Raw genomic sequence first — 57,671 nt, 5'->3', positions numbered from 1 at the left:
AAAACACTAGTTTTTTGATACTCGCTACCACCTTCATGAAAGGAGTGTGAATGCTCTATATTATCTGTTACTTTTGTTGCTAGAGTTTGAATTTTGGTTTTGATTGTTCGGTTATTTAAAAAGAGGTTTTCAATTTTTTTACATTCTTTTTCGTCATCAACAGAAGGGTTGACAGCAACTTCAACATTAGGAGCACAATCGCCACCAATACCTGCTATAGGTTGCCCATCTAGAATAATTGTACCAGAGGTTTGACAGTCGTCTTCATTATTATTAGAGGAGCCACCGCCTCCACCGCCACCGCCTCCGCCTGAAGGACAGTTTCTTATTTGAATAGTATCTACACAAGAACAGTTACCTAAATTATCATAAGTATGTGTAGGAGTATTACAACTACAATATTGATAGACGGATATTGTACACTCTGCCTCTGTATTTGATCTTGATGATGTATTATTTTTAGTCGACCAAATAAGTTCTCTTTCAAGGGTTAGCTTTGTAATATTACCTTGATAATTATCCATAAGTAGTGCAAATTCTCCATGTTGAAATATAAGATTATTGTTATACCACTCTAAATCGGGCTCATACATTAGTATATATCCAATATAACCTTGGTGTGTTTCTAAAAGATATAGGTTTTCAAAATTAATAGTGTTTTGGTCTTCTTTTTCAATATTAAAAGTGTATGTAGAAAATCCTGTTTCGTTTGTATATTGTATAACTTTTGTGGTGTCGATATTTTCAAGAGGTAGGAAATCATTAAATCATCTTGATAAGATATCAGATTTAGGTTTAATATGTTTTACATTTTCTATAATAGGCTTTAGCTTTGTTAATTGATTTAATGATACAACTTTGTATGATGTAGTTGTATTTTTAACATTTTCAATAACATTAAATTCTTCTTTTTGACAAGCAATAAAAAAAATGGAAACCCCGAAGAGTAGAATTCCAAGTTTTAGGTAGTTTTTTAATTTTTTTTTCTTCATACCGTTGGGTTTTAAGGTTAGTTAAAATTTTGATTTTCGTGGTAAATTAACCACAACGGTTTTGTATATAAAATGTAGCAGATTTATACGTGCTGATTTTCGGATTAAAAACAAGGATAGCAGAAAAGAAATAAACTTTGAGTTTGATACTTAACTGCTATTTTTTATATACGTGGTTGTGGTTAGTTTTTATTGTTTAATAAATGTATATTCTTGTTGCCAAGGCATTGTTGGTGATGGTGCAATACCAGTTTCATCATAATCACCATAGTAGTTAAAAGCCATAAATGCTTTTAAAGTTTCTTGACCATCTATGGTTCTTTTAATTAATTGGGTTTGTCCAAAATGATGTCCTGTAATGGCGTCTCTTATTGATATTTTTAGTACAACTTCGCCTTCAATGCAATCGCTTACAGAAACGTATATACATGTTTTTACAAAACTTGAACCCTTAATTTTGTGGCTGTAGCCTAAATCTAAACTCAAATCGTCCAGCGTATTAATGAGTTCAACACCATTTTCTATGTACTGGTATTCACCAATTATTATATCTTTGTAATATTTACCATTGAAATACATTTCTTGTTTTTCAAGTACCATTTTTAGTGATGTATTACCATTTGTGTAAAGCCAAGTGCCTTCAAAAGCATTCATTTCATTATCTAAATCTTTATAGTAAGCGTTTGTCTGTTCGTCAGACCAATCTTGTGACGGATATATTGGACTTTGTGCTATACTTATATTGCTAAAAAAGCAGGCTAATATTAATGTTATTATTATATGTTTCATTGTTTTATGTTTTAGTTACAAGGTTGGTGTTCTACTTCAGGATTTGGTGTGTTGTCGGGAAGTTTAAGTTTATCCCAATTTTCCATGGAGTTATTTGATGCTTTATATAAGGAAATACCATAATCTTTAAACTTTTTTAAAAAGACACGTTCTAAATCACTATTACCATTAGTTACTTCTTTATCATAATCTTTTTTGAGTTTTTCATTCAAATTATCCGCTTTTTCTTCCTCATCTTCTCCTTCAGTCGCATTTAAATCATCTTGCAATGCTTGGTATAATACGTTTTGATTATCTACCATAATTGCATAAACCGTACCATCATCGTTAACAATAATAATAAAAGCACTTGTTTTGTCGTAATATTCATTTATATTAGTATAAAGTGAGTTAAGCGTTTTAATATCTCTCCAAGTATACATTGGGTGTGAACCGCTTGGATGTGTATGTGCTTGCCCAAACCAATTAGGCCCAATTCTTGTCCAGGAGTTTAACTTATTAGGCCCTTCTCTAATGCCTTCTGGGTCTGCATAGCTATAAAGATCATAATTATATTCTTTAGCAAAACTTATTGAATACTCTTTATCTAAAGCAGTTTTAGTTTTTAAATTATCAATAATAGGTTTTATGTTAACACTTAAAGAATCTGTTTTGGCAAGATTTTTTAAAGTTTCGCAACCATTTTCTTCTTGTGGTTCTACAGGTGGTTTAACACCAGCAACTATATTAGGTGCACAATCTCAATTAATACCAGCTATAGGTTGACCATCTAGAATATTTGTACCAGAGGTTTGGCAGTCGTCTTCGTTAGTATTACTGCCACCACCATAATTTCCTTCTCCTTCATTACCTGTATTTGAGCCGCCTCCCGGCAATGTTATACATGTTTCTACATTTACGGTATTAAATGGCCCATTACATCTAGGTCCTCTCGGGTGACAAGCACCTGTTGGGTTACCTGAATATTTATGACAACATTCTTCCACAATACTAATAGTGCATAGGGTTGTGGTTCTGGAAGCTATATTGTTTTGAACATTTGGGTTATTACTCCAAATTACCTCTCTTTCCAAGGAGTATTTAGTAATATAACCTTGGTAAGTTTTCAAATTAAACACATGATCTCCTTCGGGTGTAAAGTTATCTACATCATTATACCAAATTTCATCTGGCTCATAACTTAAAATATATCCAATATAACCTTGGTCGGTTTCTAATAGATGTAAGTTTTCAAAATTAATAGTGTTAGGTTGTTCACTTTCAATCTTAAAAGTATAGGTAGAAAACCCCGTTTCGTTAGTGTATTGTATAACTTTAGAAGTATCAATATTTTCTAAAGGAAGGAAGGAACTAAAATTACGGTTAAGAGCAGCAATTTTAGGTTTAACCTGTTTTATATTATTTACTACAGGTTTTAATTTTTCTATTTCGTTTAGTGAAATAACTTTATAAGACGTTTCCGTTGTGGTTATTGCATCTTGCTGGTATAGCTCTTCTTTTTGGCAAGCAATAAAAAAAATGGAAACCCCGAAGAGTAGAATTCCAAGTTTTAGGTAGTTTTTTAGTTTTTGTTTCTTCATACCGTTGGGTTTTAAGGTTAGTTAAAATTTTGATTTTGGTAGTAAATTAACCACAACAATAGAGTAAACCTACTTTGGAGTTTATTCTTAAAATAAGACATTAAATATATCTATTCTGTATTAAAATTCCTATAATTTGAATTAAGAAATTTTAATAGAAAAGTGTTTTGTACTTATTTATTTAAAGGAAAAAAAGAGAAAGTTATCTCTTTGGTTTCTAAATCAAAATAGGGGAGTGTACCTTGACTGTTTACTGGAAGGTTTTTAACTAGATGAAGTCTTTTAAGGATTTTTTTTAGATCTTCACACCCTGCTTTTTAATTAAAATTATAGAAATTTAAAATTATATCTGCTAATACTTTAGTTATAAAATATAGTTTGTTTCAATATTTAAACTCTATGTTTTTACCACTAGGCGAGAATATAAATTGAAATACGAATAATACTGTCCATGATATACAGATTATTAAACCCACACTTTTAAAACCTAAACTAAAAGCCGTCTCTGATAATTAGATGATAATAATCCCATCCGATTACACCGTGCATTAAGTTGGGTGAAATGTATAGAAGAACAAGCCAATAATCCAGATCTAAAATTTATAACACTGTAGATTGCCTTTAATGCCTGTTGTGCCAATAATGATGCGGATAAGCACGAGCTGTCAGAAAAGAAAGGGTTTAGAGACTTTATTGCGAAGCTAGTCAATTTCGATGTAGAAGAGAGTTTCTTTAAAACCTTATGGTATAAATTACCAGAGCCAATAAGTTTATTAATCGATAATAAATACGCTTACAAATAATTTTGTGTGGCACAACGAGGAGTATCGGTAAATTAAGAAGCACGTTTTAAACAGTTTACATAGTTTTTATGGTGCTGTATTAAGTATTTGTTAATATGGTGTAAATCAGCAACATACTTAATAGGTATAGCGTATGTATAGCGTATTAAACCCATACATACTCCGTAGTAACCTCGTATAAACAAGGTATATTTAACAAATCATAGCTATGCAAGCAATATAAGAAGGTGCTCAAGAGTTTAAGCTTAGTGTGTAGCTCAATCTATCAGGCCTTGATGGGATTTATAGTAGGAATGGATAAAAGCCAACAAAAAAGTCCAACAAACGATTGTTGGACTCTTACTGTCTTGTCTAAGTATATAATTTCTAAACGATCCCTATAACTTTCCATATACACGACGAATAAAGTCGCCATTTAAAAATATTTTGCTATCCAACTCACTTTGTAACACAATGCCTTTTGTTTGTGTTTCCAACAACCAACTTATAGCTTGAACCAAAGCAGCTGCTGTCGTAGTTTGAATAGCTCTTAGTTTGTGTTTGCCAATTTTTTGAGGTAACACTTGCTTAGCGATCTCCTGTCTTCGTAACAATCCTTTTGAGTCTTTCCCTTCTACAGAAGCATAAATAATAATTTGATCGTCTTCTATATGCGGAATATCTCTTAGCATAATCTCTTGTAAACCAGAAATAGAATCTGTACCAGAACTTAGACTTTTCAATTGCTCTTCTACCCAGGCATAATGTCCGGGATGTCTTAGGGTTTTATAGTCTAAATGCTTTACTTTCCCACTCAGGGCATCTGCTAAGTCAGCAGCACCTCCTGAGGTTAAATCTTCCTCATAGCTTATACCATCAATAATAATTTGAGCCCTTTCTGAAAGTGCAGGTTTTGTTGTTTTTTTGTAATCTCGAAGAACAATACATTCCTTTAAGTATTCTGTAGCTACACCTATAGGACTCCAGGTAAATCCATAAAAATGTGGAGAAATAGCATTTTTGGTTAATGCACCAACTTTAAATTCTAAGGTGTCCACCTTATCTACTTCATATTGTTTACAAAAGTTTTGAAATAAATGATGCGCCAAAACATTTATATAACCAGGGGCTAGTCCAGTTTGTAATACAAATCCTGTATTTGCACCTTTAGCTATATCTATTATTTCGTTGGTTTCTGCTACATATTCTGTAAGATTAGCATAATACAGTTTATGCGTTTTTGCAATAAGAGCCATATTTGGAGCTAAGCTACCTGGTAAGCAGTCGAGTAAGGCATTACCTTGTTCAAAAATGCTCTCCATTTCTTTACTAATAGACTTGGCATCCAAGTGAAAAGGAAGCACTTGACAGGATTTAGAGCTACCATCCATGATCCACTTCGCAACGTTTTCAGCCTTTTCAAATAAGTGATCTCCTATGTAAATAGTGGGTGTTACAGTACTCCATGCAGCAAAAATAAGTCCAGCAGCCTCTGCAATACCACCTGCACCAGCTATAATAATGTTATAGTGTTTTTTCATGATTAACTTATCATTTGTCAGTCATAACAAGTTAATAAAAATATTAAAAATACGCTTGTTATCAGTTGCTTATATTTTAGTGATGGAATAGTTAACAAACTATAAAGGCGGGAGTAAGTGGAAACGGACTAAATAGTAGGCAAAAAAAAAGCCTTGTACTTCTGTACAAGACTTTTACTGCTGTAGCGAGAACGAGATTTATAGAATCTTACTTAGTAGCCATGACAATAGTAAAAGTAGAAACGCTAGCGCGTTGTATGTCTTCTTATTATGCCTTCTTCGCTTATGTGCAAGCACAACACTTAAAAGCATAAAAAAAAGCCTTGTACTTTCGTACAAGACTTTTACTGCTGTAGCGAGAACGAGATTTGAACTCGTGACCTCCGGGTTATGAATCCGACGCTCTAACCAACTGAGCTACCTCGCCATATTGAGGGTGCAAATATAAAAACAATTTTCATTCACGCAAACATTAATATTGTAAAATATTTAAAAATTATTTTTCGCACTTTATAATTAAATGTATATATTGAACAAAATATTAAAATCCATGGAAGAAAAAGTTAAATTCGAATTAGAATTCCCTATACACGCATCGCCACAGCTGCTATATCAATATATTTCAACACCTTCAGGTTTATCTGAATGGTATGCAGAAAACGTGAACTCTAGGGGAGAATTCTTTAAATTTATTTGGGATGGGTCTGAAGAACAAGCCAAATTACTAAGTAAAAAGAGTGGAGAACGTATTAAATTTAAATGGTTAGACGATGAAGATAGTAATAGCTACTTTGAAATTAGAATTCAAGTAGATGAAATTACTAAGGATGTTTCTATCATGATTACCGATTTTGCCGAAGAAGATGAAGTAGAAGAAGCAAAAATGCTTTGGGAAAATCAGATTTCCGATTTAAAACAAGTCCTTGGCTCCGCATAAAAAACAGATTATAAAACTTATATTTGTCCCGAATTAATTTTCGGGATTTTTTTATGATAAATTTTAATGGAAATATTACTAGCGAAACAGATGTAGTTTCGTTTAAAAACAGAGGTTTTAATTACGGAGATGCGGTGTTTGAAACCATAAAATTCTCTGCAGGAAAATTATTGTTTTTTGAAGATCATTACTTTAGGTTAATGGCCTCTATGCGTATTATGCGAATGGAAATTCCTATGCACTTTACTATGGAGTTTTTAGAAGAACAAATCCTACAAACGATTGAAGCTAATAAGCTTTCTGAAACTTCTGCAAGGGTAAAGCTTTTTGTAAACAGATTAGCTGGAGGTTTATATCTTCCAGAAACTAACGATGTTGAATACCTGATTAGTGTTTCTGCTTTAGATGCTGACTTTTATCTTATTCATGAAGACAAGTATGAGGTAGACCTTTTTAAAGATTACTATATTTCTCCTAGTTTACTTTCTACTTTAAAAACAAATAATAAAGCTATTCATGTTGTTGGAAGCATCTATGCTAAGGAAAATAAATTGGATAACTGTCTGATTTTAAATACCGATAAGCAAGTAGTGGAAGCATTAAACGGTAACTTATTCTTAGTTAAAGGAAACACAATTAAAACACCACCGTTAACGACAGGTTGCCTGAAAGGAGTAATGCGTAAGCAAATAATGGAAATTATTACCTTAATGCCAGATTATACTTTGGTAGAAGAAGCGATCTCTCCTTTTGAATTACAAAAAGCAGATGAATTGTTTTTTACGAATGTAATAACAGGAATTCAGTCCATAACAAAATACAGAAAAAAGGAATTTCATAATTCTGTTGCGCAGGACCTAGTAAAAAAACTAAATGTAAAGATTAGACTATCTAGTTAAGGCTAGGGTTTTCTGGTGCATTAGACCAAATACTATATTCGCCACCAAACTCTAACATCTTTTCTCTCCAAAAGGCTTTACAGTTTTTTTCTATAATTTCTTTCTTATAGATGTTTTCTGTAACTACCCAAGAGTTAGATTTTAGCTCATATTCTAATTGATCTGCGTCCCATCCGGAATATCCTAAAAAGAACCTAATATGTTTTTCATTTAGTTTCTTTTCAGAAATAAGTTCTGCAACTTTACTAAAGTCGCCTCCCCAATATATACCTAATGAAATTTCTATACTGTTAGGTATTAGTTCTGGAACTTTGTGGATGAAATATAAATTGTCTTGCTCAACCGGACCGCCATTATATACTTTAAAATTAGAGTCAATTTCTGGTATTAGGTCGTTTATGGTATATTTTAAAGGTTTGTTTAAAATAAAACCAATGGAGCCTTCTGCAGTATGATCTGCTAGTAAGACTATAGATCTATTAAATGATAAATCTCCTATAATAGAAGGTTCTGCAATCAATAAATTTCCTTTTTTAGGTTTGATTGAAATCATAAAGCTGTAGTTTATGTATTTAAATTTAGTATTTTTTTATTAAACACACAACGCTTTGTTTAATTATCGTGAAAAAAAAAGCCTTCTTTTTTTAAAGAAGGCTTTGTAAAGTATACTAAAAGTTAATTAGTTTACAGCGTTAGATAAATCTGAACCTGCTTTAAACTTAACAACGTTTTTAGCTTTGATTTTGATAGTTTCTCCTGTTTGAGGGTTTCTTCCATCTCTTGCAGCTCTTTTAGATACTGACCAAGATCCAAATCCTACTAAAGATACTCTATTTCCTTTTTGTAAAGCACCTTCAATTTCGATTAACGCACACTCTAAAGCTTTCTTTGCAGCTGCCTTAGTAATTCCTGCGTGTTCTGCCATTGCATCGATTAAATCTGTTTTGTTCATAATTTTGATTTTAAATATTAATAAATTATTGGTTAAACATTATTGTCATACCCTCTACAAAATTATACGGAAATTCAAACCACACAAGTAATAGCAAGGGAAATCCATTAGATTGTTAATAACTTTTGTGTTTTGTTAATAAAGTAGCTTGTTTTTTGTCAATTTTCCAAAAGTCAATAGCAGTAAGGCTTTAGCGGAGTTTTGCATTTTGGCTAAAATTATATCCGTTTAAAAGGGAGCTTGCATCCATTTTTCTTTTACCAGGTAGTTTTAAATCTTTGATATTAAGATAGCCTTCTTTGACAGAAACCTTTATTTCTTTTTTAGTAAAAATCACTTTTCCTATTTCCAAATCATGCACTTCTATTTCTTTTTCTGCTTCATATATTTTAATGTCTATGGTTTCTTCTCCATTTTCTAAAATACACCAAGCTGCTGGATACGGACTCAGCCCTCTTATCTTATTATATATATTGTTTATAGATTCGTTAAAATCTAGTTTACAGTTATCCTTGTTTAGCTTGTATGCTGTTTTCATTTCCGCATTTTCTGGCTGTGGTGTTCTTGTTACATCTCCTTCAGCAATAAGTGAAACGGTTTTTAGAACTAGATTAGAACCTAAGTGCATTAGTTTGTCATGTAGGCTTCCGGCATTTTCATCAGCTTCAATAGAAACTTCTTCTTGTAAGATCATTTCTCCTGTGTCTATCTTTTCATCTATAAAAAAGGTAGAAACTCCTGTTTTAGTTTCTCCATTTATAATAGCCCAATTAATAGGGGCTGCTCCACGATAGTTAGGTAGTAATGAAGCGTGTAAATTAAAGGTTCCGTATTCTGGCATTTGCCAAACCACTTTTGGTAACATTCTAAAAGCAACTACAATTTGTAGGTTGGCTTGTAAAGCAGTTAATTCCTCAATAAAGCTTTCCGCTTTTAAGTTTGTTGGCTGCATAATATGCAAGCCCTGGCTCTTGGCGTATTGTTTTACTGCAGATTCGTTTAGTTTTCTGCCTCGTCCTGCAGGCTTGTCTGGTGCTGTAATAACACCAACAATATTATACTTGTTTTCAACTAGGGTTTGTAAGGTGGCAACTGCAAAATCTGGAGTTCCCATAAATACGATTCTTAAATCTCTCATTATAAATGTGCTAATTTGTAGGTGTTTGTTTTTGTAATGGTAATTATATGGTGTTCTAATAATACTTGAATGGTGCTGTTTATTTCTTCTTCTGAAAACGAAAGATTTTTAAATAAGTCTCTTGAAGATAAGGCACCATTTTCAAGCTGACTTATAATAGCATTTTTTACCGACTTTATGTCTGTTTCTAAAGAATTTGTTTTTTTGATACATACGGAACAAACTCCGCAAGGCTCTATGTCTTTTTCTCCAAAATAGGAGAGTAGTTGCATACTTTTACAAGTATCTTCCTTTTGTATATAGTCTAAAACCGAAGCAACCTGTCTTTGTTTTAGTTCGTTTTGTTGTGTAAGTATCTTAGCAATTACATTGATGGTTTTATCATCTTCTCTAGGAAGTATGAAGGTGATTTCGGCATCTGTTTTTGCTGCATCTAAAGAAATAATTTCGTCTTTTTCTAATTGCTTCAGTACTTGAAAAACAATATTTTCATTTACAGAGGCCTTTGTAGCAATTAGAGTTGTATTGATCTTTATTTCTTGATCAAAAATACCTCCGTAAGTTCTTAAAATAGATTTCACCACCATACTTAAGTGTTGGTGCGTTTTTAAGTAAGAAAATAAGCTGTTATTGCTGACCGTAAATTGTACCAGGGTATGTCTGTTGAATTGTTTCGATAAACTAATAACACTTGTTCTATCTAAAAACTGTAATGCATTATAACTTAGTAGTCCGTTGAATTTATAGGTTTTACAGAAGTGATTAAAGTTAAACTGATGCGTAGTATCAGCACCTTCCCCGTAGGAAATCTGAAAGTAGTTACAGAGTTTTCTATATAATAACTTTACAAAATCGGATGTAGGTAAGGTGTCTAAAAACTGACTTTTCACCATAGCTACATCACTTTTGTTTTTAAGTATTACTGCAAAAGCTTTTTTGCCATTTCTTCCTGCACGACCAGCTTCTTGAAAATAACTCTCGATGCTTTCTGGAAGGTTTATATGAATAACTGTTTTAACATCAGGCTTATCAATTCCCATACCAAATGCACTTGTAGCAACCATTACTTGTTTCTTGTTGCTAAGCCAGTCTTTTAGGTTATTATCTTTTTCGGTATTAGAAAGTCCACCATGATAATAAGTAGCAGAAATATTTTGGTTTATTAGTTGATTCGAAACTTCAATGGTAGACTTTCGGTTTCTTACATATACTATAGAAGGAGCATTTTGCTTCTTTAATATGGCTTCCATTTTAAACAATTTATCATCTTCATGAAAAACCATGTAAGCAAGGTTGGGTCTGGCAAATGATTGTTTAATAATTTTAGGACTTATAAAATCTAGTTCGCTAATAATATCTTCTACTACTTTTGGAGTAGCAGAAGCGGTTAGTGCAATACAGTTTACACTAGGTTTTATTTGCCTTAGTACCTCAATATTTTTATAGGATGGTCTAAAGTCGTTTCCCCATTGCGAAATACAGTGAGCTTCATCTACTGCAATAAGATTTACATTCATTTGTCTTATTCTATCTTGAACAAGCTCTTGTTGTAAACGCTCAGGAGATAGGTATAAAAACTTATAATTTCCGTATATACAGTTGTCTAAAAGGGTGTCTAGTTGCTTGTGGTCTATACCACTAGTAAGGGCTATTGCTTTAATACCTTTATTGGTAAGCGCCTGTACTTGGTCTTTCATTAAAGCAATTAAAGGAGAAATTACAATGCAGATTCCTTCTTTTGCTAATGCTGGTATTTGAAAACATAAAGACTTTCCTCCACCAGTTGGCATAAGTGCCATGACATCTTCTCCAGCAATAACAGCATCTATTATTTCTTCTTGAAAAGGTCTAAAACTGGTAAAGTTCCAATAACGCTCTAATATGTTTATTGCATGTTGCATTATAATGCTTTAACAATATCCACGATAAAATCTGCTCTACTTTCTATAGAGCTAAAAGGCACATCTACTAATTCGTAATTATAGTTTTTATATGTGTTGATTAAGTGTTTGTGAATTTCTGTAGCTTGTTCGAAATTTTCATAACGCTCACTGTCTGGACTGAAAATTTCTTGCCATGGAGCTAAAATAAAAACATGATCATATTTGTTATTTTGGCAAGCATCTATAAACTCTTGCGGGTATTCATCTCCAATAAAGTCCATATAAGCCAAAACGTCAGGAATACCTCTGTCTAGAAAAATAAAGTCTTTGGTACATTTTTTCGCCTCATTAAACTGCTTTTTTCTGCCATCTAAAAGTAGTTGGCTAAACAAAAGTGGATCTGTTAAAAACAGTTGTTCTATCCCGTCTTCTCTAGCCTTAAGAGTTACTTGCCTAGAGATTTCTTCGCAACAATGATAGCCTCTTTTGTTGAGTTCCTTTATTAAAGATGTTTTTCCTGTTCCTGGTCCGCCAGTAATAACTATTTTCTTTGTATTCAAGTTTGGTAAGATTTTAGCTGTAAAAATCGTAATTTATATTTTAAATAAAAAATGTAAAGGAAACTGTATCTTTGTAAATTATAATATTAAACATGAAAGAAAAAGAAAATACCGAGGAGTTTTACAAGAAACTAGAAGGGCAATTGTATGATACTGCATCATGGCCATCTGAATATTTATATAAGTTTATTGTAAAAACAGAAAATAATCAAATGCCAAAAATCAGTAGTATTTTTGATAATACTGGGGCTGTAATAAAAAATATAGAATCTAAAAACGGAAAGTACACAAGTGTATCTATTCGTGTTATAATGAAAGATCCAGAAGCTGTAATCACAAAATATAAAGAAGTTGCAGAAAAAGTAGAAGGAGTTATTAGTCTTTAAAATTTTTTCGTACTTTGCGAACGCATAATAACTACGTGCAAACAATATAATTCTACACTTACATTTTGATAGATAACCTAGAATACAACACAGAGCGTGAACATTTGATTATTCCGGAATACGGAAGACATCTTCAAAAAATGATTCACCATGCTAAAACGAGAGAAACTAAAGAAGAGCGTAATAAGTTAGCAAAAGCCATTATAGCTGTAATGGGAAATATGCAACCGCACTTACGTGATGTGCCTGATTTTCAACATAAACTTTGGGATCAACTTTTCATTATGGCTGATTTCGATTTAGATGTTGATTCTCCGTATCCAAAACCTTCTAGAGAGCAACTTTACGCAAGTCCGGAACCTCTTAAGTACCCACAAAACTTTCCTAAATACAGATTTTATGGTAATAATATAAAAACCATGATTGATGTAGCTCTTACTTGGGAAGAAGGAGAAATGAAGGATGCTTTAGTTTATACTATTGCAAACCACATGAAAAAGTGTTTTCTAAATTGGAATAAAGATACTGTAGAAGACGATGTGATTTATAATCATTTATTCGAACTTTCTGACGGAAAAATAAATCTAAAAGAAACAGATGAAGATTTATCTGATGCAACTAGTTTATTAAGAAGTAAAAAGAAGTACAGTTCTAATAATAAAAAAACACATCACAAAAAAGGAAGCAATAACCAAAACCGAAACAGAAAACGTTACTAATAATTCATGGGAACATTTAAGATTGAAGGAGGACATCAGTTAAAAGGTAAAATTCAACCTCAAGGAGCAAAAAATGAAGCCTTACAAATATTATGTGCTGTATTACTAACACCAGAGTTGGTAACCATCAATAATATACCTGATATTGTAGATGTTAACAAGCTTATAGAGTTATTAAAAAGTCTAGGAGTTAAGGTTGAAAAAATAGGGAAGGGGACTTATACCTTTCAAGCAGACGAATTAAATTTAGCATACTTAGAGTCTGAACAATTTAAAATTGACGGACGTGGTTTAAGAGGATCTATTATGATTGTTGGTCCGCTTTTAGCTCGATTTGGAAAAGGATATATTCCGAAACCAGGGGGAGATAAAATTGGAAGAAGAAGACTAGATACACACTTTGAAGGATTTATAAAACTAGGTGCTAAATTCCGTTATAATAAAGAAGAATATTTTTACGGAGTAGAAGCTGATAAGCTTCAAGGAGCTTATATGTTATTAGATGAAGCTTCTGTTACCGGTACAGCAAATATTGTAATGGCAGCGGTTTTAGCAGAAGGAACTACAACCATATATAACGCAGCTTGCGAACCATATTTACAACAGCTTTGTAAAATGCTTAACCGTATGGGAGCAAAAATAAGCGGTATTGGTTCCAATATGCTTATTATAGAAGGTGTGGATGCTCTTGGAGGAACCGAACACAGAATGCTACCAGATATGATTGAAATAGGTAGCTGGATTGGTTTAGCTGCCATGACTAAAAGTGAACTTACTATTACTAATGTAAGTTGGGACGATTTAGGACAAATTCCTACTGTTTTTAGAAAATTAGGTATTACTGTTGAAAAACGTGGAGACGATATTTATATTCCTGCCCACAAAGATGGTTATGAAATACAAAGTTATATTGATGGATCTATTCTAACAATTTCTGATGCGCCTTGGCCAGGATTTACTCCAGACTTACTAAGTATTGTTTTAGTAATCCTTACACAGGCAAGAGGAAGTGCTTTGGTACACCAAAAAATGTTTGAATCTCGTTTATTCTTTGTAGATAAATTGATTGATATGGGAGCCAAAATTATTCTTTGTGATCCACATAGAGCAACGGTTATAGGTCACGATTTTAAATCGCAATTGAAAGCAACCACCATGACTTCTCCAGATATTAGAGCTGGTGTAGCTTTATTAATTGCAGCTTTATCAGCAAAAGGGACATCTACTATTCACAATATCGAGCAGATAGATAGAGGTTATGAAAATATTGACGAACGTTTACGTGCTATTGGCGCTAAGATTGAACGTTTAGAAGGAAATTAAAAATTCTCTTTGCGTTTTAATGCTTTAAGTAGCTGTATACAAATGTTTGTCTAAAATTAGTAATCTACAAGGCAAGATTAGTAGATATTTAAGCTTCGTTATATAGCTTATTAAATAAATTAAAAGGAGATATTTTCTCATTTTAGAAACGTAGCATTATTATGGAGGATAAACCATGGGAAAAACCCGGTCTTTTTAAAGCAAAGGAATTAGAGATTTCCCAATGGATAGATGCTGAAGCTAAGCACACAGACCCGATCTATCTTTCAGATTACCCCAACAAATTCAAGGTTATTTTTTGTTTTCAATATTGGTGTAAGGGTTGTCACACTAAAGGTTTTCCAACACTAATTAAAATGATCCAAGAAAAACAACACAATAATGATATTGTGTTTTTGGCTATACAAACTGTTTTTGAAGGACATAAAGAGAATAGCTTCGAGAATATGGTAGCAATACAAAAAGAGTATGGATTAAAAATACCATTCGGACATGATGCAGGAGATGCAAGTACCAATAACATTTCAAAAACAATGCTAAATTACCGAACGGAAGGTACTCCATGGTTTATTTTAATAAACGAAAAAAATAGGGTGGTATTTTCCGATTTCATCTAAGTTCTAAGTAAGGAATAGGGGAATAGTATAGACTAAGCTATTCAAGACGATACTTTAAAACATTACCATGAAATTTAATATAAAAGATACATTTACCAAAGAATTACCTGCGGATCCGATATTGGAAAACTTCAGAAGACCGGTTCATGCTTGTTTTTCTTATGTAGAACCTAAAAAGACAAAACAACCGGCATTGGTGCATGCGTCTCCTGAATTGGCTAAGGAACTTGGAATCACAGAAAATGATTTAAAGTCTGAAGCCTTTCTAAAAATCTTTTCTGGAAACAGCATGGTTGCAAATACAAAACCTTACGCCATGTGTTATGGAGGGCATCAATTTGGAAATTGGGCAGGACAATTAGGTGATGGAAGGGCTATTAATTTGTTTGAAATGGAATACAATAGCAAGCACTGGGCATTGCAGTTAAAAGGATCAGGAGAAACTCCGTACTCCAGAAGTGCAGATGGCTTGGCTGTTTTACGTTCTTCCATTCGTGAGTATTTGTGTTCTGAAGCCATGTTTCATTTAAATGTTCCTACTACAAGAGCTTTATCTATTTGTGAAACTGGCGACAGGGTTTTAAGAGATATTTTATATACCGGACATCCAGAATATGAAAAAGGAGCAGTGGTTTGTCGAGTAGCACCTTCTTTTATACGCTTTGGAAGTTTTGAAATTTTATTGGCTAGAGAAGATGTTGAAACATTAAAATTACTTACAAATTATACCATCAAACACTACTTTCCTCATATAGAAATGGGAACCAAGAAAGGCTATATTCAGTTTTTCAAAGAAGTAACAAACCGTACCTTGGACATGTTAATCCATTGGCAGCGTGTGGGGTTTGTTCATGGCGTAATGAACACGGATAATATGTCCATTCTAGGTTTAACCATTGATTACGGTCCTTATGGTTGGCTTGAAGGATATGATGAAGGTTGGACGCCTAATACCACCGATAATAGAGATAAACGCTATAGATATGGCAACCAGGCTAATATAGGTCTTTGGAATCTTTACAGATTGGCAAGCTCTCTATTCCCATTAATAGATGAGGCTGAACCTCTTGAAGCAATTCTTGAAGGCTATCGCACTGACTATAAGAAACTATACCTAAAGATGATGAAATCTAAAATCGGTATTTTTTCGGAGGAAGCGGAAGATGTTGTTCTTATTAATACATTGGAGGAGAACTTGCAATTGACCGAAACAGACATGACTATTTTCTATAGAAATCTAAGTAAGATTGATAAGAACGCTGTAATAACGGATGATTTTTTAGCTCCGGTAATGGATGCTTTTTATGTGCCAGAAGCTATAAATGGTACGATTAAGGAAGAATGGAAAACTTGGTTTCAAGCTTATGTGTCTAGGCTGCAACGCGAAGCCTTATCCAATGAGGATAGAAAAAGTAAAATGAACTCTGTAAATCCGAAATACGTCCTTAGAAATTATATGGCTCAGTTAGCCATAGAGGCAGCTGATAAAGGAGATTACTCTGTGGTAGATGAACTATACCAATTACTCTTAGATCCTTATGGAGAGCAAAAAGAATCCGAAAAATGGTTTGTAAAAAGACCAGAATGGGCTCGTAATAAAACAGGTTGCTCCATGCTTTCTTGTAGTTCTTAAAAAAACAAAGTCTCTTTAAGTTTCAAGTGAATAAATTTATTCTAACTCAAAGCTTCTTTGTAAACTCTTAAACAGCGTTCTCTAGCTTCTTTATGATCTACCATTGGCTGTGGATAGCTTAGTTCTTGAAAATCTGGAACCCATTTTTTTATATACTCTAGTTTTTTATCAAACTTATCTATTTGAGTGGTTGGATTAAATATCCTAAAATAGGGAGCAGCATCTACACCACAACCAGCTACCCATTGCCAGTTTCCAATATTACTTGCCATTTCATAATCGTGTAGTTTTTCGGCAAAATACGCTTCGCCCCAACGCCAGTCTATTAATAAGTGTTTACATAAAAAACTTCCAACCAACATACGCACACGATTGTGCATAAATCCGGTTTCATTCAATTGACGCATGCCTGCATCTACTAGGGGATAACCTGTTTTTCCTTCACACCAAAGTTGAAACTCTTTTTCGTTGTTTCGCCATTTTATTCTGTCGTATTTTGGTTTAAAACTATTGGTGACCGTATGCGGAAAATGCCAAAGAATTTGCATGAAGAATTCTCTCCAAATTAACTCTTGCCAGAATATTTCATTAGTTTCCCTTATTGCTTTTTGCATCATTTTTCGAATACTTACTGTTCCGAAACGTAAATGCGGACCTAGTTTGGAAGTGCTGTCTTTAGCAGGAAAGTTTCGTGTAGCTTCGTAGTTTTGAATCAGATGGGAGCTAAGATCATAATCTTCTATCTTTTGATTAGACTTTTTAAAACCAATAGCTTCTAAACTTAATGCAGGTAGGCTTTTGTGTTCTAAAAAGTTTTTACATAGACTTTCAGAATCGTAATTTTCTATGGGTTTCAACTTAAAAGCTTCCTTCCAAGTTCGCATATAGGGCGTATAAACTAGATATGGTTTTCCATCTTTCTTAACGATTTCCTCTTTTTCAAAAATCACTTGGTCTTTAAATGTTTTAAAGCCTATGTTTTGTTTTTCTAAGAAATTGGAGATTTCTAAATCTCTATTTATGGCGTATGGTTCGTAATCGTGATTAGTAAATACAGTTTCTAACTTATGCTCTTTTGTGAGCTTCTGGAAAACATCTACTGGCTTTCCGTGATAGATAGCAATAGAACTGTTGTAATTCTTTTTAAGTTCTTTACTTATGCTAGATAATCTTTCGTGTATAAAAGTAACACGAGCGTCTTCTTTAGGTAAATTTTCTAGTATTTCAGAATCGAAGATAAATATTGCTAAAACAGGGTTTGCAGATTGAAGTGCATGAAACAATCCGGTATTATCCTCTAGTCTTAAATCGCGTCTAAACCAAAATATGTTGATGGGTTTCTTCATAAATTAATAGCTTCCAAAGATTGTTTCTAGTTTTTGTTTTCGGTATTCAAAAATCTCTTCTAGTTTTGGTTTCACAAGAATAGGGTGTGCTAATTGACCTAAAATTCCGAAAGGAACTTTATAGTCTATAATGTCTTCCATTTCTACACCTCCTTCAATTTCTTTTATGAAATGCTTATGATGCCATAAGGCATAAGGGCCGATGCGTTGCTCATCTACAAAATATTGTTTGTCGGCAATATGGGTGATTTCTGTAATCCATTTGGTTTTAATCCCTAAAATAGGTGTTACAATGTATTGTATTATTTGTCCAGCATACATTGGTCTGTCTGCTCCAGATAGAATATGAAAACGCATGTATTCTGGTGTAATTACTTTAAGATTATTAGGGTCTGAAAGAAATTGCCATGCTGTATCTACAGATATAGGAAGGTTTTGTTTTTTGTGAAGTCTGTATATTTTCATTAATTATTTAATAGGATGTATGCGTTTAGGGAGGTAGCAATACACAGCCATAGGATATAAGGTGTAAGGAGGTATCTTGTATCTACTGAATGGAATCTGAAAAAGAAGTAAGTAACTAATAGGGTGAGTAGAATAATTACTATAAGACCGAATAAAACCTGATGTTTGTTGAAGAAAATATAATTCCAACTAACATTTAATAGGAACTGAAAGGCAAAAAGTATTAAAACTTCTTTTGTTGGCATTTTTATATATAATTGCGCCATATAAATGGAAAAGCAAATCATAATAGCTGTCCATGCAAGGCCAAAAACCCATCCAGGGGGTGTCCAAGGAGCTTGGTTTAGATTTATATACCATTCGCTTCTTGGTCCATTATTCATTAGCCAACTACCTAATCCTAAAGCTCCAAAGTTTAAAATTAAGAATGGTATTAATACTTTATAGAATTGCATTAGTATTTATTGTTATTAGTCTGTTCAGGATTTTTAACTTGTAGTTAATGTAATAAAAAAATTTTTATTCGTTGAAGTGTTTTAGGATTTTCTTACTCATTGGCTTTGTTATAGAGTAGAAATAATCTATTAGTTGGCCATCTTCGCTTATAAGGTATTTTTGAAAATTCCATTTTACACTTGAACTCGAACTTCCGTTTAATTCTTTTGAAGTTAGCCATTTATAAAGTGGATGTTGCTCAGGCCCTTTTACATCTACCTTTTCGGTCATTAAGAAGGTAACGCCGTAGTTTTTCTGGCAAAAACTTTGAATTTCTAATGCAGTTCCTGGTTCTTGACCACCAAACTGATTGGAAGGAACACCAATAACTAGTAGTTTGTCTTGGTATTGGTCGTATAGTTTTTGAAGATCTTCATATTGGCCTGTAAAACCACATTCTGAAGCCACGTTAACTATGAGTAATTTTTTTCCTTTGTATTCTGATAAATCTATTGCCTTTCCTTCCAAGCTGTTTATTTCTATATCATATATAGAACTTTGAGGTGCTGTTTGGGCTTTAGATTTATTTAAGAAGTTTAGCATGATAATGGTGATTAATAAGTATTTCATTTCTAGAATATATATGAAATTTGCTTTTGTATTATAAATAGAGTAGGGAAGTGGTTCTTCTTTAAAAAAATAAAGAAGAGGGATTCCTCTTCTTTATTCTAATAAAATAAAAACGTTATAAAAACGATTTTATAAGAAGCTTTAACTATGCCGTTAGAGGCCTTCCTTTTAATCTTTTTTCTACTTTAATTTTAATTGCGGTAAGTCTTTTCATGATGTCCATGATTTCCTTATCTTTTTTCTCTTTATATATTTCGTTTAAACCTAAAATAAGTGATTTTGCTTCTCTAGAAAGTTTCACTCTATCACTAGTACTTAGTGAATTTAACTTCGTTTGCTCAAACTCTAATGCTTTTTCAATAATAGACATAAATATGTGTTTTAAAAATTACTAACAAAATATACAATGCAATTTTTTAACTTATAACTGTAAGTACATTGCTTTTTATTGTTTAGATATGTTCTTTTTAACCTGATTAGGTGGTTAAAGGATAAATATACAAAATCGTTCTCCTTAAATATGTTAAGGATTAGATAAAATTCGCATAGTGTTATAGCTAAAGTCTATTATAGTAGATTTGTAGCTGTTTCTTTGTTAATTTTCTAAGAATAATTATAAAAAAAAGGAAGAGAAAAGCATTTCTTAGGCCAAGTCTTTTATAGCTAATTTAAGATTTAATCACTTAGTTTTTTTATTAGTCCATTAAAAATAATTCCGTGAAAAGGCAGTACACTGTACCAATATAGTCTTCCTAAGAGTCCTTTAGGTCTAAAAGTAGCCGTTTGTTTTAGTATGTCATTTTCTATTTTAAACTCTAGCCAAGCTTCACCAGGAAGTTTCATTTCGGCATAAAGAAGCAATTTTTGATTTTCTTTATCTGCATATATAACGCGCCAAAAATCTAGAGCATCACCTGCATGTAATTCCGTTGTATTCGTTCTTCCTCTTCTTAATCCGATACCACCAAAAAGTTTGTCTAGATAACCTCTTAATCTCCAAAGGAAATTACCGTAGTACCAACCATTTTCACCACCAATAGCCCATATTTTATCTATTGTTTTTTTACTGTTATTTACTTTTCGTTCTTTATAATCTTTAAAACAACCATATTTAGGAACATTGATATATTTATGAATATTACTTTGTAAGCGACCGCTACTTATTAAAGAATCTTTCCAACTGGAAAGGATGCTGTTTTGTTCTATTTTTTCAAAAGCTAAGGAAACAGCTTCTTTGTAGCTAAGAGGTTTCACTTGTAAGATACTATTGATTTCACTAGGCTTACCAATAATTTCTACACCCATACTATCTACAAGATTGGAAGCTAGTTTATAGGAAGTTGAAGTGACGAAGTATAGCCAATAGGAAGACAATTTTGCTGTCATAATAGGTACTGTAACAATATACCTTTTAAGTCCTCTTACTTCTGCAAATTGCAGTAGCATTTGTTTGTAGGTTAGTACTTCTGGACCAAATATGTCGTAAGACTGATTATAAGTTTGTTTGTTTCCTGCGCTTTTAGATAAAAAGGCTAGTACATCTCGAATTGCTAATGGTTGTGTTTTTGTGTTTAGCCATTTTGGCGTTATCATAAAAGGAAGCTTCTCTACCAAATCTCTAATAATTTCAAAGGAAGAACTTCCAGATCCAACTATAATTCCTGCTTTAAAAACGGTAAGAGCATATTTTTTAGATGCTAAGGTGAATTCTACGTTTTGCCGTGATTTAAGGTGTTTCGATAGGTTTTCATCGTTGGTTATACCACTCAAATAGATAACCTGCTGTACTTGTGTGTTTTCTAATGCAACTTTAAAATTTATAGCACATTCTTCTTCTAGTGATTTAAAATCATTAGAAGTATTAGACATAGAATGTATTAGGTAATAAGCAACATCTATATTTTTAGGAATATTATTAGCGTTTCTGGTTTTAAGAAATCGGCTTCTACAACTTCTATATGCTCCTCGTTTAAATAACTTTTATCAGCTCTTAGCTTATCTCTTACTGCGCAAATTACATGATGTCCTTCGTTTACTAATAACGGGATTAATCTTTTTCCAATGTATCCTGTTGCACCTGTTACGAGTATATTCATTATGTGGTTGGTTAAAGTTATTTTTTATCCTTTTTACAAAGTTACTATATAAGAAAACAGTGCATGGGATTGTACATTTATTATGTATTTACTTTTTCAATTTAAGGATTAATTAACAAATATGATTTATCTAATGCTTAATTTTATAGCTATTAATTTTTAAACCAATAATATATATACAATGAGAAAATTACTTTTAATTGCCTTAGTGTTTACTTTTTCTTTTCAAGTGAATGCACAGGTACAAGCACCACAGCCAAGTCCGTTTAGTAAAGTGGAACAAAAGGTTGGATTGACAGATGTTACTTTTGAATATTCTAGACCAGGAGTAAAGGGAAGAACTGTTTTTGGAAACATGGTACCTTACGGTAAACTATGGAGAGCAGGAGCAAATAATAATACAAAAATCACTTTTAGTACAGATGTTACAGTTGATGGTCAAACATTAGAGGCGGGTTCTTATGCTATTTATATTATACCAAATAAAGAGAACTGGGAAGTGTTTTTCTATACAGATACAGCTAACTGGGGATTACCAGCAAAATGGGATGATGCTAAAGTAGCAGCAAAAACTACTGTTAAGGTTTATGAACTTCCTTTTAATGTAGAGACATTTACTATAGATATCAATAATTTAACTAATAATGGTGGAACTTTAGAGTTTATATGGGAAAAAACTTATGCAGGAGTTCCTTTTTCTGTACCAACTGAAAATGCTGTTTTAGCAAGTATTGAAAAAACAATGGCCGGACCAAATGCAGGAGATTATTATGCAGCAGCTTCTTATTATTTAGAAGAAGGAAAAGATATTAATCAAGCAAAGGTATGGATTGATAAAGTAATTGAATTATCTAATGGAGAACCTAAATTTTGGCACCTAAGAAAGCAAGCATTAATATATGCAAAAGCAGGAGATAAAAAAGGAGCTATTAAAGCAGCGAAAGCATCTTTAGAAGGAGCAAAAGCGGCAGGAAATGCTGATTATGTTAAAATGAATACAGAATCTATTGCAGCATGGTCTAAGTAATCTTAGTACATAAAGCATAAAAAAAGCGACCGATTGGTCGCTTTTTTTATGTATATAATTTATCTTATTTCTTTTTCGGATTAAATATAGGAAGTAATTTATTAGACACTTCTCCAAAACCAATTCTTACATCGTCTTTTTGGCAATACCCACGCATGATAACCGTATCGTTATCGTTTATAAACTTACGTTCTGTACCGTCATTCATTTTAACTGGTTTTTCACCTCTCCAAGTAATCTCTAACATCGATCCGTAGCTGTCTGGAGTTGGTCCAGAAATTGTTCCACTACCCATCATGTCTCCAGAATTTACCGGACAACCATTTACGGTATGGTGCGCTAATTGCTGCGCCATATTCCAGTACATATATTTAAAGTTTGATCTACTTACCACGGTTTCTTTGGCTTTTTGTGGCTGAATAGCAACTTCTAAGTTAATATCAAAACTCTTTTTTCCTGTGTACTGTAAGTATTCTAATTGTTTCTTTAAAGGTTTAGGACCTTCCACTCTGTAAGGCTCTAAAGCATCAAGCGTTACAATCCATGGAGAAATAGAAGAAGCAAAACTCTTTGCTAAGAATGGTCCTAAAGGAACGTATTCCCATTTTTGAATATCTCTAGCAGACCAATCGTTAAATAAAACTAATCCGAAGATGTATTCTTCAGCTTCGTCAACCGGTATAGGTTCTCCTAAATCATTAGCATCTGTAGTAATAAATGCCATTTCTAATTCAAAGTCAACTAGTTTGCTTGGTCCAAATACAGGTTCTGTAGCTCCGGCAGGTAATGTTTGTCCTTGCGGCCTGTGAATAGGTATTCCAGAAGGTATGATAGAAGAACTTCTTCCGTGGTAACCTACAGGAATATGTAACCAGTTTGGTAATAAAGCATTATCTGGATCTCTAAACATGGTTCCTACGTTTGTAGCATGCTCAATACTAGAGTAGAAATCTGTATAATCTCCAATTTGTACTGGTAATTGCATTTCAATTTCGTCTAATCTAAATAAGACAATCTCTTTATGCTTTAGATTGTTTTTTAGCGTTTCGTTTTCTGCATCAAAAATTTCAGCAATTCTATTTCTAACTGCTCTCCATGTTTTTCTTCCGTCAGCAATAAAATCATTTAAAGTATCTTGAAGAAAAATATCATCTGTTAAAGGGATGCCTTCAAAATAACCTAATTGGTGTAAAGCTCCTAAATCTATTGCTGTATCTCCAATTCTTGTTCCTATTGTAATGATATCATCTCTAGTAAGAAAAACTCCAAAAGGGATATTTTGTATTGGGAAGTCTGAATTTTTATCTACATGCAACCAAGATTTTCTATCTGGATTGTTAGCTGAAATTTGCATAGCGTATTGTTAATTTATATTTGTTAAATTCTACGTAAACCTACATAACTTTTTATTTTTATACTAATTTTAAAAGACAAATGTAGATTTGAGTAGCTCTGTTGAAATAAATAGTTTAATCTAAAAGTAAATATATGTTTTTTGATGTATTAAACTAATCAAATTGTTATTTTTGATAAATTTTTAACGTTAACTAGATTTCCTATTTTCAACATTATTTTAAATCTGGAAATTATAAAAAACTTATTATGCAACGCGACGAACAAATCTTTGAACTTATTCAAGCCGAAAAAGAAAGGCAACTAGATGGACTTGAGCTTATAGCCTCAGAAAACTTTGTTAGCAATCAAGTAATGGAAGCTGCGGGTTCTGTGCTAACCAATAAATATGCCGAAGGATATCCTGGAAAAAGATATTATGGTGGTTGTGAAGTGGTAGATGAAGTAGAACAACTGGCAATAGATAGAGCAAAAACTTTATTTGGTGCCGAATATGTAAACGTACAACCGCACTCAGGAAGTCAAGCTAATACAGCTGTTTTTGCTGCTTGTTTAAAACCAGGGGATACTATTTTAGGATTTGATCTTTCTCACGGTGGACATTTAACACACGGTTCTCCTGTAAACTTTTCAGGGAAATTATACAATCCGGTATTTTACGGAGTAAAAAAAGAAACAGGTTTAATTGATTATGACCATGTTGCTGAAGTTGCAGAACGTGAAAAGCCAAAATTAATTATCGCTGGAGCATCTGCTTATTCTCGTGATATGGACTTTAAACGTTTCCGTGAAATAGCAGATTCTGTAGGAGCTTTATTATTAGCAGATATTTCTCACCCAGCGGGATTAATTGCAAAAGGAATTTTAAACGATCCGTTGCCACACTGTCATATTGTTACCACTACTACGCATAAAACTTTACGTGGACCAAGAGGAGGGATGATTATGATGGGGAAAGATTTTGATAATCCTTTCGGAATTAAGTTGAAAAACGGAAACCTACGTAAAATGTCTTCTTTATTAGATTCTGGTGTTTTCCCAGGAAACCAAGGAGGACCATTAGAGCATATTATTGCAGCTAAAGCAATTGCATTTGGTGAAGCTTTATCCGATTCATTTATGCATTATATGTTGCAAGTAAAGAAAAATGCAGCGGCAATGGCTGAAGCTTTTGTAAAAAGAGATTACCATATTATTTCTGGAGGAACAGACAATCACATGATGTTAATTGATTTACGTAACAAAAATATCACCGGTAAAGATGCTGAAAATGCTCTTGTAAAAGCAGATATTACTGTAAACAAAAACATGGTTCCTTTTGATGATAAATCTCCTTTTGTAACTTCTGGAATCCGTATTGGAACTCCGGCAATTACAACAAGAGGATTGAAAGAAGGAGATATGGAAGCAATTGTAGCTTTAATTGATGAAGTTATAATGAACTTCCAAGACGAAGAAAAATTAGAAAATATTGCTATTAAAGTGAATGCTATGATGCATGAGCTTCCTCTTTTTGCTTATTAATATTATTTCGCTTTCGCAGAAGAAAAAAGCCTGCTGAGAAGCAGGCTTTTTTTATTATACTTTTTTGAATAAGTCTTCTAAACTTTCAAAGTCTTTTCTTTTATAACGTATACCATCTTTGTTTCTAATATACCTTAGTAAATCATGTTTAGGTCCTGAAGTCCAAAAAAACCAAGTGGCTTTTAGTTCCTCTTTTTCCTTAATGTACACTTCACCAGAAAGTTTATTGTTAAAACTTTAAATAATTGTAAGAAATTATTCGAAAGTAATATGTTGGTAAGCGCCTATGTCTGGTGCAACTGTTCGGTTTGTTCCTAAAATATCTGTAGGAACATCTGCGGCAAATGTGCCGTTTCCTTGGTTGTTAGCAGCAGAATTTTCTCCAATGATTAATTCATTATGATTAGGGTCTTTAAAATCAGGTTCTTGATTAAAAAGGATGTTTTCGTATTTACTAGCATTATTAAAATCATAATTAGGCCCTGTAAAATTGCTATTCGCTTCATTAAAACGTACTAAGCAGTTTGTAAATTTAAAGTTGAATACTACCGAAGGATCTGTAATTTCATCTATTATAAACTCCGGATTATCATTTCCGTAAATAATACAGTTATTAAAATTAGCTTCGTTCAAGTCGGCAATATAGGTCGCATCTGCAGTTTCTTGGAAGTTATTAATTAATAGGGCAGGAAACTGTCTAAAACTATTGTTCCAATAATTAGCAATAGTACAGTGTGTTAAGTTATATCTACCTCCTAAAGTTCCTGCAAAGCTTGATTGTCCGGAATTATTAATAACCAAGTTATTAGCTTCAATAGAAGTATTTCTTCCTAAAACACCAAAATTACTAGAGTTATAGATCTGTGTATTTTCAATTGTAAGTTTGTTTGTAATAGCATCTGCATTTCCTTCCGATAATATTCCAACCGAAGCATTCTTTATAGTTGCATGATTTATGGTATTGTTAATACTTCCGTCTAATAACCAAATAGTTCCCCATTGTCCAGGAACATTTGCAAATGCAGGTTCTAATCTATCCCCTTCAAAAATTACTTCATTTTCTAATAGTTCTTGGTCTGTACTTAAGCTTCCATTAACATTAAGCGAAGCACCTTCGGAAACGAGAAGCCCGGAATTTGCGTGGAAATGTACTCTTGCTCCAGCTTCAATATTTAGGGTCTCGTTGTTTGGTATAGCAGCATAACCATATATTACATATGGTTTTTGGTTGCTAAAGGTTAATTCGCTAGGTTCTAAATAGCGACCTTGAATTTGTGTTTCTACTTGTTGGCCACCAATATGTAAAGTTAATGTTTCTATTATTCCTGTAGTATTGTCTTTATCTGGATAAATAAATACAGCATCCTTTACAAGGGTTACTAGTTCTACAGTTTGCAAATTGCTTCCAGAGTCAAATTCTATTTTATCGGTATAAAGAAACTCGTTATCTAGGCTAGGTAAATTGTTTATGTCTATGGTCGTTTCCACAAAGATATACATACTATCTTTTGCAAGAATTTCAACATTCTCGAAAGATTTCCCAGGAATACCATCTACGTTTAGTCTGTACTCTGAAGCTTCTCCTTGGCCTAATTTTACACTAGAAATACGGATGGGGTCGCTACTTCTGTTATATACTTTTAAATTATAGGTGCTAGATCCAATGTTTGTAAAAACGGTATCAAGGTATACTGTATCCTTTGAAAAGCTAAGATTTCCGGTACTTGCTTCAAATTCAAAGTCTTTTCGGCAAGAGCTCCATAATAGAAGGAAAGATAAACAGGTTAAAAAGTACAGTGTCTTTTTCATAAATGGTTGCTTTAAGTGCTAAAAATATAACTTTTGAAAGGACTAATTATTATAAATGAAGATTTTTAGAAAAATAAACCGTTGTATCTGAAAGTATTATTTTTCAAAAATTTCTACTTCAAAAAGTTTATCCCAACGTTTTCCTGTAATAAAAAGTGTTTTAGTTTCAGGGTTATAGGCAATACCGTTTAAAACATCTAAACCGGCATGCTGTTTTACTTTATTTTTTAAAGGCGAAAAATCTATAACACCTTCAATAGCACCGTTTGTTGGGTTAATAATAGCAACACCGTTTTTTTGGTATCTATTTGCATATATTTTTCCTTCCACCCATTCTAATTCGTTAATACCAATTACTTTTCCTGCATGGTGATACGCTTGAATATAGTTTTCTTCTGCAAGGGTTTCTGGATTTAATGTCCATATTTTTTCGGATCCATCACTCTTATATAAGGTTTTTCCATCATTACAAATTCCCCATCCTTCTTTGCTTTTATTGTATTTAAAACTTTCTAATTTTTCAAAAGTTTCCACATCATAAACAAAACCAGTTCCGCTAGTCCAAGTTAGTTGGTAAATCTTATCCTTTAAAACCGTTAATCCTTCCCCAAAAAAAGCATCCTCTAAATCTATGTTCTTTAAAATCTCTCCAGTTTTATAGTCCACTTTTCTTAGTTTCGATTCTCCACGTTGCCCAGTGCTTTCATACAATTCTCCATTATAAAATTCTAAACCTTGGGTGTAAGAAGTTATATCATGAGGATACTCGTTGATAATTTTATAAGTATATACTGTTGGAGCGGTATTATTTAAAACAGTAAGTTTTTGTGAAATACTATGTGCGGTTCCATCAAAATTTAGATTAGCTACTAAAGTATGTTCCCCTAGCTTAATATCTGTAATCGGTGTGCTTTCTGAAATTTCTTTTCCGTTTAGGGTATAAGTCACCGATTCTACTGGATGGTTTTTAGGATTCTCTAGAGTGATATTTAGTGTTTCACCAAGTGCAATTGCATTGTTTTTTGCATTGGTACTAACTGAAAAGTCCTTTTTTTTCTCATTTATATTACTTCCGCAAGAGAAGATAAGAGTTGCTAAAAATATGACTATGAGAGCTTTGTTGGTTTTCATGATGCGAATTAATTTTTATGCAAGATATTTATTAAAATTCAGTTTAAAAAACATTGTGAAAGTTTTAAAAGGATTGTATATTTGCACCCGGCAAGTCCTACACAACCAGCTCCTGTTGAATCCTCCAGGTCGGGAACGAAGCAAAGGTAAATGGTCGTAGCGGTGTGATGTAGGTAGCTTGCCTTTTTTTATGCAGTTAACTGAAATCTTTCACAAAAAGGTTTTATCAAAATATTAAAAAGATTTGTTTGTAGAAATACTAGCAAATCTTTTTTCATTTATGCCAATTAATAACATATTCATTATTAGTTTTACACTTTTAATTTAAATAGTATGTCTAAAGTAGTTTTAATTACAGGAGGTTCTTCGGGAATAGGTAAATCGATAGGTACATTTTTAACAGAAAAAGGCTACATAGTTTATGGTACAAGTAGAAACCCTAAAAATTATAGCGATAGTAGTTTAAAATTAATAGCATTAGATGTAACGAAATCTGAGTCAATTAGTACGGCTGTTGATACGGTTATTAAAGCAGAAGGCAGGTTGGACGTGCTTATAAATAATGCAGGAGTTGGAATTACAGGTCCTATTGAAGAAATACCTGAAGCAGAAATTAAAGCTAATTTTGAAACCAATTTTTTTGGTCCCATAAACGTTATAAAAGCTGTTTTGCCACAAATGCGAAAGCAACAAGGAGGGTTGATTATTAATATTACTTCTATTGCTGGTTATATGGGACTACCTTATAGAGGAGTGTATTCGGCAAGTAAAGGTGCTTTAGAAATTTTAACTGAAGCCTTTAGAATGGAGATTAAAGATTTTAATATAGAAATGACAAATCTAGCTCCAGGAGATTTTGCAACAAATATTGCTTCCGGAAGGTTTCATGCACCAGTTTTAGAAAATTCTCCATATTTTATACCTTATGGAAATACCTTAAAGCTTATGGATGAACATGTAGATAATGGAAAAGATCCTTTGCTTATGGCTAAAGCCGTTTATAAGGTTATGAATACAGCGAAACCCAAAGTGCATTATAAGGTAGGGGAGTTTATGCAAAAATTTTCTATTGTTTTAAAACGTATTTTGCCAGATAGGGTTTATGAAAAACTTCTTTTGAATCATTATAAGTTATAGGTTTTTCTTTTTTTTTACCTTCTTCTTTAAGCGCATGTTGTGTGTGAAGAGGCTTACATTTTAATAAAAAATTCATGATTAAAATAAAAAACAGTCTTTTGTTGCTGTGTATGCTTTTAGCTTATGCAGGCTACGGACAAATAATAAGTATAAATAATCCTGCAGATCCTGAGTCTAACTTTAATTTGCAAGACCTTGTTGTTGATGTTCTTATTAATAGTGACTGTGCTGCTATAGATAATTTCTCGGAACAAGTAAGTGGTGCCGCTACGGACTATCAAACTAAGAGTTATGGTTATTTTAAAAAGCCATCTGGAAGTGATTTTCCTTTTGAGGACGGGGTAATCATAACTACAGGACAAGCCTATCCTGCAGGAAATGTAGTTAATACTAGTACTTCTTATCCGGATTTTTCAAACGGACTCCCAGGTGATGCAGATTTAGAACAAGCTTTAGGTATTACAGGTACAAGAGACGCAACCTATGTGAAGTTTAATTTTACAGCAACCTCAAGCGATTTTAATTTTAGGTTTTTGATGGCTTCAGAAGAATATAATCAAGATTTTGAATGTAATTACTCAGATAGTTTTGCTTTTTTATTAAGAGAAGTAGGAACAACCAATTATATTAACTTGGCTGTTTTACCAGATGGGACTCCGGTAAGTGTTACCAATATTAATAATGCACCAAGTTGTGCAGCTAATTCAGAATATTTTGCAGGCTACAATCTTGAAAGTACTAATTACGGAGGAAGAACAGAAGTTTTAACAGCCAATGCAGTTGTTACTCCCAATCAGGCTTATGAAATGAAAATTGTTGTGGCAGATCAAGGAGATAGATTCTATGATTCAGCTATATTTTTAGAAGCAGGAAGTTTCAGTCTTGGTGCAAATCTAGGTGATGACTTAACTTTAGCCACAGGAAATGCTGCCTGTGATACTAGTTTACATACATTAGATTCACAAATACCAATATCAGAAGGAGCACATACATGGTATAAAGATGGGGTTTTAATTCCTGGAGAGAATAACCAAACATTGGATGTTACGGAAGATGGTGTGTATAGTGTAGTTATTCAGTTTGCTTCCAATTGTACAGCTTCCGATGAAGTAACTATTGAGTTTACTACAAGCCCAGTAGCTAATCCTGTAGAAGATCAATCTTTTTGTGATCAGAATAACGATGGTTTTTATACTCACGATTTTCAGTTACTTAATGCAACAGTGCTTGGCAATCAAAATGCAGCAGATGTTCGAATTAGTTACCATTTATCACAAATGGATGCGGATAATAATTTAAACCCTATTACAACGCCTTATACTAATGCGGTTGCCAATCAATCTGAAACGATTTATGTTAGAATAGAAAGCAGCAATTTTAATTATTGTTATGACACTACTTCGTTTGAAATTATTGTTACCGATTCATTCCTTATTCCAAGTCTAACACCTCTAGAAGTATGTGAGTTAGATACAGATGGATTGGATACTTTTGATTTAACTTTAGCTGAAGCAGAAATATTAAATGCATTACCTGCGGGGAATTATAATTTCGCATATTATGAGAATCAAACGGATGCTACGCAAGGGAATTCTTCGCAAATCGAAACACCATCAGATTATGATAATATTGTTTCTGGAAATCAAACTATATATGTAAAAGTTATAGCGGATTCTGGTGCTTGTATTCAGGCGGTTCCTGTTGAATTAGTTGTTCATTCCCTGATAGAAATAGGTTTAGAGGAACAATATTTAATATGTTTAGCAGCAGATGATTCAGTTATTCCTGCTGTTAGTGATACAGCTATAGAAACAGCTCCTTTAGATACGCAATTAAGCGAAGTAGATCATGTTTTTCAATGGTATCTAGGTGAAGAAGTACTGGCTGCTAATAGTATTCCAGGAGCAACAGGAGCAGCATATAATCCTACCACTATTGGCTTTTATACTGTTAAAGTAACTAATATACTTACTGGTTGTACCAATAGTAAAACAACCGAAGTAGTTTCTTCTTATCCTCCAGAAAGTATTTCTGCGCAAGTTTTAACCAATGCCTTTTCAGAAAATAGTACTATTGAAGTTACTGTAACTGGAATAGGAGATTATGAGTTTAGTTTATATGGAGGATTTTGGCAAGATTCTCCGATTTTTGAAAATGTATTAGGAGGTAATAATACGGTGAAAGTTCGAGATCTTTATAGTTGTGAAGTATTAGCTTATGAAGTAACTATTATTGATTACCCGAAGTTTTTTACTCCAAATAATGATGGTTTTAATGATACATGGAATATTCAAGGAGTGCAAAATCAATTAGAAGCTAAAATCTATATTTATGATAGATATGGTAAATTGATAAAGCAATTAAGTCCGTCAAGTGAAGGTTGGGATGGAACCTTTAATGGAAAGAAAATGCCAACTTCCGATTATTGGTTTAGCGTTAGATATGTAGATCCTATAGATGGTATTGAAAAAGAATTTATTTCAAACTTTACCCTGAAAAGATAATTAAAGAAGTTTATTGATTTAATAAACCTAGAAGCTCTTCTTCAAACTTAACAGAGAATAGGTTTGTATGCGGATCGATGATTTTTCCGTTTTTAGTAATTAGAATTACTTTAATAATTGGATTTACAGCAAGGGCTTGTTTTCCTGCATTTGCATCTTTTAACTGATACTCATTCACTGTATTAAAATTAAACTGCTTTAAATACAGTTTATTCACCTCTGTGTTTGGCTTGTCGATGTTGATAGAAATAAAGTCCACTTCTGGATATTTGTTTTTAAGATCCTGAACTTTTAAATGACTTTCTTTTACATGTGGTTTTAAACTTTTGGACCAAAAATATATGGCAGTAGGCTTTTTAATTACTTGGTGTAATGTAACTTCTTGGTTATTGTAATTTACCAAAGTAACATTTGGTATGGTATTGCCAATCTTTAAAGCTCTTAATGAGCTTGCTAATTCTTTAAAATGTTTAATATTTGCCTCGTCGGTGCTTTTTTGATAAAAAACTTCTAAGAGTTTATCAATCTTGCTCAAATCTTTTGTTTTGTTAATGTAGTTTATAGATGACATACTAAGTAGTGGATTCTTAATGTCTTCATCTTTCACTAAACTATCAATAAGCTTTAGCTTTTCTATATAATATTTATAAGAATCCCGATTAAAAACACTGTCTTTAGAGTGTTTAAGGTATTCTGTTAATGCTAGATTTCTAAAATGGTATCTTAAAAATGTATTGTAAGTAAAGTAGTCTTTTAAAACATCATGGTTGTAGTTTATGTCCTTTCTATAGTTGTAAAAATCGTTTGGTAAGCTTTGTAGATTATGTACTTCGTTGTTTCCGTAAAAAGCAAAAGGATATATTTCCTTACTTATGTAATAGTTATAGTTGATGTTTCCAAGTGCTATTTCCTTAAATAAATCGGAATAACTATTTTTTGAAATAAAATTGTTTAGATTTTGTCTTCTTTTCTCTCTTAAAGAATCAATTTTAGTTTCAAATACTTTTGGCTCTAACTGACAGATGCCTAGCATTTTTTCGCTTATAGCTTCGTTGTCAAGAAACATATTAACCAAGTAATTGTTTTTTCTTGCTCCTTTGCCAGTAAACACTAGGGATTCATCAAAATCTATAGTGTTTAACCTAATCATAACACTATCATTAGCCTCTAGAAGTGCTAGTTGAAACTCATTTCCATTATGTGCTTTTAGTCTGAATGTGTATAGTCCTTCCTCTAAGTTTTTAATTTTATATAAAAATCTATTATTCTTGTCTAAGTAAATAGTGTCTACAAGCTTTTTAGACTTGTGTAAAGTAAGGTGTTTGTTAACAGGGTTTATAATTTCGCCACCAAAATATGCTATTTCACCTTCGTTTGTTGCATTGTCTTTTTTGCAGGAAAGAAAAGTTAGGGTTAGTAATAGTATTGGGAAAAATATTCTCATAATGAAATGTAACAAAAATAGGTTTTAGTGTCTTCAACAAAAATAGCTTTTGCAATTGCAATCCTTTGTTAATTCGTTGTTAAAAGTTGACCTAAAAACCCTTGTGTTATGTTAATTAACAAGGATTTATGGATTGGCAGATTGTGTGTGTATTTTAGTTAAAGAAGTTTCTTCTTGTGCTTGGAATTTTCTACTTTTGCAAATTCATTCGCCAAATTAAAAATCGGCGTAAAAAATTTAAATACAATTATGTTATCAGTTTCTAATCTTTCTGTTCAATTTGGAAAACGAATTCTGTTTGATGAAGTAAACACTACTTTTCAAAATGGAAATTGTTATGGTATTATTGGAGCCAATGGTGCGGGAAAATCTACTTTCTTAAAAATTCTTGCAGGAAAGCAAGATCCAACTTCTGGTCATGTACACCTTGAGCCAGGTAAACGTATGTCTGTTTTAGAGCAGGACCATAATAAACATGATGATGACACGGTTTTAGATACTGTTTTAAAAGGAAATAAGCCTTTATATAAAATTAAAACAGAAATCGATGCACTTTATGCTGATTATACAGATGAAAATGCAGAGAAAATCGGAGAGCTTCAAGTGTCTTTTGAAGAAATGAATGGTTGGAATGCAGAAAGTGATGCAGCAGCCATGCTTTCTAACTTGGGCATTAAAGAAGATTTTCATTATACCTTAATGAAAGATCTAGATGGTAAGCAAAAAGTACGTGTTTTATTAGCGCAAGCTTTATTTGGAAGTCCGGATGTGTTAATCATGGATGAGCCTACCAACGACTTGGATTACGAAACTATTTCTTGGTTAGAAAACTTCCTTGCAAACTATGATAATTGCGTGATTGTGGTATCTCACGACAGACACTTTTTAGATGCTGTTTGTACACATATTTCAGATATAGATTTTGGAAAAATCAACCATTTCTCAGGAAACTATACTTTCTGGTATGAGTCTTCGCAATTAGCAGCAAGACAACATGCGCAACAAAACAAGAAGGCTGAAGAGAAGAAAAAAGAATTAGAAGAATTTATTCGTCGTTTTTCTGCAAACGTTGCTAAATCTAAACAAGCAACCAGTAGAAAGAAAATGATTGATAAATTAAATATTGAAGATATTAAGCGTTCTAGCAGAAGATATCCTGCAATTATTTTTGAAAGAGATAGAGAAGCAGGAGATCAAATCTTAAATGTAGAAGGTTTAGCAGCTTCTATAGAAGGAGAAACGCTTTTTAAAGATGTAGACTTAAACCTACAAAAAGGAGATAAAGTGGTGGTTTTCTCTAGAGACTCTAGAGCTACAACTGCATTTTATCAAATTTTAAATAATAAAGAAAAACCAGACGCTGGAAAATTTGATTGGGGAGTAACAACTTCACAGTCGTATTTACCATTAGATAATAGTGAGTTCTTTGAAAACGACTTAACTTTAGTTGATTGGCTACGTCAGTGGGCAACTACAGAAGAAGAAAGAGAAGAGGTTTATATTCGAGGTTTCTTGGGTAAAATGATTTTTAGTGGAGAAGAAGCTCTTAAAAAATCGAATGTACTATCTGGAGGAGAAAAAGTGCGTTGTATGTTATCTAGAATGATGATGGTAAGAGCTAACGTATTAATGTTAGATGAACCAACAAACCACTTGGACCTAGAAAGTATTACAGCCTTTAATAACTCCCTTAAAAACTTTAAAGGAACTGTGTTGTTCTCAACACATGACCACGAATTTGCTCAAACGGTAGCAAATAGAGTAGTAGAGCTTACTCCGAACGGTGTAATTGATAGATATACTACTTTTGATGAGTATATGCAAGATCCTAAAGTAAAGGAGTTACGTGAAAAAATGTATAACAAATAATCTATTTCAAATAATAGAGGATTTTGTATCCTAATAAATTAAAAAATCTCAAGTTGTAAGGCTTGAGATTTTTTTTTTTTTTGCTATTGGCTTATTGTTAGGTTGATTTTAATATTTGGATTAATCTCCCGAAGATCTTTTGAAAACTGCAATTTGTCTTTAGGAGAAAGAATAATACTATCGTATTTTCCGTGTTTCACCTCAATTCTATCAAAAGAAGCTGCTGGTGATGAAATAATATTATTAGTTTTGTTTATTTCTCTAATTTCTGAAATATGAATTGGTTTATAAGAGAAAAAACCACATTTTATTTCTAGTTCCTTGTTGTTTATGGTGTATTCTGTTTTTAAAAACACATGTAGTACAAATGCAAAAAGAAGCACTAATAATACCACTCCGCCAATTTTATCTGTATTAAAAGCACCATTTAAGATGCTATAAAATACAGGGGTGAAAAATACTAGGAAAACAAATAGCAATAAGCCGTAAGATATTTTTGATGAATGTTTTATAGGCATAATACAGGTTTTGTTTCTTCTAGTAAAATTACAGTTTTTCTATTTTTGAATCTTCGCGGTTACACTAGCAACAATTGGTACAGCAGCATCTAATTCTTCATCATTTACGTATAACTCTTGTGTTCCTTGGTTGTAAGTTCCAAAACCACCCAATCTAGCAGATTCCGATTCGTCTTTTATAATTGGACTAATTCCAATGGCTTCTAATTTTTCAATGATCAGTTGTGTAACTATAAAGTTACCCGTGAATATTTTTATATAATTAGACTCCTGCATGATTTTTCTTGATTAGGATGTACTAAATATACAATAAATATTATTTTTTTGACAGAAAAATACCATATAAGTTGTTGTAGCATATAGGTTTTGCTTTAAACTTGTGGCTTTTAATGATGAAAAAAGAACAGCAAAACACCTCTCCGAATTGCATAGTAATTTAAAAAGTTTATATTTGTTATTATTAATTAATTTATTTTATAATGAGTAAAGGAACCGTAAAATTTTTCAATGACACCAAAGGTTTTGGTTTTATTGTTGAAGAAGACAACAACAAAGAACATTTTGTACACATTTCAGGTTTAATCGATGAGATTCGTGAGGGTGATGCAGTAGAATTCGATTTACAAGAAGGTAGAAAAGGATTGAACGCAGTAAACGTTAAAGTATTATAATATTTTAGATTTATTGAAAAAAAGAAAAGCTCTGAGAAATCAGAGCTTTATTTGTTTTTAGAAGGTTCCTATAAAACCTATTTGATTTCCTGAAACAGCAAAATTCCAGTTTATTTGTTTTTCTCTTTTATAAGCATAAGCTTCTTTTTTGAATAGAAACTTGTCAATACTATCAACTACTACAATACTAATAACAGCTCCTGCAGCAACATCGGTTAGCCAATGTGCACCTTCAAGTATTCTTGAAACAGGTGTTATTGATCCTAAAGTATAGGTCCCAACTTTTAACCAAATATTATCAAATTGCTTTGCTATAGCGTGTGCCATAGTTACCGATAAAATGGTATGTCCAGAAGGGAAGGAGTGTTGAAAAGACTCACTAGAAAAAGGATGGAATTTTTTATTTCCTTCGTTTGCAGTAGGACGAGAACGACCAAAAGCATTTTTAGCAAAAGATTGAATAATTCCAGCGGTAGCGGCAGAAGAAATAATTAAAACACTAGTTTTTCTAATAGCCTCATTCTTTGTTAATAAGCCATAACCGTATAGTCCGGAGTTTATTAAGAAGAAAGTTTGTGGTTTTCCAAACCTAAATCCTATGTCTCTACCCAGCTGAGGAACACCATCCAATTGCCTAGCAGCAAAACGATTTACTTCTTCGTCTGCTAATGAAAGAGCAAAAACCCCAACAGCTATTGTGGTTAGGTTTTTGAAATCTTTTTTCTTCCAGTGTAGCGGTCTTGAAAAGGCATGACCTACACCTTGAACCATGTTTTTGGTATCGTATTTAAATAAGTCCCAAGTTGTTGTACTATCTTTTTCCTTGAAATAAAATTCATTTTGAGAATATACAGATATACTGCATAGGGCTATAAAAAAACACAACACATGTTTCATAAAACTAACGTAATTCTGCTCCAAGTTGCCTTTCAAAGCTAGACTGAAGCTTGTTCATAATCTTGTCAATTTGCTTATCTGTAAGCGTCTTATGTTCGTCTTGGAATGTAAAACTCACGGCGTAGCTTTTCTTATCTTTCGGTAAGTTTTTACCTTGATATACATCAAAAAGACTTACTTCTTTTAAAAGTTGTTTTTCGGTTTTCTTAGCTATATCGTGAATAGATTCAAAGGAAACATTCTCATCTAAAAGTAAAGCAAAATCTCTTCTTATTTTAGGATATTTAGAAATTTCTTTAAATTTAATCTTGTTGTGTTTAGCAACTTCTAGAATGGCATCCCAATTAAAGTCGGCAAAAAGCACCTCTTGGTTTATTCCAAAATGCTTTAAAATGTTTTTCTTCACTAAACCAAAACTCACTAATTTATTCTTTCCTAAGTTGAAAGTCAAGCCTTCATTAAAAATAGCTTCTTTAGAAGGAGCTTCTTTAAATCGGTTAATTCCTAATCGCTCTAATGCGCTCGTAATGGTTCCTTTTAAATAAAAGAAATCGCTGGGCTTATTAAGGCTATTCCAAGTTTCGTTAGATCTGTTTCCAGTTACAAACAAGGTAAGGTGTTTGTATTCTTCGCGATTGTTGTTATAGTTGTGGTAAGATTTTCCGAATTCGAAAAACTTAAGATTGTTTCTTTTTCTATTAATATTAAAAGAAAGTGCTTCTAAACCTGAAAACAATAGCGATTGTCTCATTACAGACAAGTCGTTGCTTAATGGGTTTAGCATGGTTACATTATGCTCTTCTTTTAACTGCTCATCTAACTTTACATAGTCTGGAGTGGTGAGCGAGTTGTTTAGAATTTCATAAAAACCTTGAGAAGCTAATTGATTTCCTATGATATTTTGAAGGTTATGATCATCAAATTTAGAAGTATTAGAGATGGAAGCGTTTAGTTTTGTGCTAAATTCAATATTGTTATAGCCATAAACACGTAAAATCTCTTCAATAACATCTGATTCTCTTTGTACATCATTTCTATAAGCCGGTACAATTAATCCTAAACCAGCTTCCGTAACATTAATAATCTTAATATCTAAAGAGCTTAAGATGCTTTTAATAGTTTCTTCTGGGATTTCTTGTCCAATTAATTTTCTAGCGTTATCGTAGCTTAGTCGGATTTCGAAATCGTTGATTTTTTTAGGGTATGCATCGTAGATATCACTTGTTATTTCTCCGCCTGCAAGCTCAAGAATTAATAAGGTTGCACGTTTTAAAGCGTATTCTGTAATATTAGGGTCAATTCCTCTTTCAAATCTAAAAGAAGCATCTGTGTTAAGTCCGTGACGTTTTGCTGTCTTACGAATGCTAATAGGATCGAAATAGGCACTCTCTAAAAAAATGCTTGTTGTATGTTCTGTCACTCCAGAATGCATACCGCCAAAAACTCCTGCAATACACATTGGTTTTTCTGCATCACAAATCATTAAATCATCTTCGTGCAATTCTCTTTCTACTTCGTCTAGAGTGGTGAATTTTGTTCCAGCAGCTACTGTTTTCACCTCAATTCTATTTCCTGAGATTTTAGCAGTATCAAAGGCGTGTAATGGTTGCCCTAATTCGTGTAATACGTAATTAGTAGCATCTACCACATTGTTTTTAGGTGTTAAACCGATGGCTTTTAAACGGTGTTGTAACCAAGCTGGTGACTCTTTAACCTGTAATCCCGAAATGGTAATACCACAATATCTCGGAGCTAATTCTGGGTTTAAAACTTCCACATCCATTTTAAGCGCTCTGTTACTTACGTGAAAAGCACTAACCGACGGAGTGATAAGTTCTACTTTAATATCTTTTTGTGTAAAACCGGCTTTTAAATCTCTAGCAGTACCAAAGTGACTCATTGCATCTGCTCTATTTGGTGTTAAGCCAATTTCAAATACTTGATCTACTTCTATATCAAAAAGTTCTGAAGCAGGAGTTCCTACAACTGTGTCTTCGGCTAAGACCATGATTCCGTCATGTGACTTACCAAGGCCAAGTTCGTCTTCTGCACATATCATTCCGTGACTTTCTTCGCCTCTTATTTTTCCTTTTTTAATGGTCCAAGCTTCTCCTTCTTCTGTATATAAAGTAGTTCCAATTGTTGCAACTGGTACTTTTTGTCCGGCAGCTACGTTTGGAGCTCCACAAACTATTTGTACAGGAGCTTCAGCGCCTATATTAACGGTGGTTACCTTTAATCTATCGGCATTAGGATGTTGTTCGCAAGTAAGTACTTCACCAACAACAACACCTTCTAACCCTCCTTTTACAGATTCGTATTTAGTGATTCCTTCTACTTCTAAACCTAAGTCTGTAAGTAATACTTCGGTTTCTTCTGCTGTCCAATCGGTATTAATAAACTGTTTTAACCAGTTGTAAGATATTTTCATCGCCCTTTTTTATTTGAAATGCAAAGATAAAATAATGCTGTTAGCATTCAAGCATTGTGATAAAATTTGTATTCTGTTTATCTAATTAAATTTTGTGTATAAAAAATACATGGAATTAAGAGATATAATTCCAGATATTCTTGTACTTACTCATTTGTCTGTAGGTGTTTAAAATGCTTTTGTTTTCTACAGCAGACAAGGAAGGGTCTTTGCTAAGTATTTGTTTGGCATGATATCTAGCATGTTGTAAAATTTCGTTATCCTTTACAATATCAGCGATTTTAAGCGTAAGTATTCCGCTTTGTTGTGTTCCCATGATATCTCCAGGTCCGCGTAAACGTAAATCTACTTCCGCAATTTCAAAACCATCACTAGTTCTGGTCATGGTTTCTATTCTCGTTTTACTGTCGTTAGATAGTTTATGACCCGTCATAAGGATGCAGTAGCTTTGTTCTGCACCACGACCAACTCTACCACGTAATTGATGTAATTGTGCTAAGCCAAAGCGTTCTGCACTTTCTATAACCATTACCGAGGCATTTGGTACGTTTACACCAACTTCTATAACCGTAGTTGCAACCATAATTTGAGTTTCGCCATTAATGAAGCGTTGCATTTCATAATCTTTGTCTGCAGGCTTCATTTTACCATGTACAATAGAAATTTGATATTCTGGTTTTGGGAAATCTCTTTCGATACTTGCGTAGCCATCCATCAAATCTTTATAGTCCATTTTTTCGCTTTCTTGGATTAATGGATAAACGACATACACCTGTCTTCCTTTAGCAATTTCATCACGAATAAAACGAAATACTTTTAGTCTATTTCCATCGTATCGATGCACCGTTTTTATGGCCTTTCTTCCGGCTGGTAATTCATCAATTAAAGAGATGTCTAAATCTCCATAAACAGACATGGCTAAAGTTCTTGGAATTGGTGTAGCGGTCATCACTAAAATATGTGGAGGAGAAGTGTTTTTTTTCCATAATTTACTTCTTTGGGCAACTCCAAATCTATGTTGTTCGTCTATAATTGCAAGGCCTAAATTTTTAAATTTCACTTTGTCTTCTAGGATTGCATGTGTACCAATTAAGATTTGTAATTCTCCATTTTCAAGCATTTCGTGAATTTCCTTTCTACTTGAAGTGTTGCTTGATCCAGTTAGCATTTTAATGCTGATATTCAGTTTATTAGACAGTTTAAGCAGGCCATTGTAGTGTTGGACTGCCAAAATTTCAGTCGGAGCCATTAGGCATGCTTGAAAACCATTGTCGAGTGCTATTAACATTGACATGAACGCGACTATAGTCTTTCCGGAGCCAACATCTCCTTGTAAAAGGCGATTCATTTGTGCATTACTACCTAAATCGTGACGAATTTCTTTTAAAACTCGTTTTTGTGCATTGGTTAATTCGAAGGGTAAATGCTCTTTAAAAAAAGTGTTGAAATAAGTTCCTACGGTTTCAAAAGGAAACCCTTTGATCTTCGATTTATGAATTAAATTTTTTAAAATTAACTGTAATTGTATGTAAAATAATTCTTCAAATTTCAGTCTAAATTGAGCCTTAGAAAGTAGCTCTGGTGTCTTCGGAAAATGGATGTTAAAAACAGCTTCTGATTTAGAAATTAATCGTAATTCTGAACGCAAACTTTCTGGTAGTGTTTCAACAAATTTTCCTTTACTTTCTAGGAATAATTGTTGCATTATTTTTGTCATCACGCGATTAGAAATTCCTTTGTTAGAAAGTTTTTCGGTAGAGGGATAAATTGCCTGCATGGCAGATCGTAAATTCTGTTCGTGCTCACTATGAAGTTCTATATCAGGATGTGGCATATTGAATTTTCCGTTAAACCAATTTGTTTTTCCAAAGATTACATAATTCGTATTTAGTTTTAGACTTTCTCTAATCCATTTCTGCCCTCTAAACCATACAAGTTCCATGGTTCCTGTTTCGTCTTGAAAGGTTGCAACCAGTCTTTTTCCTCTTTTTTGTGCGATTTCTTCAAATTTAATAATCTTTCCTATTACCTGTACGTCGGCATTATTGCGTTGTAGCTGGTTGATTTTATAGTATTGGGTTCTGTCTATATATCTATTGGGAAAAAGGTTAATGAGATCTTGGTAGGTGTGAATACCAAGTTCCTTCCGAAGCAAATCTGCTCGATTCGGTCCAACACCCTTTAAATAGTCTATAGGAGTTTGAAGGTTGAAACTCATTTTTTTGTTTGAAAATTTAAAAAAAACTAAAATACAAGATTTATAAAAAATAACTGCATATATTTTATAAATTGCAGTAAACTAAAAAAACTAACCAAAATGAATTATTTAAACCAAAAAAAATACTTGCAGGTAGTCACAGGTATTTTTGCTTTTTTATTGATTATTAATTGTAGTAGTGACAATGATTCCGGAGGAGGAACACAACAAACTCCTAAGGCTGTAATTACCGTAGAAGGTGTTGTAGCAACCTTTGGAGGTGTATATGAGGGAACCACTTCAGATTCTCAAAGTGTACAAGTTAGTGCTACTAATTTATCAGCTAATTTGGTAGTAAAGGCTTCTAATCATTTTGAAGTTTCTTTAGATGATACGAATTTCTCTAGTGAAGTGTCCATAAGTAAAGATGATGCTAACGGCGTTTCAAATGCAGTATATGTAAGATTTGCTCCGCCATTATCTGTAATAGGAAGTATTCCGGGCTCTCTTACTTTTGAAAGTGCAACAGCTACTACAAGAACTATTGGTTTTAATGGAGAAAGTCTTAGTACTTCACCAGTTATAAACGTAAATGGAAGTTTAGAAGACTTTGGAGATGTTGTTATAGGTGAAGAATCTGCTTCACAAAGTATTATCATAAATGGTGATAACTTAGAATCTGGAATTCAGGTAAGCGCTTCCGAAATTTTTAAAGTATCCTTAGATGATGTTACTTTTAGTGAAACCGTTCTGATACCTGCTGCAGCAGCAAATGATGATGTAACTCTTTATGTTCGTTTTGCTCCAACTGTTTTAGGAGCAGCAAATGCATCTTTAACGATTAGCAATATGGCGGCAGAGGATGTTGTTTTAAATTTAGAAGGAAACGGAGCTCCTGTTGTGCATAACTATGTTACTTTTGATAGCGAAAGATTAGCCTTTGGAGGTGGTTATGATCAATCTTCTACTCAAACATTTAATCTACATAATGATCTCTCAAATATTGAAACCATAAAAATGTATGTGAAATTGAGATGTCCTACAGAAGGTTGTGATGATTGGGATGTATTTGCAAATGTAAAAGTCCTTGATACAGAGTCTGGTGAATTATATGAAATTGGAAGATATATTACTCCGTATTGGAATGATAATAGTCAGTTGGAAAGAGGTTTTGAGTTTGATGTAACAGATTTTAAATCTTTATTAACTGGTCCAACGGAATTACGTATAAGAACAGAATGTTGGAATTCTAAAGGCTATGAAGTTACGGTAGATTTCGATTATATTGAAGGAACACCAGACTATCCTTACTATGCAGTATCAAGAGTATTAGCTTATGACGATTGGTCTTCTTCAGGAGTACCTTATGGAGTTGCTCACACTTTCGATTTAGATAGAACAGTTTCTATTCCTGCAAATGCAGAAAGCACACATTTAAGAACGATTATTTCCGGTTGGGGGCATGCAACACCTAATGATTCTGATGGAAGAGGTTGTGCAGAGTGGTGTTATAGAACCCATGATATTAAAATTAATGGTGCTAACACATTTCAACATTACTTAGGACCTTTAGGATGTGCTTCTAACCCAGTGAGTAACCAGAATCCAGGTAACTGGATGCCAGACAGAGCAGGATGGTGCCCAGGTATGGTAGTTCCTGTAAGAACAGACCAATTTGCTACCTCTATGGCTGGTAGTACTTTTAATTTTGAATATGATTATGAGGATTGGGTAAGCAATGGTGGAAATGGTGATGCATATTATGCGACTTCTACATTTGTTGTAGTAAAAAGTAACTCCGTTATCAGCAAGCCTACGGTTATAGATTAAGATTTTTTAATATATTTAATAAAAAGCACGTTAGTTATTTAACGTGCTTTTGTATTTTGGTACTATACTTGAACGTTTCTATTTATGAAAAAAATCTTTCCAATATTCTTACTTCTATTTTGTATCTCTGCTTTTGCACAACAAGCGGATGTAGTAGACTTTAAAAAGGTAGATGCAATTTTATATTTTGATATAGAAGAAAGGTTAACTATGGATAGCTATGAAGTAGAATTTGATATCTTAAAAAAAACAGATTCTATTTATTTAGACGCTGTTCAAATGGAATTTCAAGATGTTTTGTTAAACGGAAAGAAAGTAGCTTATAAAAATGACGGAAAGAAACTTCTACTATATCACAAGTTTCAGCCTTCTAAAGCAAATAGCTTAAGTTTTGAGTTTCGATCCAATCCTAAACAAGCAAAGTATTTTATAGGTTGGAATAACGAAGCTAGAAATCAAATTTGGACACAAGGACAAGGGAAATACACCAGTAATTGGTTGCCTAGTATAGATGATGTAAATGATAAGATAGAATTCGATTTAACTATAGAAGCACCCAAGGGATATGAAGTTATTTCTAACGGAAAATTACTTTCTAAAACGGAAAGTAATCAAGGTTTTTTATGGGAATACGACATGCAAAAACCTATGCCAAGCTACTTGGTAGCAATGGTTATTGGTGTTTATAATAAGTTGGAAGTCGTTTCTAAAACAGGTATTCCGCTAGAGATGTATTACTATCCTGAAGATTCTTTAAAAGCAGCACCAACTTATAGATACACTAAAGAGATTTTTGATTTTTTAGAAGAAGAAATAACTTATCCGTATCCTTGGCAAAACTATAAACAGGTTCCGGTACATGATTTTTTATATGCTGGTATGGAAAACACTAGTTGTACTATTTTTTCGGATGTTTATGTCATTGATGAAACTGCATTTATAGATAAAAATTATGTGAATGTAAATGCGCATGAGTTGGCACACCAATGGTTTGGAAATTTGGTAACTGCAAGCTCTAGCAAGCACCATTGGTTGCAAGAAGGTTTCTCTACTTACTATGCTTTGCTAGCAGAAAAAGAGGTCTTTGGTGAAGATTATTTCTATTGGAATTTATACGAATACGCCCAAGAGCTTGCAACACAAGATAGGTTAGGAAATAGTACAGCGGTGTTACACGCAAAAGCTAGTAGTGCTACTTTTTATAAAAAAGGCGCTTTGGTATTGTATATGCTTCGTGAAAAAGTAGGTGATGAAGCTTTTAAAAAAGCAGTTAAAAACTATTTGGAAAAATATGCTTTTTCTAATGTGAAAACTAGCGATTTTATTCAAGAGGTTACACTTGTTAGTAATCAGAATTTAGATGCTTTTGTGGCAAAATGGTTGGAAGATAAAAGGTTTTATTTAGAAGAAGTAGAGGCATCCTTAAAACGTAATTCAGAATTTATTAATGAATACTTGATGGTAGATTGTGCTGCTGTAAACTCTAAGTGTGCTTATTATTTAACTTCAGGAATTTCAGACGAAGCAAAAAGTAAAATTATCTCTCAGGTTCCACAGCTTATCACTTCAGAAGTATTTAAAAGTAGTGTGAAAGTTAGGCAAGCCATAGCTTTACATGTAACAGAAATTCCTTTGCATTTAAAAAAGGACTTTGAATCCCTTCTTGACGATCCGTCCTATATAACTATTGAAAGTGCTCTGTATAGTCTTTGGGTAAATTTCCCAGAAGGGAGGGCTGCTTATTTAGATAAAACCAAGAATATTATTGGTTTACCTAATAAAAATGTTAGATTGCTATGGTTAACCTTAGCATTGGTAAGCCCAGAGTATCATGTAGCGGAAAAACAAGCATATTTAGATGCCTTAATTCGGTTTACATCCCCTGCATATAATTATGAGATACGAATGAATGCTTTTAGCTATTTAGATTTAATAGGTGTTGTAACCGAAGAGATTTTAGAACATTATAAAGAAGCAGAGCAACATAATAATTGGCGACTTAAGAAGTTTGCAAAAGCTTTTGCAGAAAAAAATAAAAGAAATACTAACTAAAATAAATAAACTGAAAATTAATGCGAGCATTGGTAATATCTGGAGGCGGAAGTAAAGGAGCTTTTGCTGGAGGAGTAGCGCAATATTTAATGGAACAAGAAAAACGGGAGTACGATATGTTTTTAGGAACATCTACCGGTAGTTTGTTGGTTCCGCATTTGGCTGTAAATAAAGTTAGCAAATTACATGAGATGTTTACTAATGTTAATCAGCATAGTATTTTTAGTGTAAATCCTTTTGTGCAACGTAAAAAGGGAGATAGAGAGTATGTTTCTATCAATTTTGTGAATTCCCTTTGGCAGTTTATTAAAATGAAACGCACTTTTGGTGAAAGCAAAAATTTAAGAAGACTAATAAAGAAGAAATTCACCCAAGAGGAATTTAATGAAATTAGAGAAAGTGGTAAAGAAGTAGTTGTTACGGTATCCAATCTTTCTAAAAACAGGGTAGAATACAAGTCTATTAAAGATTTTAATTACGATGAGTTTTGTAATTGGATTTGGATTTCTTGTAATTATATTCCATTTATGTCTTTAGAAAAGGTAAATGGTTTTGAATATGCCGATGGTGCATTTGGATGTGTTATTCCTATACGAGAGGCTATTTTACGTGGCGCAACTGAGGTAGATGCTATTGTATTAGAAAGTGAAAACTTGGAGTATAATAAGGTGCTTGGTAAGAATCCGTTTTCCTTAATGTTAAACCTTTTTGGGCACTTATTAGATCAGGTAGAAAAAAGTGATATTGCTATAGGGAAACTTGCAGCCAAACACAGAAATGTAAAACTGAATCTTTACTACACACCAACCAAGCTTACGGAAAACTCCTTGATTTTTAGTAAAAAATTAATGGATAAATGGTGGCTTGAGGGCTTTGAATATGCGAAAAAGAAGAATGGAGAAATGTCAAGTCTAAAGCTAGAAGCAGAGTAAGCGGTTTTACTGAAACATTTTACTTACCTCATTCTTTATATAAGATAAACCGGCATGACTAGGAGGGTGACCTTCTATCATGTCGTTTAATATTACTTCACGAAGTTTGCTAGCAGAATCTACTTTATCTTGTTTTGTTGCTTTTCTAATTATTTGAATGGTTGCGTTTTTTGAAGCATTCACAATATTCCAACACTCTTCTGTTACATAAATTTGCTGTGCTAGGTTATGTTCAAATTCTTGTTCGATTGAAGCTATAAGTAAAGCTTCGTAATCCTCTTTATTTGTAGAAATAGGATTTACTCTTAAGAGTAACTTTGAAGGAGATATACGTTCTAAAAACAACGTTAATCTTTCGTATGCTTGTAATCTTAAAGGAAAGGCTTCTTTTTGAAGCTCTTTATGTATCATGAAATTCCTTCTGTTATTTTCATTTTCTATATGTTCCTTAAAGAACAGAAAAGCGATTGCTCCTGTTATTAAAGCAGGAATGATATACATTAATAGATTTACAAGTTGTTGTTCCATGTTCCGTTTTTATCTTATTACAAACATAAGTTTTTTTTGTAACAGCACAAATATTCCCTTCATGGAATAAAAGTAGGTTTTGATAAGATGAAAACTTCACTTCCTTCAATGACAAGATGTAGTTATTGTATTACATACTACTTTACACAGGCTATTAATCAGTTTACCTAAAATCGTCAGTTAAAAATCATCTTTTTTCTGGCGATTTATAAGGAAGGAAGTAACAAGATAGTAAAAACAAGTAAAGTATTTTATGTTCCCAAAGCTATTAGAATTTTCATTATCCGATTTTTTTTCCAATTTATTTGGTGTAAAGCAAATAACCATATACAGCTATGCAACCTTAATAGCATTAGGTACTTTGGTGGCAGGACTGTATACTAAATGGAGAGCAAAGAAAGATTTAGGAATTTCTAATTTATCCAATACATTTTTCTACTGCATATTTATAGCAGGTTTTGTTGGCGGAAAGTTGTTTTATTATTTGCAAGACCCCATTCTTTACCTTCATAAGCCAAGCTTATTATTAGATAACTTTTCGGGAGGTTTTGTGTTTTATGGATCGTTTGTAGTCATCATCCCATATATTATTTGGTATCTAAAAAAGCATCAGATAACTGTTTTACCCATGTTAGACATTTTTGCAATAACCACTACCATTGTTCATGCTATTGGACGATTGGGGTGTTTTGCAGCAGGATGTTGTTTTGGCTCCCCTACAGATAGTGGCTTCGGAATTATTTTTCCGACAACGCAAAATATCTCTGTACATCCTACGCAATTGTATGAAGTTACCTTGTTAGTTTCTATCATGTTGTTCTTGATGTTTATTAAAAAGCATCAGCAGTTTAAAGGGCAAGTATTTTTTATTTACCTAATACTATATGCTTTTGGTAGAGGAGTACTAGAACTCTTTAGAGGAGACGAACGCGGTTTTATTATAGATAACTTATTATCTCATTCCCAGTTTATAGCGCTTTGCCTTATTTCTGTATCCGCGTATTTCTACTACAAATTCAAAAAACAAATTAATATAAAACCACTTAATACTTAAAACTATGAAAAAACGATTTTTAAAGACAATTTTACCTGTTCTACTATTAGTATCAGCAGTATTTATAATAGGATCTGGATGTCATGGAGACCCGAATGATTACTCCTATAATTTTTGGCCTGATCTAGATCAAGATGGTTTTGGTGATGCTAACGTAAACGGAACGATGTATAGAACTGAGGATGCACCAGCAGATTACGTAAGAAATAATGAAGATTGTGACGATGCCAACCCAGCTATCAACCCAGATGCAGTAGAAATTCCAGACAACGAAATCGATGAAAACTGTAATGGTCTTTTTGCTCTTACTTTTTATAAAGATGATGACGAAGACGGCTTTGGTGACCCTAATAATAGTGGTGTTTTTGAAGTTAATTTTGGAGATCCTGCACCAGGAGGAACATCTTATAATAATGCCGATTGTGATGATACAGACCCTATGATAAACCCAAAAGCAGATGAAATTGTTGGTAATGATAAAGACGACAATTGTGATGGAGATATAGATTTCTTTGAAATTTATGCCGATAATGATGGCGATGGATATGGAGCAGGTAATGCATTAGCACCACCAGCAAATGGTGTGCATAATAATTTAGATTGCGATGATACTAATCCTGAGGTTTATCCGTATGCCATGGAAAGAGATAATGGGATTGATGATGATTGTGATGGAATAACAGATGAATTCATTTAGTAATATTAATTCTATTACATTTGTAATTCACATAACTTAAAGAATATTGAATAATATCAAATACCATATCACAATATTATCATTGTGTATATGGTATTTGTATTTATGTGGTGTACATAAATACAGATCTAATCTTTTTAGAAAAAATCATCTTTTTTTCATTTTCCTTCTTTTAAGTAGTGTTTCCTTTTCACAACAATACACAAACTATACAACCAATGACGGATTACCTAGTAATCATGTGTATAAAATGACACAAGATGAAAAAGGTTTTTTATGGATAGCTACAGATAAAGGTTTGGTAAAATATAATGGTAATACCATGAAAACATTTACCACCAAAGACGGTCTAGCCACAAATGATGTGTGGGAAGTTTTTCCAACTCCCGATGGTAAGTTGTGGTATCTCTCAAAGGCTTCTAAATTGGGATATATTAAAAACGATAGGGTGTATGCCTTTAAAAGTGAAAACGAAGGTGAAATATTTAATCCTATTTTGTCTAGCCAAGTTGGGAATGATATTTTTTTAACTAGCTCCAATTCTGTTCATGTTTTAAAAGAGGACAAATGGAAGCTGTTAAAGAACAATCATCTTGGAGATTCTATTCCAACAAAAAATTATATAAAACATCCGGTAGTTTCTAGTATTAAAACTACAGAGTTATTAGACTCTGTTTTTATTCATGACCAATCCTCAAAAATTGTAAAAAGTTTCGATTTTGGTGATATGCTAGTCCAAATTCATAAAAGAGGCCAAATTACCGATAGCTTATATTATTGGGTTAATGATAAGCAATACGCCATTCTTAATTTAAATACTTTAAAATTATACAAACGAAACTTTAAGAATGAAATAGGATTAGACAAGTCGAAACATGTTAGAATAAATTTAGTAAATCATGAAATTCAAATCTCTGGACGAGGCTTTGTAGGTGTTTTAGATGAAAATTTTCATATTAAAAACCCTTACTACATACCAAAACATTTAGATGCTCATTTTGGATTTATCGATAAGACAGGATCTGTATGGATAACTACTTTTACCGATGGTATTTATTATTTACCTATTGAAAAGAAAAATGTAAAATATTGTCTAACAGGAGAACGAGTAACTAATATCAAGGAGGTTAATAATAAAATCCTAGCGAATGTTTTTAATAAGGGCTTTTATAGGTATGATACATCTAAAAACAATTTCTCCTTATTTATAGAGGAGGAAGACTATTTGTATAACGCTTCCTATATAAAGGAATTGGATACCGAATTTTATATGTCTAAAAGGCATATACAGCTAAAAGAAAAGAATCGTATACAGCGTATTGTCATTCAAAATAAAGTTTCAGATGTTAATGATATTGCTCGTCAAATCGTTTTTTATAAAGATTATTTATACGGAAGTTATTCCTTTGGTATAAATAAAATTAACCCAGTAAACTATAAGATAGAAGATGAATATGAACAAAGCGGAATAAACAAATTATATCTATTTAATAATAGGTTTTTAGTAGGGACATCTAGTGGTTTAAAGGAATTTAAAGAAGGAGTTATTACTCCTGTTCTTTTTGGAAATCAAGAAATGAATAAGTCAATACTAAGTATTACACAGCTTTCCAATACAGAACTATTGTTAAATACCGACGGATTTGGCTCTTATATTACAGACTTAAAAAGCTTAATACCATTGCCTAAATCAGAGTTTTTAATAGTAAACAATGCATATGTTGAAAATAACAACATTTGGTTGGCAACAGAAGCTGGTATATTAAAATATTTAAAAACCGACGATACTTTTAGTTTGCAAATGCAAATAGATAAAGACAATGGCTTACCATCTAACAGTGTCAATAACCTGCTTGTTTATCATGACAAACTACTAGTTAGCACGAATAGCGGTATGGCTATTTTACCAAAAAACATACATAAAACTTCTCAGTTATTAGATGTGTATATAGATACAGCGACCTATGGCAATCAAGATATAAGCAACGGAAATTTTAGGTTTCCTTACAAAAGCAATAACAACTTAAATGTGACTGTCTCCCACATCGATTTTTCAAATAAAAACACAGATTTTACATATAATTACAAATTAACTCCTTTATCTAAAGACTGGATAAATACCAATTCCAATAATTTTAGTTTTTATAATCTTCAGCCAAATACCTATACCTTATATGTTGAAGTAAATGATATTAAAAAGCAACTAAGCTTCACTATTTTGCCCTTATGGTGGCAGAAACTATGGTTCAAAGTGCTATTTGTTTTGGTTTCTGTGTTAATAGTAGTTTTGATATCCCGATACTTTGTAAGACAATCTCAGTTTAAAAAAACGCAAAAAATATTTGAAGACAAGCGCTTGTCAGAATTGCAGTTGAAAGCCTTACGCTCACAAATGAATCCACACTTTGTATTCAATTCGCTTTCTGCTATTCAGTATTATATAGGGGAGAATAATTTTGAAACCTCCGAGTTGTATTTAGTGAAGTTTTCTAAACTCATCCGACAGTTTTTTGAACTATCTAAAGAAAATGAGATTTCCTTAGCAACAGAGGTGAGTTTGCTTAAAAACTACTTAGAAATTGAAAAGCTTCGATTTAAAGAAAAATTGAGTTTTGAGATTGATGTCGACCCTAAATTAGATGTCGAGAATACAAAAATCCCAACCATGTTATTACAACCAATTGTAGAGAATGCAGTTAATCATGGTATTTTTAATAAAATGGAAAATGGCCTGCTTAGCCTAAACTTTATTTATATAGATAAACAGATCTTTAAAGTAGAAATAATAGATGATGGGGTTGGGTTTGTAAATACGCACAACCAACAAAGTAAAGATGTAAAGTCCTCTAGTGTTTTAAAAGATAGATTACATTTTTTAAACCATACAAATAGGTGGGAGATAAGCTATAATACTAAGGAAGTGTTTCCTAATAAAGCCGATAAGGGGAATAAATCGGTGTTTATAATTAAGAAAAAATAAAAATGAATAATATAACAGCAATACTCGTAGACGATGAGATTTCTAACTTAAAAGGGTTACAGAAAAAATTAGAAAATTTATTTCCAGAAATTCATATTCTAGGAGCTTATCAAAAACCAGAAGAAGCTATTCTAGCGATAGAAAAGGAGGAGGTACATATTCTGTTTTTAGATATTCAAATGCCAAGAATCAATGGTTTTGAATTGCTATCAAAGCTTAATAGGGTTAATTTTCAAGTTATTTTTGTCACTGCTTATAGTGAATATGCTATAGATGCGTTTAAAAAATCAGCCATAGATTATGTTTTAAAACCTGTAGATAATGATGATTTACTTGTTGCGGTAAATAAAGCTTTAGAAGTAATTAAATTAAAAAAAGAAAGTGCTAGTAATTTAAAACTAGTAAACTTATTGGAAGAAAATATTTCAACCAACAACAAGCTCATTATACCTACTCAGAAAGGACTTTCCTTTATACCTCAAGAGGAGGTTTTACATTTAGAAGGTTATGAGGGTTACACGAAAATTCATATCATAAACGGGGTTACGATTATGAGTTCGTATAACTTAGGGAAATTTGAAAAGCTTCTAAGTTCCAAATTTTTTAAATGTCATAAATCGCATATTATAAACATTGAAAAAGTCCGTCATTTTGAAAATGAAGGCTATGTGGTTTTAGATAATGAAACTCGCGTTCCAATATCTAAAACCAATAAAAAAGCCTTTTTAAGCATGTTCAGTTAGTTGCTTAGAGCCTCCTAGGTATTTACAATCTTTCAACTCTTGCATAGAGTTAAACGGAACGGGTACTTTTTTGTACATATAGGTGTTATCTAACTCTTTAGATAAATGCTGATCGTCTACATTTATATCAATATCATTCATTTGATACTGACAAGGATGTTCGTATCCTGAAGCATGTGTTATTTCTACAAGTTCTTTTCTAAATGTCTTAAAGTATTGTGCTAATCGTGCCGATTTTAAGGTTGGGTCAATACCGCTTTGTAACCATTTGCTTTGTGTAGCAACACCGCTAGGACATTTGTTAGTATGGCAAATTTGTGCCTGAATACATCCAATACTCATCATTGCTTCACGAGCAACATTAATACAATCTACACCCATAGCAAATGCCATGGCAGCTTTTGCAGGAAAACCGAGCTTTCCAGATCCAACAAAAACAATACGTTCGGTTAAGCCTTTATCTTTAAAAAGTTTGTATAAATCACTAAATCCATAAACCCATGGTAAACTAACGTGATCGGCAAAACTAGGTGGAGCAGCTCCAGTACCACCTTCACCACCGTCAACAGTAATAAAATCTGGTCCTTTCCCTGTTTCTTTCATAAGCTCAGCAAGCTCTTTCCATTGGTCTAACTTCCCGATTGCAGCTTTAATTCCAACCGGTAAACCTGTTTTTTTGGCTATATCTTCAATAAATTGAAGTAGTTCTGGAACATCTTTAAAAGCAGAATGATTAGGGGGAGATAATACATCTTTACCTATAGGTACATGTCTTACTTCTGCTATTTCTTTAGAAATTTTAGCAGCAGGAAGAACACCTCCTTTGCCAGGTTTTGCTCCCTGTGAAAGTTTGATTTCTATAGCACGAACAAACGGATTGTCGTTTACTAGTTTTATTAGTTTTTCCATAGAGAAAGTTCCATCGTCATTTCTTACACCAAAATATCCGGTTCCAAAATGAAAAATAACATCTCCACCATGCGAATGGTATGGAGATAATCCACCTTCACCAGTATTATGGTAGGCATCTGCCATCTGTACTCCTTTGTTCATAGACTCTACCGCTTTTGCAGAAAGAGAACCAAAACTCATGGCGCTTACGTTTATTACAGAGGCTGGACGGTAAGGTTTTTTACGATTATTATAAAGTCCCATTACTTTAGCACATGGTAAAAAGCTAGGGTCTTCTATGTTTGCATGGTTTTCAGGAATCTTATATGGCATCATAGCGTTATTGATAAAGATGTGCTGATGTGCGTAAATATCTCTATCTGTACCAAATCCTTCGTAATTGTTTTCTTGCTTAGCAGAAGCGTAAATCCATCCGCGTTCAATTCTGTTAAAAGGTAATTCTTCTCTGTTATTCGCAATTAGATATTGTCTTAATTCCGGACCAATTTTTTCAAGAATATATCTAAAGTGACCTATTATAGGAAAGTTGTGACTTATAGTATGTGCCCTTTGAAAAAATATATCTCTAATAGCGACAATTACAAGCGCAATTATAATCCACATCCACCAACTTATTTGGCCTAAAAACTCTATCATAATTTATGAGATTTTCAAAATTTATATACGTAAAGGTATTTAAAAAAATAAAAGTTAGCTAATAAGTATAATTGTTTATAATTATTAATAATTAGGAAGCTTAAAAAGCTAAGTTTTCCTTATTTTCACGCCTCAAAATGATAATGGATTTGGAGAAGTATTTAAGTCAACTAAATGAAGCACAATTAGCGCCAACGATACAAAAAGATGGCCCTATGATTGTAATTGCAGGAGCAGGTTCTGGAAAAACCAGAGTGCTTACTTACAGAATTGCATATTTAATGAGTCAAGGTGTAGACTCGTTCAATATTTTAGCACTAACCTTTACCAATAAGGCAGCACGTGAAATGAAAGAGCGTATTGCTCAGATTGTTGGTAACGAAGCTAAGAATTTATGGATGGGTACCTTTCACTCGGTATTTGCAAAAATATTACGTTTTGAAGGGCATCATTTAGGTTACCCTAGTAATTTCACTATTTACGATACCCAGGATTCACAGCGTTTATTAGGTTCTATCATTAAAGAAATGAAACTTGATAAAGATGTGTATAAAACGAAACAAATTCATAGTAGAATATCTTCTTATAAGAATAACTTAATCACTGTTAAAGCATATCTGAAAAATCCAGAATTGATGGAAGCGGATGCTATGGCAAGACGCCCGAAAATGGGAGAAATTTATGCCGAGTACGTAGATAGATGCTTTAAAGCAGGTGCTATGGACTTTGACGATTTACTGCTTCGTACAAACGAATTACTGACTCGTTTTCCTAATGTATTAGCACAGTACCAAGATAAATTCCGTTATATTTTGGTAGATGAGTATCAGGATACCAACCATTCCCAGTATTTAATTGTTCGAGCTTTAGCAGATCGTTTTCAAAATATATGTGTAGTAGGAGATGATGCGCAGAGTATTTATGCTTTCCGTGGAGCGAATATTAATAATATTCTGAATTTCCAAAAAGACTACCACGATGTAAAGTTATTTCGATTAGAGCAAAATTACCGTTCTACCAAAAATATAGTAGGAGCTGCAAACTCAGTTATCGAGCATAATAAAACGAAACTAGATAAAGTAGTTTGGACAGCCAATGATGAAGGGGAAAAAGTAAAAGTACACCGTAGCTTAACAGATGGGGATGAAGGACGTTTTGTTGCAAGTACTATTTGGGAAGAAAAAATGAACAAGCAGCAGCTTAATAGTGATTTTGCTGTTTTATATCGTACCAATGCGCAATCACGTTCTATTGAAGATGCTTTACGAAAAAGAGATATTCCTTATCAAATTTATGGTGGATTATCTTTTTACCAACGTAAAGAAATTAAGGATGTTACAGCTTACCTGCGTTTGATTCTTAACCCTGCAGATGAAGAGGCTTTAAAGCGTGTTATTAATTATCCTGCAAGAGGTATTGGGCAAACTACTATAGATAGATTGGTGGTTGCTGCAAATTCTTATGGGAAATCTATTTTTGAGATTTTAAAGAACCTAAACAATATTGATATAAACATCAATAACGGGACTAAAAATAAGTTGCGTGACTTTGTTACCCTTATTGAAAGTTACCAGGTGATGAATAAAACTGCTAATGCATTTGATTTAGCAGAACATGTTACTAAAACAAGTGGATTAATAAGAGAATTCAATAAAGACGGAACTCCAGAAGGTATCACAAGATTAGAAAACGTTCAGGAACTTCTAAACGGTATTAAAGATTTTGTGGAAGGACAAATGGAAATAGCAGATGCAGGAGATTCTTTAGCAGAGTTTTTAGAAGATGTTGCACTTGCTACCGATTTAGATTCTGATAAAGGAGATAGCGATCATGTTGCTTTAATGACTATTCACTTAGCAAAAGGACTAGAATTTAATAATGTATTTATAGTAGGTTTAGAGGAAGACTTATTCCCTTCTGCTATGAGTATGAATACACGTAGTGAGTTAGAAGAAGAACGACGACTATTTTATGTTGCCCTTACAAGAGCAGAAAAACAAGCATATTTAACCTATGCCTTATCTCGTTACCGTTGGGGAAAACTTGTAGATTCTGAACCAAGTAGGTTTATTGATGAAATTGACGAACAGTTTATTGAAAACCTAACTCCAAAAGAAGAAAGACGCTTCAACCCTATGTTGGATGCAGATATTTTTGGCGATGTAGAACCTTCAAAAGTAAGATTTAAGAAACCGAAGCAACCTACTTTAACAAAGAAAGGAGCTCCTAAAAAGCCAGCAGAAAAGTTTCAAGTTTCTACTCCTAAGAATTTAAAACCTGTTTCCAAGACAAGCGGAGGTACTACTTCCGCAAATTTATTTGATGATAAACTTGCCGTTGGAAATATTGTAAAGCATATCCGTTTTGGAAAAGGTGAAGTTTTAAAAATAGAAGGTGCCGGAGCAGATGTAAAAGCCGAAATCAAATTTGAAGTTGGAGGTACTAAGAAGTTATTACTTCGTTTTGCAAAACTAGAGGTTATAGGATAAATAGTTTAGTTTAGATGTGCTTCCATAAAAGCATGTAATTTAATGGTAGTATCTAATAAGTCTAAACCAGTCCATCCATGACCTGCATTTTCATATAAGGTAAAGTCGTGTATAACACCTAATTCTTGTAGTTTGTCTCGCATGGCTGTTCCTTGTGTTGTAGGAATCAAAGGGTCTTGGCCTCCATAAAATAAAATAGTAGGAGGTGAGGTGTTGCTTGCTTGGTGATACGGACTAACCTCTTCTAAGAAAGCAGTAGTTGCATCTACTCCGAAAAGATCTAGCATTTCTTGTAATATAGGATTAGTGTTTTCTAAATAAGCAGGGTCTGTAAAATTTGTTGGTCCAACAACACTGCAGACCATATCTGTTTGGTTATTACTATCAAAAGCATAAGACCAAAGTAGTGCTAAATGTGCGCCAGCACTAGTTCCTATAAAGCCTATATCGTCTGAAATCACATATTCAGATTGTTTGTTTTGTAAAAAATCTACAACAGATGTTATATCGTTTATTTGCGTAGGATAGGCATCTGTAGTTTCGTTTGCTAATCTGTAATTCATATTTACCACGGCAATATCAGTTAGGTTTTGTAGTATATAA

The 57,671-nt window shown here is 32.9% G+C and carries 50 protein-coding genes, 1 tRNA gene, 1 other RNA gene and 1 pseudogene (2 of these 53 cut by a window edge); 23 read left to right on the top strand and 30 right to left on the bottom strand.

Features of this window, described 5'->3' with window-relative positions:
• The 4 genes from DU428_RS11900 to DU428_RS11885 form a co-directional block, all read right to left on the bottom strand.
• On the bottom strand, positions 1 to 593 hold the 5' portion of the coding sequence (locus DU428_RS11900; RefSeq protein ID WP_113966569.1) for a hypothetical protein. 193 nt of this gene lie to the left of the window's left edge; only the first 593 of its 786 coding nucleotides appear in the window; its start codon is at positions 591 to 593; its stop codon lies beyond the left edge, outside the window.
• Between the two features lie 174 nt (positions 594 to 767).
• Positions 768 to 992, bottom strand: a complete 225-nt coding sequence (locus DU428_RS11895; protein ID WP_072352291.1) for a hypothetical protein — start codon at positions 990 to 992, stop codon at positions 768 to 770.
• Between the two features lie 189 nt (positions 993 to 1,181).
• Positions 1,182 to 1,781 (bottom strand): DUF6705 family protein, encoded by a 600-nt coding sequence (locus DU428_RS11890; RefSeq protein ID WP_072352290.1) that lies wholly within the window; start codon positions 1,779 to 1,781, stop codon positions 1,182 to 1,184.
• Positions 1,782 to 1,792: 11 nt separating this feature from the next.
• On the bottom strand, positions 1,793 to 2,203 hold the full coding sequence (locus DU428_RS11885) for a hypothetical protein (protein ID WP_113966568.1): 411 nt from the start codon (positions 2,201 to 2,203) through the stop codon (positions 1,793 to 1,795).
• Between the two features lie 205 nt (positions 2,204 to 2,408).
• Between DU428_RS11885 and DU428_RS13460 the strand changes: the two genes are divergently transcribed.
• Complete coding sequence (locus DU428_RS13460; RefSeq protein WP_165839163.1) at positions 2,409 to 2,546, top strand: hypothetical protein; 138 nt, start codon at positions 2,409 to 2,411, stop codon at positions 2,544 to 2,546.
• Here DU428_RS13460 and DU428_RS11880 read toward each other — a convergent pair.
• From DU428_RS11880 to DU428_RS11870, 3 genes are all read right to left on the bottom strand, one after another.
• Entirely contained in the window at positions 2,522 to 3,361 is an 840-nt protein-coding gene (locus tag DU428_RS11880) for a hypothetical protein (protein ID WP_114436857.1), read from the bottom strand. The genes DU428_RS13460 and DU428_RS11880 overlap by 25 nt on opposite strands.
• A gap of 1,180 nt (positions 3,362 to 4,541) precedes the next feature.
• The gene (locus tag DU428_RS11875; protein WP_113966683.1) at positions 4,542 to 5,684 is read right to left on the bottom strand and encodes a saccharopine dehydrogenase family protein; all 1,143 of its coding nucleotides are present in this window, start codon (positions 5,682 to 5,684) and stop codon (positions 4,542 to 4,544) included.
• 353 nt (positions 5,685 to 6,037) lie between these two features.
• Positions 6,038 to 6,111 (bottom strand) — tRNA-Met (locus DU428_RS11870).
• Between the two features lie 123 nt (positions 6,112 to 6,234).
• Between DU428_RS11870 and DU428_RS11865 the strand changes: the two genes are divergently transcribed.
• Together DU428_RS11865 and DU428_RS11860 are read left to right on the top strand one after the other, a co-directional pair.
• Entirely contained in the window at positions 6,235 to 6,621 is a 387-nt protein-coding gene (locus tag DU428_RS11865) for an START-like domain-containing protein (RefSeq protein WP_072352309.1), read from the top strand.
• Between the two features lie 53 nt (positions 6,622 to 6,674).
• The gene (locus DU428_RS11860; protein WP_072352287.1) at positions 6,675 to 7,520 is read left to right on the top strand and encodes an aminotransferase class IV; all 846 of its coding nucleotides are present in this window, start codon (positions 6,675 to 6,677) and stop codon (positions 7,518 to 7,520) included.
• Here DU428_RS11860 and DU428_RS11855 read toward each other — a convergent pair.
• The 5 genes from DU428_RS11855 to DU428_RS11835 form a co-directional block, all read right to left on the bottom strand.
• Positions 7,513 to 8,073: a YqgE/AlgH family protein gene (locus tag DU428_RS11855; protein WP_072352286.1), complete on the bottom strand. Its 561-nt coding sequence runs from the start codon at positions 8,071 to 8,073 to the stop codon at positions 7,513 to 7,515. The two genes, DU428_RS11860 and DU428_RS11855, sit on opposite strands and share 8 nt — an antisense overlap.
• A 126-nt stretch (positions 8,074 to 8,199) precedes the next feature.
• The gene (locus DU428_RS11850; RefSeq protein WP_072352285.1) at positions 8,200 to 8,472 is read right to left on the bottom strand and encodes an HU family DNA-binding protein; all 273 of its coding nucleotides are present in this window, start codon (positions 8,470 to 8,472) and stop codon (positions 8,200 to 8,202) included.
• A gap of 190 nt (positions 8,473 to 8,662) precedes the next feature.
• Positions 8,663 to 9,610 (bottom strand): methionyl-tRNA formyltransferase, encoded by a 948-nt coding sequence (fmt, locus tag DU428_RS11845; RefSeq protein ID WP_113966682.1) that lies wholly within the window; start codon positions 9,608 to 9,610, stop codon positions 8,663 to 8,665.
• A complete protein-coding gene (locus DU428_RS11840; RefSeq protein WP_072352283.1) occupies positions 9,610 to 11,511 on the bottom strand; it encodes a RecQ family ATP-dependent DNA helicase in 1,902 nt (633 codons plus the stop codon). The genes fmt and DU428_RS11840 overlap by 1 nt, the downstream gene beginning before the upstream one ends.
• On the bottom strand, positions 11,511 to 12,053 hold the full coding sequence (locus DU428_RS11835) for an AAA family ATPase (protein ID WP_072352282.1): 543 nt from the start codon (positions 12,051 to 12,053) through the stop codon (positions 11,511 to 11,513). Before DU428_RS11835 ends, DU428_RS11840 begins: the two co-directional genes overlap by 1 nt.
• Before the next feature lie 92 nt (positions 12,054 to 12,145).
• On the opposite strand from DU428_RS11835, the gene DU428_RS11830 reads away from it, so the two are divergent.
• From DU428_RS11830 to DU428_RS11810, 5 genes are all read left to right on the top strand, one after another.
• Complete coding sequence (locus DU428_RS11830; RefSeq protein WP_072352281.1) at positions 12,146 to 12,439, top strand: DUF493 family protein; 294 nt, start codon at positions 12,146 to 12,148, stop codon at positions 12,437 to 12,439.
• 65 nt (positions 12,440 to 12,504) lie between these two features.
• The gene (locus DU428_RS11825; protein WP_113966681.1) at positions 12,505 to 13,158 is read left to right on the top strand and encodes a DUF4290 domain-containing protein; all 654 of its coding nucleotides are present in this window, start codon (positions 12,505 to 12,507) and stop codon (positions 13,156 to 13,158) included.
• Between the two features lie 6 nt (positions 13,159 to 13,164).
• The gene (murA, locus tag DU428_RS11820; RefSeq protein WP_072352279.1) at positions 13,165 to 14,481 is read left to right on the top strand and encodes a UDP-N-acetylglucosamine 1-carboxyvinyltransferase; all 1,317 of its coding nucleotides are present in this window, start codon (positions 13,165 to 13,167) and stop codon (positions 14,479 to 14,481) included.
• A gap of 161 nt (positions 14,482 to 14,642) precedes the next feature.
• The gene (locus tag DU428_RS11815) at positions 14,643 to 15,098 is read left to right on the top strand and encodes a peroxiredoxin family protein (RefSeq protein ID WP_072352278.1); all 456 of its coding nucleotides are present in this window, start codon (positions 14,643 to 14,645) and stop codon (positions 15,096 to 15,098) included.
• A 67-nt stretch (positions 15,099 to 15,165) separates the two neighbouring features.
• Positions 15,166 to 16,731 (top strand): protein adenylyltransferase SelO, encoded by a 1,566-nt coding sequence (locus DU428_RS11810; RefSeq protein ID WP_113966680.1) that lies wholly within the window; start codon positions 15,166 to 15,168, stop codon positions 16,729 to 16,731.
• A gap of 41 nt (positions 16,732 to 16,772) precedes the next feature.
• Here the strand turns inward: DU428_RS11810 and DU428_RS11805 are convergent, their stop codons facing one another.
• From DU428_RS11805 to DU428_RS11780, 6 genes and pseudogenes are all read right to left on the bottom strand, one after another.
• On the bottom strand, positions 16,773 to 18,077 hold the full coding sequence (locus DU428_RS11805) for a cryptochrome/photolyase family protein (RefSeq protein WP_072352276.1): 1,305 nt from the start codon (positions 18,075 to 18,077) through the stop codon (positions 16,773 to 16,775).
• A 3-nt stretch (positions 18,078 to 18,080) separates the two neighbouring features.
• The gene (locus DU428_RS11800) at positions 18,081 to 18,542 is read right to left on the bottom strand and encodes an SRPBCC family protein (protein WP_113966679.1); all 462 of its coding nucleotides are present in this window, start codon (positions 18,540 to 18,542) and stop codon (positions 18,081 to 18,083) included.
• Positions 18,542 to 18,997, bottom strand: coding sequence for a TspO/MBR family protein (locus DU428_RS11795; RefSeq protein ID WP_072352274.1), 456 nt, complete (start codon positions 18,995 to 18,997; stop codon positions 18,542 to 18,544). Before DU428_RS11795 ends, DU428_RS11800 begins: the two co-directional genes overlap by 1 nt.
• Positions 18,998 to 19,061: 64 nt before the next feature.
• Positions 19,062 to 19,607, bottom strand: coding sequence for a glutathione peroxidase (locus DU428_RS11790; protein ID WP_083585126.1), 546 nt, complete (start codon positions 19,605 to 19,607; stop codon positions 19,062 to 19,064).
• Between the two features lie 145 nt (positions 19,608 to 19,752).
• Positions 19,753 to 19,977, bottom strand: coding sequence for a hypothetical protein (locus DU428_RS11785; RefSeq protein WP_072352273.1), 225 nt, complete (start codon positions 19,975 to 19,977; stop codon positions 19,753 to 19,755).
• Positions 19,978 to 20,282: 305 nt separating this feature from the next.
• A pseudogene (locus tag DU428_RS11780) lies at positions 20,283 to 21,703 on the bottom strand (SDR family oxidoreductase).
• A gap of 181 nt (positions 21,704 to 21,884) precedes the next feature.
• Between DU428_RS11780 and DU428_RS11775 the strand changes: the two are divergent.
• Positions 21,885 to 22,730: a DUF2911 domain-containing protein gene (locus DU428_RS11775; protein ID WP_072352272.1), complete on the top strand. Its 846-nt coding sequence runs from the start codon at positions 21,885 to 21,887 to the stop codon at positions 22,728 to 22,730.
• Between the two features lie 64 nt (positions 22,731 to 22,794).
• Here the strand turns inward: DU428_RS11775 and fahA are convergent, their stop codons facing one another.
• Entirely contained in the window at positions 22,795 to 24,084 is a 1,290-nt protein-coding gene (gene fahA / locus DU428_RS11770; RefSeq protein ID WP_113966678.1) for a fumarylacetoacetase, read from the bottom strand.
• A 248-nt stretch (positions 24,085 to 24,332) separates the two neighbouring features.
• On the opposite strand from fahA, the gene glyA reads away from it, so the two are divergent.
• Positions 24,333 to 25,607 (top strand): serine hydroxymethyltransferase, encoded by a 1,275-nt coding sequence (gene glyA / locus DU428_RS11765; RefSeq protein WP_072352270.1) that lies wholly within the window; start codon positions 24,333 to 24,335, stop codon positions 25,605 to 25,607.
• A 255-nt stretch (positions 25,608 to 25,862) separates the two neighbouring features.
• On the opposite strand, the gene DU428_RS11760 is transcribed toward glyA, so the two are convergent.
• Together DU428_RS11760 and DU428_RS11755 are read right to left on the bottom strand one after the other, a co-directional pair.
• Positions 25,863 to 27,416 carry a hypothetical protein gene (locus DU428_RS11760; protein WP_113966677.1) on the bottom strand — a complete coding sequence of 518 codons (1,554 nt, stop codon included), beginning with the start codon at positions 27,414 to 27,416 and terminating at the stop codon, positions 25,863 to 25,865.
• A 96-nt stretch (positions 27,417 to 27,512) separates the two neighbouring features.
• Positions 27,513 to 28,547 carry a glutaminyl-peptide cyclotransferase gene (locus DU428_RS11755; protein WP_113966676.1) on the bottom strand — a complete coding sequence of 345 codons (1,035 nt, stop codon included), beginning with the start codon at positions 28,545 to 28,547 and terminating at the stop codon, positions 27,513 to 27,515.
• 88 nt (positions 28,548 to 28,635) lie between these two features.
• Between DU428_RS11755 and ffs the strand changes: the two genes are divergently transcribed.
• The 3 genes from ffs (at position 28,636) to DU428_RS11740 (ending at position 32,188) form a co-directional block, all read left to right on the top strand.
• Positions 28,636 to 28,734, top strand: an RNA gene (gene ffs / locus DU428_RS11750) — signal recognition particle sRNA small type.
• Positions 28,735 to 28,880: 146 nt separating this feature from the next.
• Positions 28,881 to 29,684 carry an SDR family oxidoreductase gene (locus DU428_RS11745; RefSeq protein ID WP_072352267.1) on the top strand — a complete coding sequence of 268 codons (804 nt, stop codon included), beginning with the start codon at positions 28,881 to 28,883 and terminating at the stop codon, positions 29,682 to 29,684.
• 74 nt (positions 29,685 to 29,758) lie between these two features.
• Positions 29,759 to 32,188 (top strand): T9SS type B sorting domain-containing protein, encoded by a 2,430-nt coding sequence (locus DU428_RS11740; RefSeq protein WP_113966675.1) that lies wholly within the window; start codon positions 29,759 to 29,761, stop codon positions 32,186 to 32,188.
• 10 nt (positions 32,189 to 32,198) lie between these two features.
• Here DU428_RS11740 and DU428_RS11735 read toward each other — a convergent pair whose 3' ends face one another.
• Entirely contained in the window at positions 32,199 to 33,632 is a 1,434-nt protein-coding gene (locus tag DU428_RS11735) for a TlpA family protein disulfide reductase (RefSeq protein WP_072352265.1), read from the bottom strand.
• Positions 33,633 to 33,881: 249 nt separating this feature from the next.
• On the opposite strand from DU428_RS11735, the gene DU428_RS11730 reads away from it, so the two are divergent.
• Positions 33,882 to 35,501 (top strand): ABC-F family ATP-binding cassette domain-containing protein, encoded by a 1,620-nt coding sequence (locus DU428_RS11730; protein WP_072352307.1) that lies wholly within the window; start codon positions 33,882 to 33,884, stop codon positions 35,499 to 35,501.
• An 83-nt stretch (positions 35,502 to 35,584) separates the two neighbouring features.
• Here the strand turns inward: DU428_RS11730 and DU428_RS11725 are convergent, their stop codons facing one another.
• On the bottom strand, positions 35,585 to 36,019 hold the full coding sequence (locus tag DU428_RS11725; RefSeq protein ID WP_072352264.1) for a PH domain-containing protein: 435 nt from the start codon (positions 36,017 to 36,019) through the stop codon (positions 35,585 to 35,587).
• Positions 36,020 to 36,058: 39 nt separating this feature from the next.
• Positions 36,059 to 36,295 carry a putative signal transducing protein gene (locus DU428_RS11720; protein WP_113966674.1) on the bottom strand — a complete coding sequence of 79 codons (237 nt, stop codon included), beginning with the start codon at positions 36,293 to 36,295 and terminating at the stop codon, positions 36,059 to 36,061.
• Between the two features lie 203 nt (positions 36,296 to 36,498).
• On the opposite strand from DU428_RS11720, the gene DU428_RS11715 reads away from it, so the two are divergent.
• Positions 36,499 to 36,690 (top strand): cold-shock protein, encoded by a 192-nt coding sequence (locus tag DU428_RS11715; protein WP_072352262.1) that lies wholly within the window; start codon positions 36,499 to 36,501, stop codon positions 36,688 to 36,690.
• Between the two features lie 57 nt (positions 36,691 to 36,747).
• Here the strand turns inward: DU428_RS11715 and DU428_RS11710 are convergent, their stop codons facing one another.
• From DU428_RS11710 to recG, 3 genes are all read right to left on the bottom strand, one after another.
• Positions 36,748 to 37,587, bottom strand: a complete 840-nt coding sequence (locus DU428_RS11710) for a phosphatase PAP2 family protein (RefSeq protein ID WP_113966673.1) — start codon at positions 37,585 to 37,587, stop codon at positions 36,748 to 36,750.
• 4 nt (positions 37,588 to 37,591) lie between these two features.
• Entirely contained in the window at positions 37,592 to 40,018 is a 2,427-nt protein-coding gene (gene pheT, locus DU428_RS11705; RefSeq protein ID WP_113966672.1) for a phenylalanine--tRNA ligase subunit beta, read from the bottom strand.
• Between the two features lie 115 nt (positions 40,019 to 40,133).
• Positions 40,134 to 42,236 carry an ATP-dependent DNA helicase RecG gene (gene recG / locus DU428_RS11700; RefSeq protein ID WP_113966671.1) on the bottom strand — a complete coding sequence of 701 codons (2,103 nt, stop codon included), beginning with the start codon at positions 42,234 to 42,236 and terminating at the stop codon, positions 40,134 to 40,136.
• A gap of 99 nt (positions 42,237 to 42,335) precedes the next feature.
• On the opposite strand from recG, the gene DU428_RS13490 reads away from it, so the two are divergent.
• From DU428_RS13490 to DU428_RS11685, 3 genes are all read left to right on the top strand, one after another.
• Complete coding sequence (locus DU428_RS13490) at positions 42,336 to 44,045, top strand: peptide-N-glycosidase F-related protein (RefSeq protein WP_207802373.1); 1,710 nt, start codon at positions 42,336 to 42,338, stop codon at positions 44,043 to 44,045.
• An 84-nt stretch (positions 44,046 to 44,129) separates the two neighbouring features.
• A complete protein-coding gene (locus DU428_RS11690; protein WP_113966670.1) occupies positions 44,130 to 46,097 on the top strand; it encodes a M1 family metallopeptidase in 1,968 nt (655 codons plus the stop codon).
• 20 nt (positions 46,098 to 46,117) lie between these two features.
• Positions 46,118 to 47,029, top strand: a complete 912-nt coding sequence (locus DU428_RS11685; RefSeq protein WP_113966669.1) for a patatin-like phospholipase family protein — start codon at positions 46,118 to 46,120, stop codon at positions 47,027 to 47,029.
• A 6-nt stretch (positions 47,030 to 47,035) separates the two neighbouring features.
• On the opposite strand, the gene DU428_RS11680 is transcribed toward DU428_RS11685, so the two are convergent.
• Positions 47,036 to 47,557 (bottom strand): DUF7935 family protein, encoded by a 522-nt coding sequence (locus tag DU428_RS11680; RefSeq protein WP_113966668.1) that lies wholly within the window; start codon positions 47,555 to 47,557, stop codon positions 47,036 to 47,038.
• A gap of 253 nt (positions 47,558 to 47,810) precedes the next feature.
• Here DU428_RS11680 and DU428_RS11675 point away from each other — a divergent pair, with 253 nt between their 5' ends.
• From DU428_RS11675 to DU428_RS11660, 4 genes are read left to right on the top strand one after another with little or no spacing between them, the layout of a single operon-like run.
• Complete coding sequence (locus tag DU428_RS11675) at positions 47,811 to 48,611, top strand: prolipoprotein diacylglyceryl transferase (RefSeq protein ID WP_072352255.1); 801 nt, start codon at positions 47,811 to 47,813, stop codon at positions 48,609 to 48,611.
• A gap of 4 nt (positions 48,612 to 48,615) precedes the next feature.
• Positions 48,616 to 49,308: a putative metal-binding motif-containing protein gene (locus DU428_RS11670; protein WP_072352254.1), complete on the top strand. Its 693-nt coding sequence runs from the start codon at positions 48,616 to 48,618 to the stop codon at positions 49,306 to 49,308.
• 46 nt (positions 49,309 to 49,354) lie between these two features.
• The gene (locus tag DU428_RS11665; RefSeq protein WP_113966667.1) at positions 49,355 to 52,288 is read left to right on the top strand and encodes a sensor histidine kinase; all 2,934 of its coding nucleotides are present in this window, start codon (positions 49,355 to 49,357) and stop codon (positions 52,286 to 52,288) included.
• A 2-nt stretch (positions 52,289 to 52,290) separates the two neighbouring features.
• Entirely contained in the window at positions 52,291 to 53,031 is a 741-nt protein-coding gene (locus DU428_RS11660; protein WP_113966666.1) for a LytR/AlgR family response regulator transcription factor, read from the top strand.
• Here the strand turns inward: DU428_RS11660 and DU428_RS11655 are convergent.
• On the bottom strand, positions 53,014 to 54,579 hold the full coding sequence (locus DU428_RS11655; protein WP_113966665.1) for an FMN-binding glutamate synthase family protein: 1,566 nt from the start codon (positions 54,577 to 54,579) through the stop codon (positions 53,014 to 53,016). The genes DU428_RS11660 and DU428_RS11655 overlap by 18 nt on opposite strands.
• A gap of 149 nt (positions 54,580 to 54,728) precedes the next feature.
• On the opposite strand from DU428_RS11655, the gene DU428_RS11650 reads away from it, so the two are divergent.
• Complete coding sequence (locus DU428_RS11650) at positions 54,729 to 57,068, top strand: UvrD-helicase domain-containing protein (RefSeq protein WP_113966685.1); 2,340 nt, start codon at positions 54,729 to 54,731, stop codon at positions 57,066 to 57,068.
• A 5-nt stretch (positions 57,069 to 57,073) separates the two neighbouring features.
• Here the strand turns inward: DU428_RS11650 and DU428_RS11645 are convergent, their stop codons facing one another.
• Positions 57,074 to 57,671, bottom strand: partial view of an alpha/beta hydrolase gene (locus DU428_RS11645; RefSeq protein ID WP_113966664.1) — the 3' portion only. Its footprint extends 263 nt past the window's final position; the window shows 598 of its 861 coding nt (coding positions 264-861); the start codon falls outside the window, past its right edge — the gene reads right to left on this strand; the stop codon is at positions 57,074 to 57,076.

The sequence above is a fragment of the Oceanihabitans sediminis genome, assembly GCF_003337215.1.
In the GTDB taxonomy this organism is placed as follows: Bacteria; Bacteroidota; Bacteroidia; order Flavobacteriales; family Flavobacteriaceae; genus Oceanihabitans; species Oceanihabitans sediminis.
Note: the sequence above shows the minus strand (reverse complement) of the source record. Positions and strands in the feature narration are given on the sequence as shown.

Coding starts and splice junctions, on each gene's coding strand:
- DU428_RS11895 (WP_072352291.1), bottom strand. CDS start 992: ATGAAGAAAAAAAAATTAAAAAACTACCTAAAACTTGGAATTCTACTC.
- DU428_RS11890 (WP_072352290.1), bottom strand. CDS start 1,781: ATGAAACATATAATAATAACATTAATATTAGCCTGCTTTTTTAGCAAT.
- DU428_RS11885 (WP_113966568.1), bottom strand. CDS start 2,203: ATGTATACTTGGAGAGATATTAAAACGCTTAACTCACTTTATACTAAT.
- DU428_RS13460 (WP_165839163.1), top strand. CDS start 2,409: ATGTTAACACTTAAAGAATCTGTTTTGGCAAGATTTTTTAAAGTTTCG.
- DU428_RS11880 (WP_114436857.1), bottom strand. CDS start 3,361: ATGAAGAAACAAAAACTAAAAAACTACCTAAAACTTGGAATTCTACTC.
- DU428_RS11875 (WP_113966683.1), bottom strand. CDS start 5,684: ATGAAAAAACACTATAACATTATTATAGCTGGTGCAGGTGGTATTGCA.
- DU428_RS11865 (WP_072352309.1), top strand. CDS start 6,235: ATGGAAGAAAAAGTTAAATTCGAATTAGAATTCCCTATACACGCATCG.
- DU428_RS11860 (WP_072352287.1), top strand. CDS start 6,675: ATGATAAATTTTAATGGAAATATTACTAGCGAAACAGATGTAGTTTCG.
- DU428_RS11855 (WP_072352286.1), bottom strand. CDS start 8,073: ATGATTTCAATCAAACCTAAAAAAGGAAATTTATTGATTGCAGAACCT.
- DU428_RS11850 (WP_072352285.1), bottom strand. CDS start 8,472: ATGAACAAAACAGATTTAATCGATGCAATGGCAGAACACGCAGGAATT.
- fmt (WP_113966682.1), bottom strand. CDS start 9,610: ATGAGAGATTTAAGAATCGTATTTATGGGAACTCCAGATTTTGCAGTT.
- DU428_RS11840 (WP_072352283.1), bottom strand. CDS start 11,511: ATGCAACATGCAATAAACATATTAGAGCGTTATTGGAACTTTACCAGT.
- DU428_RS11830 (WP_072352281.1), top strand. CDS start 12,146: ATGAAAGAAAAAGAAAATACCGAGGAGTTTTACAAGAAACTAGAAGGG.
- murA (WP_072352279.1), top strand. CDS start 13,165: ATGGGAACATTTAAGATTGAAGGAGGACATCAGTTAAAAGGTAAAATT.
- DU428_RS11815 (WP_072352278.1), top strand. CDS start 14,643: ATGGAGGATAAACCATGGGAAAAACCCGGTCTTTTTAAAGCAAAGGAA.
- DU428_RS11810 (WP_113966680.1), top strand. CDS start 15,166: ATGAAATTTAATATAAAAGATACATTTACCAAAGAATTACCTGCGGAT.
- DU428_RS11805 (WP_072352276.1), bottom strand. CDS start 18,077: ATGAAGAAACCCATCAACATATTTTGGTTTAGACGCGATTTAAGACTA.
- DU428_RS11800 (WP_113966679.1), bottom strand. CDS start 18,542: ATGAAAATATACAGACTTCACAAAAAACAAAACCTTCCTATATCTGTA.
- DU428_RS11795 (WP_072352274.1), bottom strand. CDS start 18,997: ATGCAATTCTATAAAGTATTAATACCATTCTTAATTTTAAACTTTGGA.
- DU428_RS11790 (WP_083585126.1), bottom strand. CDS start 19,607: ATGAAATACTTATTAATCACCATTATCATGCTAAACTTCTTAAATAAA.
- DU428_RS11785 (WP_072352273.1), bottom strand. CDS start 19,977: ATGTCTATTATTGAAAAAGCATTAGAGTTTGAGCAAACGAAGTTAAAT.
- DU428_RS11775 (WP_072352272.1), top strand. CDS start 21,885: ATGAGAAAATTACTTTTAATTGCCTTAGTGTTTACTTTTTCTTTTCAA.
- fahA (WP_113966678.1), bottom strand. CDS start 24,084: ATGCAAATTTCAGCTAACAATCCAGATAGAAAATCTTGGTTGCATGTA.
- glyA (WP_072352270.1), top strand. CDS start 24,333: ATGCAACGCGACGAACAAATCTTTGAACTTATTCAAGCCGAAAAAGAA.
- DU428_RS11760 (WP_113966677.1), bottom strand. CDS start 27,416: ATGAAAAAGACACTGTACTTTTTAACCTGTTTATCTTTCCTTCTATTA.
- DU428_RS11755 (WP_113966676.1), bottom strand. CDS start 28,547: ATGAAAACCAACAAAGCTCTCATAGTCATATTTTTAGCAACTCTTATC.
- DU428_RS11745 (WP_072352267.1), top strand. CDS start 28,881: ATGTCTAAAGTAGTTTTAATTACAGGAGGTTCTTCGGGAATAGGTAAA.
- DU428_RS11740 (WP_113966675.1), top strand. CDS start 29,759: ATGATTAAAATAAAAAACAGTCTTTTGTTGCTGTGTATGCTTTTAGCT.
- DU428_RS11735 (WP_072352265.1), bottom strand. CDS start 33,632: ATGAGAATATTTTTCCCAATACTATTACTAACCCTAACTTTTCTTTCC.
- DU428_RS11730 (WP_072352307.1), top strand. CDS start 33,882: ATGTTATCAGTTTCTAATCTTTCTGTTCAATTTGGAAAACGAATTCTG.
- DU428_RS11725 (WP_072352264.1), bottom strand. CDS start 36,019: ATGCCTATAAAACATTCATCAAAAATATCTTACGGCTTATTGCTATTT.
- DU428_RS11720 (WP_113966674.1), bottom strand. CDS start 36,295: ATGCAGGAGTCTAATTATATAAAAATATTCACGGGTAACTTTATAGTT.
- DU428_RS11715 (WP_072352262.1), top strand. CDS start 36,499: ATGAGTAAAGGAACCGTAAAATTTTTCAATGACACCAAAGGTTTTGGT.
- DU428_RS11710 (WP_113966673.1), bottom strand. CDS start 37,587: ATGAAACATGTGTTGTGTTTTTTTATAGCCCTATGCAGTATATCTGTA.
- pheT (WP_113966672.1), bottom strand. CDS start 40,018: ATGAAAATATCTTACAACTGGTTAAAACAGTTTATTAATACCGATTGG.
- recG (WP_113966671.1), bottom strand. CDS start 42,236: ATGAGTTTCAACCTTCAAACTCCTATAGACTATTTAAAGGGTGTTGGA.
- DU428_RS13490 (WP_207802373.1), top strand. CDS start 42,336: ATGAATTATTTAAACCAAAAAAAATACTTGCAGGTAGTCACAGGTATT.
- DU428_RS11690 (WP_113966670.1), top strand. CDS start 44,130: ATGAAAAAAATCTTTCCAATATTCTTACTTCTATTTTGTATCTCTGCT.
- DU428_RS11685 (WP_113966669.1), top strand. CDS start 46,118: ATGCGAGCATTGGTAATATCTGGAGGCGGAAGTAAAGGAGCTTTTGCT.
- DU428_RS11680 (WP_113966668.1), bottom strand. CDS start 47,557: ATGGAACAACAACTTGTAAATCTATTAATGTATATCATTCCTGCTTTA.
- DU428_RS11675 (WP_072352255.1), top strand. CDS start 47,811: ATGTTCCCAAAGCTATTAGAATTTTCATTATCCGATTTTTTTTCCAAT.
- DU428_RS11670 (WP_072352254.1), top strand. CDS start 48,616: ATGAAAAAACGATTTTTAAAGACAATTTTACCTGTTCTACTATTAGTA.
- DU428_RS11660 (WP_113966666.1), top strand. CDS start 52,291: ATGAATAATATAACAGCAATACTCGTAGACGATGAGATTTCTAACTTA.
- DU428_RS11655 (WP_113966665.1), bottom strand. CDS start 54,579: ATGATAGAGTTTTTAGGCCAAATAAGTTGGTGGATGTGGATTATAATT.